This is a genomic window from Variovorax sp. GW821-FHT10C12 (assembly GCF_059415405.1).
On the sequence record NZ_JBWKNE010000001.1, the window covers coordinates 556,407 to 610,838 of the forward strand.

A 54,432-nucleotide genomic window follows, 5' to 3' on the forward strand; every position below is an offset into this window, starting at 1 on the left:
TAAACGGCCCCCGGGCAACAAGGAAAACACATCGATGGCGACATCTCCGACGCACCGCATTCCGTGGGGCGCCCTCGGGCCGTGGCTGGCCCTGCTCGGCGCATGCATCTTCTTTGCGACGCAGTCCGACCGCTTTCTCACGGGCGGCAACCTGTCGCTGATCCTGCAGCAGGTGATGGTGGTGGGCGTGATCGCCATCGGCCAGACGCTGATCATCCTCACGGCCGGCATCGACCTGTCGTGCGGCATGGTGATGGCGCTGGGCGGGATCATCATGACGAAGTTCGCCACCGAACTCGGCATGCCGGTGCCGGTGGCCATCCTGTGCGGCATCGGCGTGACGACGCTGTTCGGCCTGCTCAACGGCCTGCTGGTCACGCGCATCAAGCTGCCGCCGTTCATCGTGACGCTGGGCACGCTGAACATCGCGTTCGCGATCACGCAGCTGTATTCGTCGTCGCAAACGATCACCGACCTGCCCGCCGGCCTCACGGGCCTGGGCACCACCTTCACCATCGGCAGCGCCGAGGTGGCGTGGGGCTCGGTGCTCATGCTGGCGCTCTATGCGCTCGCGTGGTTCGTGCTGCGCGAGACGGCGGCCGGCCGGCATGTCTACGCGATCGGCAACAACGCCGAGGCCACGCGGCTGGTGGGCATTCCCACGCAGCGCGTGCTGCTCGCGGTGTACGTGGCGGCGGGCGTGTTCTACGGCATCGCCTCGCTGCTGTCGGTGGCGCGCACCGGCGTGGGCGACCCGAACGCGGGCCAGACCGAAAACCTGGACGCCATCACGGCCGTGGTGCTCGGCGGCACCAGCCTCTTCGGCGGGCGCGGCATCGTGCTGGGTTCGCTCATCGGCGTGCTGATCGTGGGCGTGTTCCGCAACGGGCTCACGCTGATGGGCGTGTCGTCGATCTACCAGGTGCTGGTGACGGGCGTGCTCGTGATCCTGGCGGTGGCGGCCGATCAACTCTCGCGCAAGGGAGCCCGCTGATGAACACCGTGGCCAACCCCAAGATCGTGATGCAGGCCAAGGGCCTGGTGAAGCGCTACGGCCAGGTCACCGCGCTCGACGGCGTCGACTTCGAGCTGCGCGAAGGCGAGATCCTCGCGGTGATCGGAGACAACGGCGCGGGCAAGTCGTCGCTCATCAAGGCGCTGTCGGGCGCCATCGTGCCCGACGAAGGCCAGATCCTGCTCGACGGCGCGCCGGTGCATTTCCGCAACCCGCTGGACGCGCGCCGCGCCGGCATCGAGACGGTTTACCAGGACCTCGCCGTCGCGCCCGCGATGACCATCTACGAGAACCTCTTCCTGGGCCGCGAGCTGCGCCGCCCCGGCTTCCTGGGCAATGTGCTGCGCATGCTCGACAAGAAGAAGATGCTGCTCGAAAGCACGGCGCGCATGGCCGACCTGAAGGTCGGCATCCAGTCGATGACGCAGGCGGTCGAAACCCTCTCGGGCGGCCAGCGCCAGTGCGTGGCGGTGGCGCGCAGCGCGGCCTTCGCGCGGCACGTGGTCATCATGGACGAGCCCACCGCCGCGCTCGGCGTGAAGGAGGGCAACATGGTGCTCGAGCTGATCCGCCGCGTGCGCGAGCGCGGCCTGCCCGTGGTGCTCATCAGCCACAACATGCCGCATGTGTTCGAGGTGGCCGACCGCATCCACGTGGCGCGCCTGGGCAGGCGCGCGGCCGTGCTCAATCCGAAGAAGATCAGCATGAGCGACACCGTGGCCGTGATGACCGGCGCCATGACCGCCGACCAGTTGCCCGCGGAGGCGCATGCCTGATACCGGCACCGACATCGCCATCGTTGAACGCCCCTCGGCCTTGCTGCGTCCGCGCGGCTCCAACCAGGTGGGCATGCGCCAGTTCAACGAGCGCGTGGTGCTGCAGGCGCTGCGCGTGCACACCAGCCTGCCCAAGGCCGACCTCGCGCGGCTCACGGGCCTGAGCGCGCAGACCATCGGCCTGATCACCGCGCGGCTCGAGGACGACGGCCTCATCGTCAAGCAAAGCCGCGTGCGCGGGCGCATCGGCCAGCCCTCGGTGCCGCTGGCGCTCAACCCCGACGGCGCCTTTGCCATCGGCGTGAAGCTCGGGCGGCGCGGGGCCGAGTGGCTGCTGATCGACTTCGCGGCGCGGGTGCGCGAGCACCACGCGATCCGCTACGAGTTCCCCGACGCCGCGGCGTTGCTGCCCGTGATCGCCGAGCACATCCACCGGCTGCGCGACGGGCTCGGGCCGCTGGCTGCGCGCAACGTGGGCGCGGGTCTGGCGGCACCGTTCCAGCTCGGCGGCTGGCACCGCACGCTGGGGCTGTCGAAGGCGCAGTCGGACGAATGGAACCAGATGGACCTGCTGGCCGAGGTGCGCGCGCGCACCGACGTGCCCGTGGGCTTTGCGCGCGACACCGTGGCGGCCTGCGTGGCCGAACTGGTGACGGGGCGCGGACACGACCTCAAGAGCTTTCTGTACATCTTCGTCGACACCTTCGTGGGCGGCGGGCTGGTCATCAACTCGCACCTGCACACCGGCGCACACGGCAACGCGGGGGCGCTGGCGTCGATCCCGATGCGCACCGAGAAGCCCTCCGAAGGCCTGTCGACGCAGGTGGTGGCCGAGGCGTCGCTGTGGGAGCTCGAGCAGCGCCTGCGCGCCGAAGGCCTCGACGCCACCGCTGCCTACGACGACCGCGCGCTCGAGGCGCCGTTCGCCGCGGCCACGCAAGCCTGGCTCGGCAGCGCGTCACGCGCGCTGGCGCATGCCATCGTCAGCAGCACCGCGGTGCTCGACCTGGCCGACGTGGTGATGGACGGATCGATGTCGCGCGCGCTGCTCGACGCGCTGCTGGTGCAGACCCGCGCGGCGCTCGCGCAATGCAACTGGGAAGGCCTGTGGGCGCCGCAGCTGCATGGGGGCAGGGCGGGGGCGCAGGCCTGCGCGCTCGGCGGCGCGATGCTGCCGCTGCACGCCAACTTCGCGCCGGACCACGATGTGTTTCTGAAGGCGGGGTGAGCCGCTCAAGAGCTCAGGGACTCGCCAAGGCGTGCAGGTCGCGCGGCAATCGCAGCGTGCTCGCGCGAGCGCGTGCGGGGCACGGCCCGTCGGAGTAGGCCGCATCGCCCTCGGGCATGACGCACTTGTGCACCTCGACGACGGCAGGCACGGTCTTGGCTGTGGGGGCGATCACTGGGGGCTCGAAGTGCGTGTTCGTCAGCGTGGCAGGTTCCTTGGATGCGCGGGTCACCGCATCCGGGAAGGTTTCGCGGGCGGTCGATCTGTCGGGCGCGGCCTCGACCGGAACGGCTGCCGTGGTCAGGAGCGCAGCACGCGCCGCGCTCTCGTGCACCAGGTCTTTCAAGGTCACATAGAAGAGCGACATCGCCACCAGCGCCACGCCCAGGCACGGGGCCCAGTACCGCCGGGGGTCGCCTGCGGGCGGGCGGGCCCGCGGGGTCAGCGCCGCGGCCATGCCAGGCCCCCGTTTTGCAACACGCCGGCCAGCTTCGCGATGCCGCCGGTGCCGCTCGCCGCCCGGCCGATCAGCGCGCCGCCGGCGGCGCCCGCGATGACTCGCATCAGGAACGACCGGCTGCGGCCAGCGGCCAGCAACAGCAGCACGCCGGCGCCGAGCACGACGAGGTGTTCGTCGGGGTAGTCGGCGCGTGCGGCATCCACCTGCTTGATCTTGTCGATCGTCTGTTCCAGGTCCATGGCTGAAGCTCCTTGTCGTGTTCAGCCGTTCTTACCGGTGAGCGCCGGGCTCCGCTGTAGGCCGGCGCCATGCGCGGTGACGGAATCCGCCGCGAAAACGCCGTGGAGAAAGCCGCATCGCACGGGAAGCGGGGCGCTCTCGATAATGCAACCCGCTGGTAGAGAACCCCCACACACGCAGAGAAGTTGAGAACCGCGAAATGAGTGCTGCAGATTTTCTTTTCGCCCCCGAGGTGCAAAATCTCTTGATGGTCGCCTACGCGGCGCCCCAACAACCCTTGTCTTCCAGCGAGCTGGCCCATCGCTCCAAGCTCGACACGGCCGATGCGGAGCGCACCTTGGCGCACCTCGTCGGCAGCGGCATCCTGAAGAAGCAAAAGCCGAAGGCCGAGGAGGCCGAGACCTTCTCGATCGACCGCGCGTTCATCTTCCACGACGAACTGCGCAACATCGCGCTCAAGTCGTTCGCCGCGGCCGAGCCGGTTCGCGCGATGCTGCGCGGCAAGTTCAAGGCCTCGGTCGTGCGCGCCTTCGTGCTCGCGGAGGACGAAGACGGCACCCTGGAGCTGCTCGTCGTGCACGGCCAGTCGATGCCCGATGAAGCCACCCTGTCGGCCGCCTGCCGGAAGCTCTCGAAGACCATCCACCGCCACCTGAAGGTGCACGTCATCTCGAACGCGAAGTTCAACGGCCTCACGCCGCGCGATGCGCTCATGCCGAAACCCGCGGCGCTCGAGATCATCAAGCTCGGGGATACGAAGGCGCCGCTGCCCGTCGAGAAGGTCGGCCTCTTGCAGAGCGCGAGGAAGAAGTTGGCGACGCTGTCGCGTTCGTCGGCGTGATCGCCTGGCTTTTGGCCCATGAGGCCAACTGCCGATGCAGGCCGTGCCGGACGATGATGTGTTCCTGAAGGCGGCCTGAGCCGGGGGAGGAGGGCGTGCTGGGGGACAATCGAAGCAACCCCCTCGACATCACAGCATTCCACGACCATGTCCCGCCTCGACGACCCCCGCCACGACGCCGAAGTCGGCTCCCGCGACAGCACCCTCGACACCACCCGCATCGACGACGTGCGCATCGGCGCCGTGCGCCCCCTCATGACCCCCGCGCTGCTGCAGGAGCGCGTGCCCGTGCGCGACAACACGCTCGCGCTGGTCGAAGGCAGCCGCGCCGCCATCGCCGACGTGCTGCACGGCCGCGACGACCGGCTGGTGGTCGTGGTCGGACCGTGCTCCATCCACGACCACGACCAGGCCATCGAATACGCGCAGCGCCTGAAGAAGGTGGCCGATTCGCTGCAGGACGACCTGCTCATCGTCATGCGCGCCTACTTCGAGAAGCCGCGCACCACCGTCGGCTGGAAGGGCTACATCAACGATCCGCACCTGGATGGCAGCTTCGCCATCAACGAAGGCCTGGAGCGCGCGCGGCGCCTGCTGCTGGAGCTGACCACGCTGGGCCTGCCGACCGGCACCGAGTTCCTCGACCTGTTGAGCCCGCAGTTCATCGCCGACCTGATCGCCTGGGGCGCCATCGGCGCGCGCACCACCGAGAGCCAGAGCCACCGCCAGCTGGCCTCGGGCCTGAGCTGCCCGGTCGGTTTCAAGAACGGCACCGACGGCAGCGTGAAGGTGGCGGCCGACGCCATCCTCGCGGCCCGCGCGCCGCATGCCTTCATGGGCATGACCAAGATGGGCATGGCGGCGATCTTCGAGACGCGCGGCAACGACGACTGCCACGTGATCCTGCGCGGCGGCAAGGCGCCCAACTATTCGGCGGCGGATGTCGCTTCGAGCTGCGAGGCGCTGCTGGCCAACGGCCTGCGCCCGCAGGTGATGATCGACGTCTCGCACGGCAACAGCAGCAAGCAGCACCAGCGCCAGATCGTGGTCGCCGAGGACGTGTCGGCGCAGATCGCAGGTGGCGAGCGGCGCATCACCGGGATCATGATCGAGAGCCACCTCGAGGAAGGCCGGCAGGACCTGAAGCCTGGTGTGCCGCTGAAGCACGGCGTGTCGATCACCGATGCGTGCATCGGTTTTGCGCAGACGGTGCCGGTGCTCGAAGGGCTGGCGTCGGCGGTGAAGGCGCGGCGCCGGTTGGCCAAGGCCTGAGGCTCAAGCTTCCTTGGCAGCTTCGGCTTCAAGCCAGCGTCTCATGATCCACAGCAATCCTTCGCCAACCGTGTTTCGCTACATGGATGGCAAATATGTCGACGAGTTCTTTCATTCGGGACGATTGATGCTGACTTCCTATGCTCGGTGTATCGCACACGAGAGCAGCGTCCGCCGCGACGCCAACGAGGGGAAGCTGAATTTCTTGGTGAAGCGAGGCGACAACGCCATCGCTGGCATTCAACGGGCAGGGGCCCATAGCTACATGCTCTGCACGAGTACGCAGGAAGGTCCAAGCCTCATGCGGCGGTTCGAAGTCGATAGCTACTTTGCGATTCGTGATGTTGAGAAATTTTCACAGGCTGTCGCTGCCCAGATCCCCGACTTTGTTGATGCGGTTGCGGGGCCATGTGAGTACGTCGCGGAACGTTCGATTTCGCAAGAAAACTCACTCTCGGATCCCGCGGACGAGCCGGTTCTCGACATGTCAAAGATCGGGGTCGTCGCCGGGTACGTGGAAGAGTTCTTCGATTCATACAAGCGAAGCCTTGCGCGGCGGGTTGCTGCCGCCACGGGGGACCGGGCCTACTTTATGAAAGAGGAACGCTTTGCCGAGGAAGCCGAGTTCCGGTTTGTTTGGCGTACGCAAAGTGCGGCGGAGGACTTCATTTTTGTGAATTGCCCGGATGCCGTTGAGTTTTGCGAACGAGTTTCGTGATGGGTGATCCAGGCCATAGATTCGTCGTCCCATGCAACTCTCAAGCCCAGCAGGCGTCATTCGGATCGTCAACGAGCCGACCTATTCGTTGAGTTCGGCTGACAACGTTCGGTGCTACCCGCTTGAGGTGCAACTCGCAGATGGGGCATGGCCCAGCTCGATTCATGGCGTCCTGCTGGACGATGAGCCTGTCGCAGTGACTTCCAACGGCGGGGGTGCAAGCGGAGTGCACCAGCACTCGGCTGTCTTCAAGGACGGGCTCCTCTATCTGGCGGTGGGAGACAGTGTGGTGTGCTTGGGTCTCGAGCCGGCCAAGATGATCTGGTCGCTCAAGGTGGACTCGGCGACCTGCTTTGGAATCCACTTCGACGAGAGGCACAGCGCCTTCATTTCGCATGGGGAGCTGGAGATCGCTCGATTCTCAGCGGCCGGAGAAATTCTCTGGAGCGAGTCGGGAGCCGACATCTTTTCGGAGCGATTTGCGCTTCATCCTCAGTTCGTCGAGGCGATGGATTTCAACGGCCAAATCTACCGGTTTCGCTATGAAGACGGTCTTCCAGCCTCACCTTGACCGCGACCGTTTTCGACCGGCGTCGGCAGCGAGGGTCTGAGATTCGGGAGAGGGCTGGGCGCCTGTGGGGCTGGCTGTGACGGCCTATTCGGCGGGCTGCCCCCAATCGGCACGAATAGGCTGGTCAGCCTCTGGCGCCGAGGGCCCTGCGCTTGTCGCGACCACTTTCCCCACCCGCCATCGACCGCACCCAAGCCTCCATTTCGCCGAGCCACGCGGCGCCGGGACTGTGGCGGAAATGTAAACACTGCAAACAGTTTTCCAATTGTTACGAGAACTACATCACGAAACTTGAGCCGAGGCGCCGTGAATCCGAGGGCAAACGGGCCGGTTGTGGGGCATCCTTGCGCCACTTTGTAGTCAAAACGTATGCAAAATGATTACAAAATACCGACCTGTCAGGTCTTATTGATTACATTTGGAGTGCCTTCATGCTCAAGCTCGCAGTCGCCGCGGCGGCCACCGCCACCCTCGTTTTCGCATCCGGTTCGGCCCTGGCTGACACCGCCGGTGCCAACTTCCAGGTCAAGATGACCATCGTCCGCAGCTGCTCGGTGACCGCCGGCAACGCCTCCGACATCAACCTGGGCACCACCGTGCTGCCCACCGCCACCAACCAGACAGGCAACAGCACCATCTCGGTCACCTGCTCCAAGACCACGCCCTACACCGTCGGCCTGCTGCCTTCGTCCACCAACGGCGGCACCACCGACGGCACGGGTGCCATGTCGTCCGTCGCCAACTCGGCCACCAACACCGACAAGGTGCCCTACGCGCTGTACTCCAACGCGGGCAACACCACCGTGTGGGGCAACACCATCGGCACCGGCGCCAATGTGGTCGGCGGCACGGGCACCGGTGCGGCGATCACGCACACGGTTTACGCCAAGAACACCAACGCCAACTTCACCCCGGACAGCTACGCCGACACCGTCACGGTGACGGTCACGTACTGAGCCAGAGCTGAATCACCGAGCCAGAGCTGAATCGTGAGACATGCACTTGCCATCCTCGGACTGTGGGGCGCATGCCTGCTTGGCGGCGGTGCGGTCCAGGCGGCCGGCCTGCAGGTCTCGCCCGTCACCCTGACGCTGGCGCCGACCCGGCAGGGCGACGGGCTCTGGCTGAGCAACACGGGAGCCGCGCCGCTGGACGCGCAGATCCGCGTGTTCCGCTGGACGCAGGTCGACGGGCAGGATCGCATGGAGCCAGCGGACGGATTGGTCGTCAGCCCGCCCATGCTGCAACTGCCCACCGACGGGCGGCAACTGGTGCGCGTGATCCGCAACGGCCCGCCCCCCGCGGGCCCGGCGGAAGAGGCCTACCGCGTGCTGGTGGATGAGCTGCCCGTGCCCCAGGCGGCAGGCACCGCGACGGACGGCAAGAAGAGCAACCTGAACTTCGTGATGCGGCACTCGCTGCCCATCTTCGTGTCCCCGGCGGGCGCGGAGCCGGCCCCCGCGCAGTTGCGCTGGAGCCTGCGGCGCGAGGACGGCAAGGCCGTGCTGGAAGTCAGCAACAGCGGCGGGGTGCATGCCCAGCTGGCGGACCTCGTGTTCACCGGCGCCGACGGCCGCGCCGTCGCCGCCTACACCGGCTTGCTGGGCTACGTGCTGCCCGGCGCCACCATGCGCTGGCCGCTGAAGACGCCGCCCGCCGCCGTGGCCGGCCCGGGCCGTTGGCAGGTCATGATCGATGGCAGAACGACGGACGCCAACCTCGCGCCGCTGGCGCGCTGAGCGGGCCGGGTTCGCTGCGAGGGCCTTGCTGGCTCCGTTTGCACTGGCCCTGACCGCGCTCCCTGCCCACGCAGCGCCCGCCGCGCAGTCCGTGCCGGGGGCCATGACGCTGTACCTGGAGGTCAGCCTCAACGGCATGGCGCGTGGACTGCACCCGTTTCGCCTGCAGGCCGGGGCCTTGTGGGCCTCCCGCGCGGTGCTGCGCGAACTGAGTTTTTCCCTGCCCGACAACGGCGCCGAATGGCTGCCCCTGCGCGACCTGCCCGGGCTGGTGGCCGACTACGACGCCGCGCGCCAGCAACTGAGCCTGACCGCGCCGCTGGCGATGCTGCAGCTGCCCACGGCCACCGTGGGGCAGGCGGCCGTCACCGCGCAGCCCCTGAGCACGTCCACCGGCCTGCTGCTGAACTACGACCTCTATGGCACCCAGGGCAGGGGCGGCAGCGCCAGCCTGAGCGCCTTCGGCGAGCTGCGCGCGTTTCGCGGCGCCAGCGTGCTCAGCACCACCTGGCTGATGCAGCGCACGCACGACACCCAGGGCTGGAAGGACCAGTCCGTGCGCATGGACAGCACCTGGAGCCTGGCCTTCCCCGACAGGATGCTCACCCTGCGCGTGGGCGACACGCTCACCGGCGCCGTGCCCTGGTCGCGCGCCACGCGCATCGGCGGCATCCAGCTGTCGCGCGACTTCGGTTTGCAGCCCTACCGGCAGACCGCGCCGCTGCCCAGCTTCATCGGCTCGGCCACGATGCCTTCGGACGTGGAACTGTTCATCGACGGCATTCGCCAGTACAGCGGCCAGGTGCCGGCGGGGCCCTTCCAGCTCAACACGCTGCCGCGCATCAACAGCACGGGCACGGCGCAGGTGGTGGTGACCGATGCGCTGGGCCGCGCCGCCACGCTGAGCTTTTCTCTCTTCGACAGCAGCCGCCTGCTGGCGCCCGGGCTGAGCGACTGGACGGTGGACCTGGGCGTGGTGCGCCGCAACTACGGCCTGCGCTCCTTCGACTATGGCAAGCAACCGGTGCTGACCGGCACCTGGCGCCGGGGCCTCAGCGACAGCTTCACGGTGGAAGCGCATGGCGAAGTGACGCGCGGCCTGGCGCTGGCCGGCGCCGGGGGCGTGTGGCAACTGGGCGCCGCGGGCACGCTGTCGGCCGCGCTGGCGGGCAGCCGGCACGACGCCGACGCCCCCGGCGGCAGCCGCAGCGGCACGCAGACCAGCCTGGGCTACCTGTGGCGGCAGGAGCGCTTGTCGGTCGGCCTGAACGGCACCCGCACCCAGGGCGACTACCGCGACGTGGCCACGGCCTACGGCTCGGCGCCGGCCAAGGGCAGCGCCAGTGCGAGCGTGGGCTATGACATGGGCGGCCTGGGCAACGTCAGCGTCAGCTACCTCTACCTGCGCCCGGTGGGGCAGAACGCGTCGCGCTACGCCAGCGTGAACTGGTTCCGTTCGATCGGGCGCACGACCTCGGTCTCGGTGGGCATGAACCAGAACCTGGACAAGCGCAGCGACCGCGGCATCTTCGTCGGCCTGAGCTGGTCGTGGGACGCGCAGACCAGCGTGAGCGCCGGCGTGCAGCGCAGCGGCGACCAGGGCACCGTGGGCACCGTCAGCGCGCAGCACTCCCCCCTCGGTGACGGCGGCTGGGGCTGGCGCGCCACCGCGCGCACGGGCGGCGGCACGACCGGCGGGCAGGCCGAAATCAACTACCTCGGCCCCTACGGCCGCGTGCAGGCCGGCGTGAGCGAGATGGGCGGCGGCCGCGCCAGCCGCTACGCCTACGCCGGCGCCAGCGGTGCGCTGGTGCTGATGGGCGGCGGGGTGCTGGCCGCGCGGCGCATCGACGATGCCTTTGCGGTGGTGGACACCGACGGCGTGGCCGGCGTGCCCGTGAAGCTCGAGAATCGACCGGTGGGGCAGACCAATGCGAGCGGCCTGCTGCTGGTCGTGCCGGTGAACGCCTACCAGAACAACAAGCTGGCGATCGACCCGATGGACCTTCCCGCCGACGTGCGCATCGAGCGCGCCGAGAGCCTCATCACTCCCGCCGGCCGGTCGGGCGCGCGGGCGCATTTCGGCATCACGCCCGTGCGGGCAGCCCACGTGGCATTGATGGACGCACAGGGCCAGCCCTTGCCGCTGGGCAGCCGCGTGCAGGTGAACGGCCAGGACGGCGGCGGTGCGGTGGTGGGCTATGACGGCTGGGTGTACCTGGACACGCTCGACGTGCGCAACACGCTGGCCGTGCGCACGCCCGACGGCGCGGTGTGCCGGGCGCAGTTCGAATGGCGGCGTCCCGAGGGCGGTGGTTTGCAGAAAGAGCGGTTGACATGTGGACGTTGAGATTCGTGAAACTGGCGCTGGCGCTCTCGTGGCTGCTGGGCATGGGCGCGGCGCATGCCGACCCGAGCTGCTGGGTCGCCAGCCAGCCCAGCTTCGCCTTCGGCACCGTGACGGCGTCGGCGGCGACGGACACCACCGCCACGGTCGGCTTCGCCTGCCAGAACGACACCGGCCAGACGATGTACATGAACTACTGCGTGTACGTCTACCAGGGCAACGAGATCGCCGGCTACGCGCCGCGCTACATGACCAACTGGAACGGCTCGCAGATGGCCTACAACATCTATTCCGATGCGGGCCGCAGTAGCATCGTCGGCCCACCGCCGGGCGGCGGCACCTACAGCAGCGCGGCGGGCGTGTTCGTGCTGCCGGCGGGCGGCGGCAACGTCGCGCTGAACATTCCGCTGTACGGCCGTGTGCCGTCGGGGCAGTCGCTGGCGGCGGGCAGCTACCAGGCCAACATCTACAACTCCCAGGTCGTCTGGGGCATGAAGAGCGGCAACGCCCCCGGCAGTTGCAACGCGAGCTCGGCCAAGTACACCGGGGTGACGAATTTCTACACGCAGGTCACGGCCACCTATTCGAGCGCCTGTGCCGTCAGCGTGACGGCCACCGACCTGGACTTCGGCAGTGCCAGCTCGCTGGCGTCCGCAGTCGACGGCGCGGCGGCCATCACCATGGCCTGCCCGCCCAGCACCGCCTGGAAGGTGGGGCTGAGCAATGGCGTGAACGTGACGGGGACGCAGCGGCGCATGGCGGGCGGCACCGGCGACTACATCCGCTACGAGCTGTACCGCGATGCCGCGCGCTCGCTGCGCTGGGGCAATGCCGCGGGCACGGACACGGTCGACGGCAGCGGCAATCCCGGCAGCGCCATCCCGGTCTACGGCCGGGTGCCGGCCCAGACCAATGTGGCGCCGGGCAGCTACAGCGACACGGTCACCGTCACGGTGACCTACTAGGGGCGGTCAGGCGCCGGCGCGAACCGGCGCGTGGCGCTGCTCTGCATAGGCTTTCAGCGACTGCATGGTCCGGGGAAGCCCCGTGCGAAGTTGCTTGGCAACGCCGGGTCCGAACAGGAAGGCGAGGCCACCGGTGAACCACACGCGGTGCACCACTTCCGAGCCGCCGGCGACGGGCGACACCGTGTGCTCGAAGTGCATGCGGAACAGGGGAATGTGGCCTTCGACGGTGAACGAGCGGCCCTCGGTGCGCTCCGTGACCGCCATCGGCACGCCCATGCCCTTGCTGGGAACGATCCGGCCTTTGGTTCCCACGGCGAAGGGGCCGTTGAGCTGGGCCTTCTTGGTGTCCGGGTCCCAGAGATGCCATCGATCGACCTCGCTCCAGATGTGGTCGACGACCGTGGGCGGGACTGCGATGTGGATGCGTTCTTCGATGTGCATGAGCAGGCCAGGAGTAAAAACGCGCAGCCTAATGCAAGGCAGCCCGCCCACCCGCGAAGCAGCCTGGGCGATGAAGGACATTGCGGCCACGGCCCGGCCGCGTTGCGCATCAGATCGGCGCGTAGGCGCCCGTGCCACCCGGCCAGGCCGTCAGCACCTCGTAGCCGTCGGCCGTGACCGCGACCATGTGCTCCCATTGCGCGGACAGCGAGCGGTCCTTGGTCACGACGGTCCAGCCGTCGGCCAGCTGCTTCGTTTCGGCGCGGCCCGCGTTGAGCATCGGCTCGATCGTGAAGACCATGCCCGGCTCGAGCACGAGGCCCGCCCCGCGTCGCCCGAAGTGCAGCACCTGCGGTTCGTCGTGGTAGATGCGGCCGATGCCGTGTCCGCAGTATTCGCGCACCACGCTGAAGTGCTCGCGCTGCGCGACCGACTGGATCGCGTGGCCCACGTCGCCCAGCGTCGCGCCGGGCTTCACCTGGCGGATGCCGGCGCACAGGGCTTCGTAGGTCGTCTCCACCAGTCGGCGTGCGAGCACGCTGGGTTCACCGACGAAGAACATGCGGCTGGTGTCGCCGAACCAGCCGTCCTTGTTGACGGCGACGTCGATGTTGACGATGTCGCCCGCCTTCAGGATCTTGTCGGCCGAGGGAATGCCGTGGCACACCACCTGGTTCACCGAGGTGAGGATGGTCTTCGGATAGCCCAGGTAGCCCACGTTGGCGGGAATGGCGCCTTGCACCTTCACGATGTGTGCGTGGCAGAGGCGGTCGAGCGCTTCGGTGCTCACGCCGGGCACGACTTGGGGCTCGATCATGGCCAGGACCTCGGCGGCCAGCTGTGCGGCCCGCCGCGCCATCACCAGCTCTTCGGCGGACTTGAGTGGAACGTCGTGTGCCATCGTCAGTGCTTGCCGTTTGCGGGGGCGCGAGGCTTGCCTGGTGGGGCGGCAATGTCCAGTCCGCCCGAAAGCTCGGCCTGGATCAGCAGCTGGCAGACCTCCCGGTAGTCGAGGTCGGGATGCATCTCGGTCAGCATGCCGACCCGCATCCAGTGCTCTGCCTGCGCATTGATCGACCGGCTGAGGGCGTTGCCCGCCACGCGCAGGTTTTCGTGCATCAGGTCTGAAATCTTGACGATGCCCATGGGCCACCTCTGTATGAAACGTATATGGATTGTATGCGTTTCATATGGCCGGGTGTTTAGGAGGACTACGCGCCCTTGTCTCGCGCGATCAGCAGGTTGCGGGCTTCCGCCAGCAGCGGCTTCACGGTCTCGAAGGTCGCGGCGCTCGGGTTGATCACGCTCACCCAATACATCTTGGCGTACAACGGGTGCGGCATCAGCCGGTCGAGCGCGGTGTAGTCGATGCCCGACGGCTCGGCGTCGCCGAACAGCGCGCGAAAGGTCTCCTTGCCCACGCCGACATTCAGGCGGAACACGCCGGGCCGGTTCAGTTTCGAGGCGCTGTCGAAGTCGTTGTCCTTCGTCACGATCGTGGCAAAGGGAAACTTGTTGTCCGCGCCGTGGAAGAAGAAGGTGTTGTCGTCGGTGACTTCGAAATGGCCGCCGCCGAGCGTGTCGATGAGGTGTTGGGTGATGTCGTCTTCGGTCATGAATTGCGGATGTGTTCAGGGCTTCCAGCGCCGCAGGCCGAGCTCGTCGGCCTGCGCCTGGTAGGCCTTGATGCGCGCCTGCACGTAGTCGTCGAGTGCGGCGCCGGTGAGCGCGAAAGGATAAAGGCCATGCCGCTCGCGCAGCGCCGCGTAGCCCGGCGCGGCCGTGGCCTCGGCGAAGGCGGTGGTCCAGGCGCGCACGGCGGCGTCGGGCACGTTGGCGCTCAGGTAGACGCCGCGCACGGTCGGCCAGACGATGTCCGCGCCTTGCTCGCGCGCGGTGGGCACGCCGGTGAGCGCGCCGCCCAGCCGCGCTTCGGACAGCACCGCGAGCAGGCGCAGCGGCGCGCCGCCGGCGATGGCCTGCAGCGCCTCGGCGGCGTCGCCCGGGAACGCGTCGACGTGCTTGCCCTGCAGCGCGCCCAGCGCATCGCCGCCGCCTTCGAAGGACACGAAGCGCATCGCCTTCGGTACGCCGCCGGCCGCGCGCACCAGCAGCGCGGCCTTCACCCAGTCCTGGCTGCCGACCGTACCGCCCGCGCCGAAGACCACGCGCGACGGGTCCTGGCGCAGCGCGGCGATCAGGTCCTGCAAACGGCGGTAGGGCGAATCGCGGTGCACGGCGACCACGCCGTAGTCGGTGCCCAGCGTGGCGATCCAGCGCACGGCCGAGGGCGGGTGCGGCCCGAAGCGGCCCTGCGCGAGGTTGAGCAGCGAGCCGCTCGAAAACGCGACCAGCGTGCCCGGCCCGCCGAGCTGGCCGCTCGCGATGCGGTCGAAGGCCACCGCGCCGATGCCGCCCGGCAGGTAGCGCTGCGCGAGCGGCGTGCGCGCGGGGCGCACGGCCTGCAGCGCATCGCGCGCCAGGGCGCAGGTCAGTGCGAAGCCGCCGCCGGCCTTGGCGGGAATCACGCATTCCGCCGGGCCTTCGGACGCGTCGCCCGCCGCCGCCGTCGCCTGCAGCGCGGCGGGCGCGAGCCACGCGGACAGCGCGCGCAGCGCATGGCGACGGGTGAAGGCGAGAGGGCGTGGCATCGAAGAAGAAGGAGGGCTGCGGTTCACCCCGCAGGCCGGGGCCACCAGATGATGGCATGCAGGCCCGGGCCGGCGCCGCGCGCTTCGAGCCGCAAGTCGCCACGGTGCCGCTGCGCGATCGAACGCACGATCGCCAGGCCGAGCCCGAAGCCGCCCTGGTCCGCGCGCGCGCCGCGCCGGAAGCGCTGGCCCAGCGTGGCGCGTTCGTCCTCGCTCAGGCCGGGACCGTCGTCCTCCACGTTGAGGCTCCAGCCCGCGGCGTCGCCGGCCGCGAAGAGCGTGATCGTGCCGGCCGCCGGCGTGTAGGCGATGGCATTGGCGACGAGGTTGCTCAGCGCCTCGCGCAGCAGGCCGCGGTCGCCCACCGCGTGCAGCTCGGGCGAGGGCGCATGGATGCCCAGGTCAATGCGCTTGGCGCGCGCCAGCGGCAGCAGGTCGACCGCCACCTCGCGCAGCAGCTCGGCGGTGTCGAATTCGGCGGGCGCCACGGCCACGGTGTCGCTGCGACCCAGCGCCAGCAGCTGCTGCGCGCTGCGCGTGGCGCGGCCGATCTCGGCGCCCAGCGCATCGAGCGCGGCGCGCACCTGCGCGGGGTCGTCCTCGCGGCGTGCGTAGTCGGCCTGCATCTGCAGCGTGGTCAGGTGCGTGCGCAGCTGGTGCGAGGCGTCGTCGAGAAACTGCCGTTGCTGCGCGACCAGTTCCTGCGTGCGCGCCATCTGCTGGTTCACGGCGGCCACCAGCGGGCGCACCTCGGCGGGCAGGTCGGTCTCGGCGATGCGCGTGAGGTCGTCGGGCGTGCGTGCCTGCACCTCGCGCGCCAGCCGCGAGAGCGGGCGCAGCGCCGCCGCCAGCGCCAGCGCGGTGCCGCACAGCAGCATCGCGAGGATCAGCCCGTCGCGCAGCGCGGCACTGCGCACGAAGCGGCTGGTGAACTCCTGGCGCGAGCGCGTGCTCTCGCCGACCTGGATCAGCACGCTGCGCCCGGTGCTGCCGGCCGGCGCGCGGTCCAGGTCGCGCCGGTAGGCCGCGAGCCGCACGGCCTCGCCGAAGTAGGTGGCGTCGTAGAAGGCCGGCACGCCCATCGCCGGCTCGACCGGCGGCGCGGGCAGGTCGGCGCTGCCCAGCTCCACCAGCCCGTCGGAGGTCGCGACGCGAAAGAACACCTGCCCGCTGGCCGTGAGCTCGAAGAACTCGAACATCGTGTACGGCAGCTCGACCGACAGTCCGCCCGAGGCCGTGGAGATGTTCGCGTCGATCGACTTGAGCGCGCCGAGCAGCGAGCGGTCGTACGCGGCGTTGGCGGCGGCCAGTGCGTCGTGCCGCGTCATCCACAGCTCGATGCCCGTCACCAGCAGCAGGGCCGGGAACAGCAGCAGCGCGAGCCGCTGCCACAGGCTGGTGCGGCGCAGGCGGTCGGTGAAGCGGCGCAGCGCGCTCACTCAGTGTCCGCTTCCAGCACGTAGCCGAGACCGCGCAGCGTGACGATGCGCACGCCGCTGCCGTCGAGCCGCTTGCGCAGCCGGTACACCAGCACCTCGATGGCTTCGAGGTGCACCTCGTCGTCGTCGGAGAACACGCGGTCGAGGATCTGCTGCTTCGACAGCGGCTCGCCGCTGCGCTGCACCAGCGCGCGCAGCACCGCCTGTTCGCGCGGCGACAGGGCCAGCGCCTCGCCGCCCAGCGTGAACTGCCGGCGCGCGCCGTCGTACACCAGCGGCCCGCAGGCCAGGCGCGGATGCTCCACGCCGCGCGCGCGGCGCACCAGCGCGTGCAGCCGCGCTTCCAGCTCGGCCAAGGCGAAGGGCTTGGCGAGGAAGTCGTCGGCGCCCGCGTTGAGGGAGGCGACGCGCTCGTCCAGCGAGTCGCGCGCCGTGAGGATCAGCGCCGGCAGCCGCTGGTCGCGTTCGCGCAGCCGCTGCAGCACCGTGTGGCCGTCCATGCCGGGCAGGCCCAGGTCGAGCACCAGCGCGTCGTGGTCGCGCTGCTGCAGGGCCCGGTCGGCCAGCCGGCCGTCGTCCACCCATTCGACCTGGATGCCCGCATGTTCCAGCGCCTTGCAGAGCCAGGTGCCCAGGGTGTGTTCGTCTTCGGCCAGCAGGATGCGCATGGCGCCGATGCTAGGGCCTGCCTGCCTCAATCAGGCTTGATGTTTGCCCGGGCGATCACTTTCTGCCAGCGGTTCTGTTCGGCGGTGATGAACTGCGCGAACTGCTCCGGCGTGCCGCCTACGGCTTCGGCCGCATCGGCCGTGAGGCGCTGCATCGAGTCGGGCGACTTCACGGCCTTCATGGTCTCGGCCGAGAGCTTGGCCATCTGCGCGGGCGTGATGCTGGCCGGCGCGAGCATGCCGTACCACTGCGTCATCTCGAAGCCGGGGAAGCCTTGCTCGGCCACGGTCGGCACGTCGGGCAGCTGCGCCAGGCGCTTGGCCGAGCCGGTCGCGATGCAGCGCACCTTGCCGGCCTTGATGAACGGAATGATCGCCGCCGCGCCGATGGCCGAGGCATCGAGCCGGCCCGAGAGCAGGTCGGTCACCATGGGGCCGGTGCCGCGGTAGGGCACGTGCAGCATGAACACGTCGGCCGTCATCTTCAGGTACTCGAAGGCCAGGTGGCCGGCGCTGCCGTTGCCGGCAGAGCCGTAGCTCAGCTTGCCGGGCTTGCTCTTGGCGTAGGCGATGAACTCCTTGAGGTTCTTGGCCGGCACGTCGGGGTGCACCACGTACAGGCTGGGCACTTTGGCCAGCAGGCTCACGGGCTTGAAGTCCTTGTTCGCGTCGTAGGGCAGCTTGGCGAAGATGTAGGGGTTCACGGCCAGCGTGCCGATGTGGCCGAGGATCAGCGTGTGCTGGTCGGTGGCGCGCGCCACTTCGCTCATGGCGATGTTGCCGGCCGCGCCGGGCTTGTTGTCCACGAACACGCTCTGGCCCAGCGTGCGCGACAGCTCGGCGGCCGTGGAGCGCGCCACGATCTCCGAGCTGCCACCCGGCGCGAAGGGCACGACGAAGCGGATCGACTTGCTGGGCCAGGCGTCCTGCGCGCAGGCCATCGAAGGCAGCAGGCCGCCGAGGGTGAGGGCGCCGCCGGCTTGCAGCCAGTGGCGGCGGCTCAGGGGAACGTCGGTGGGGAAGCGGTCGGACATGGCTTGTCTCCAGTGTTTTTTGGATGGAAGCCCGCATCCTGCCGGGCGGATGCTGTCGGAATGCTGTCAGTGCCTCAGATCAGGTTGCGCATCGCCTGCGCCGTCTCGCGCAGCACCGGCAGCACGCGCGCCACCGCGTCTTCCGAACTCTCGTGCCCCATCGGCATCGTGATGTTGAGCGCGCCCACCAGCGTGCCGTGGCGGTCGCGCAGCGGCACGGCGATGCCGCGCGAGTTCAGGTCGAGCTGCTGTTCCGACAGCGCCCAGCCCTGGGCGCGGATGCGCGCCAGCTCCAGCTTCATGCGCTCCATGCTCGCGATGGTGTGCGAGGTGAACACCGTCAGTTGGCGCGTGGCCAGCCAGTCGTTCAATTCGGCGTCGCTGCGCAGCGCCAGCATCAGCATGCCCGAGGCCGTCACCTGCGCCGGCACGCGCGCACCGAGCACGTAGCCGGTGCTCATGCTGCGGTTGGGGCCGTTGCGCGCGATGTAGACCACCTCGTCGCCGTCCATCACGCTGAGGTAGGCGATCTCGTTGGTGCCGGCCGCCACGCGCTGCAGGAAGGGCTGCACCACGCGCGGCAGGCGGGCCGACTCGAGGTACGACTGCCCCAGGCGCAGCACGCGCGGCGTGAGCCAGAACAGCTTGCCGTCGCTGGCCACGTAGCCCATGTGCTGCAGGGTGAGCAGGTAGCGCCGCGCGGCGGTGCGCGTCATGTTCGTGCGCTGGCCGGCCTGGCTGGCCGTGAGGCGTGGGTTGGCGTCGTCGAAGGCCTCGATGATGCTCACGCCGCGCTCCAGCCCGGCGATCCAGTCGCGCTTGTCCAGGCCGGCGGGCGGCGTCGAGTCGTCGGGGCTGGTGCTGTTCATGGGCGGAAGTGTGCCCGCGTCCGGCGCGGCGGCGGGGCCCGAATGGCTAAGTAAAAACCCGCAATTTGATCGATTGTCGAACTTGAAAGATCGATCATCGAACGTTTGAGGCCTCCTATCCCAGCAGGCTGCGCGCGAAGGGACTATAAAGCCCGCTGTTCCGCCCCGAAACGAGCGATTGACGAACGGAAGCACGCCCATGAGCCCCATCATCACCGGCAGCACCCAGGCCTACCTCATCCCCGGCGACCCGGTCCGCAACGTGCGGCTGCCGCGCATGTTCAACGCGGCCTTCGCGCGCTACGGCATCGACGCGGTGCTGGTGCCCATGCAGGTGCCGGTGCGCGATTTCGCGGTGTTCATGAAGTCGGCCTTCCTGGCGCGCAACGTGCGCGGCATGGTGATCGCGCCGCCGCACAAGCCGCGCGTGGTCGACCTGCTCGACGGCTGCGGCCTGTTCGGCCGCGTGGCCGGTTCGGTCAACGTGGTGCGCCGCACCGAGGGCGACCAGCTCGAGGGCGACCTGTTCGACGGCGAGGGCCTGATCGGCGCGCTCGATCGCTGCAATGTGCCGTTTCGCGGCAAGCGCGTGCTGATCCTCGGCGCGGGCGTGAGCGCCGCGGCCATCGGCGTGGCGCTGGCCGAAGGCGGCACGGTGAACGGCGCGGAGCACATCGCCTTCTTCGACACCGCCTCCGGCAAGGCCGCGGGCGTGGCCGCCAAGCTCGACGCTTTCTTCGATGCGACCGTGGTTGCCGTGGACAGCAACGCGCCCGAGGGCTACGACCTCGTCATCAACGCCACGCCGCTGGGCCTGGCCGAAGACGACGCGCTGCCGCTGGACGTGGCGCGCATGGAACCGCACGCGGCGCTGTTCGACATCCTGCTGCGCAACCAGCCCACGCCACTGGTGCGTGCGGCACGTGCGCGCGGGCTCAACGCACAGGCCGGCTTCGAGATGCTGGTGCAGCAGATGCCGCACTACTTCCGCTACTTCGGCCACATCGACGCGGCGGATGCGATGCAGGCCGACGCCGACTTCCTGCGCGAGCTCATCTATCCGCCGGCGATGCACGCCGAGATCGCAACCCCGTTGCGCTACCAATCCCCGAGCGTGGCCTGACCCCGCACCTTCCTGAACAAGACGACGCCCATGATCTCCGGCAAGACCACGCTCATCGCCCACATCGGCTACCCCACCGAGGCCTTCAAGGCGCCGATGATCTACAACCCCTGGTTCGACAAGCAGGGCATCGACGCGGTCGTCGTGCCCATGGGCGTGAAGCCCGAGGACTATGCGGTGTCGCTCGCGCAGATCTTCAAGTTCTCGAACCTGCGCGGCGCATTGGTCACGATGCCACACAAGGTCACGACGATGTCGCTGGTCGACGAGGTCACGCCCACCGCGCGCGTCGCGGGCGCCTGCAACGCCGTGCTCAAGCGGCCCGACGGCAGCCTGCTGGGCGACCAGTTCGACGGTGCGGGCTTCGTGCGCGGCGTGGAGCGCAAGGGGCGCCTGTTCAAGGGCACGCGCGTGCTGGTGTCGGGCACGGGCGGCGTCGGGTCGGCCATTGCGGCGTCGATCGCGGCGGCCGGCGCGGCCGAGCTGATGCTGTTCGACATGAGCGACGCCTCCGCGCAGGCCCTGGCCGCGCGGCTGCGCGAACACTATCCGCAGATGAAGGTCGCCACCGGTTCGAAGGACCCGGCGGGCTTCGACGTGGTCGTCAACGCCACGCCGCTGGGCATGAAGGACAGCGACCCGCTGCCCTTCGACGTGGACCGCATCGCCCCCGACACCTTCGTCGGCGAGGTCGTCATGAAGACCGAATACACGCCGCTGCTGCAGGCCGCCAAGGCCAAGGGCTGCCAGGTGCAGGTGGGCACCGACATGCTGTTCGAGATGATCCCGGCCTACCTCGAGTTCTTCGGCTTCGGCACCGCCTCACCTGAAGAACTGCGCGCCGTCGCGCAATTGAAATACTGAAAACATCGGAACACGCATGAGCATTTTTGAAGGCTTCCTTTCCACCTCCGAGACGCTGGGCGCCTTCAGCGACCGCGCCTTCGTCGACGCCATGCTGCGCTTCGAGGCCGCGCTCGCGCGCGCGCAGGCGGCCGAGGGGCTGATTCCCGAGAGCGCCGCGCATTCGATCGTCGGCAGCTGCAAGGTCGAGCTGTTCGACGTGGCCAAGATCGTGCGCGAGAGCGGACGCGCCGGCAGCGTCGCCATCCCGCTGGTGAAGGCGCTGCGCGAGGCGGTGGGCCTGTTCAATGCCGAGGCGGTGCCCTTCGTGCACTTCGGCAGCACCAGCCAGGACGTGATCGACAGCGCGATGGCGCTGGTCACGCGCGAAGCCGTCGCACTCGTCGAGGCCGACCTGGCCAAGGCCGCCGATGCGCTGCTGCGCCTGGCGGTGCAGCACGCCGACACGCCGATGCTCGCGCGCACGCTGATGCAGCCGGCCTCGGTCACCAGCTTCGGCTTCAAGTGCGCCGGCTGGGCCGCGCCGCTGGTGCGCAGCCGCACGCGCCTGCGCGCCGCCGCGAAGCACGCGCTGCAGCTGCAGCTCGGCGGCGCCGTCGGCACGCTGGCGCAGATGAAGGGGCAGGGCGCCGCGGTGCGCCAGCGCATGGCCAAGGAACTCGGCCTGGGCGACCCCGGCGCCACGTGGCACACGCAGCGCGACGAATGGGTCGCGCTCGGCTGCGAACTCGGCCTGCTCACGGGCAGCCTGGGCAAGGTCGCGGTCGACATCTCGCTGCTCGGCCAGTACGAAGTGGCCGAGGTCGCCGAGCCCAGCGAACCCGGGCGCGGCGGCTCGTCGGCGATGCCGCACAAGCGCAACCCCGTGGCCTCGATGGTCGCCATCGCCGCCGCGCACCGCGCGCCGCAGCGCGTGGCCGCCTTGCTCGGTGCCATGCCGCAGCAGCATGAACGCGCGCTCGGCGCCTGGCAGGCCGAGCTGGCCGAATGGCCGCAGCTGTTGATGTCGGCGCACGGCAGCGTGCGTGCCATGGCCGGCGCCTTGCCCGGCCTGCAGGTCGACGCCGCGCGCATGCGCGCCAACATCGACCGGCTGCGCGCCGAGCTGCCGCGCGACGCGGCCGACGAATGGTTCGACCCCGCACTCGCCGTGAATGCGGGGCACATCGCTGTGGCAGAGGTGAAAGCCCTGCAAGCCCAACTCTCATCCGACAAGGAACTCTCGCCATGACCGCCCCCGACACCCCGAGCAATCCTTACGAAGACGGCCTCGTCAACCGCCGCCGCGTGCTCGGCGACGCCTGGGTCGACAAGTCGCTCGCCAACCGCAACGGCTTCAACGCCGAGTTCCAGGAGCTCATCACGCGCCACGCGTGGAACGACATCTGGGGCCGCCCTGCGCTGGGCGACAAGACGCGCCGCTTCATGGTGCTGTCGATGATGCTGGGCATCCATGCCTACGAAGAGTTCGCCATGCACGTGCGCGCCGCGCTCGACGGCCCGCCCGAGTCGCGCCTCACGCCCGACGAGATCAAGGAAGTGATCATGATGGCCGCGATCTACTGCGGCGTGCCGGTGGCCAACCACGCCTTCGGCATCGCGACGAACATCCTGCGCGAGAAGGGCCTGCTGCCCGCAGCACCCGCTGCTCCGTCCGCGGCGCAGTGAACGCGCCGGTCGCCCCGAAGAAGGGCCGGTTCGACGTCAGTTTCACCTTGCTGCTGCCGCTGCTGCTGGCCGCGCAACCGGTGGCCACCGACAGCTATCTGCCTGCGCTGCCCGCCATCGCGAAGGAGCTGGGCTCGGCCAGCACCAGCCTCACGCTGTTCGTGCTGGCCTTCGGCTTTGCGCAGCTGCTGTGCGGCCCACTGGCCGACCGCTTCGGGCGTCGGCCGGTGCTGCTGGCGGGGCTGGCCTGTTATGTGGTCGCGGCTTTCGGCGGTGCCTTTGCGGGCAGCGTGGCGGTGCTCGCGGGCTGGCGCACGCTGCAGGGTTTTTCGATGGCGGCGATTCTCGTGTGCTCACGCGCTGCGGTGCGCGACCTGTATCCGGCGCACGAGGGCCCGCACGTCATGGCGCGGGGCCTCACGGGCCTGGGCATGGTCGGGCTGGTGGCGCCGCTGCTGGGCGCTTGGCTGGTGCAGGGCGCGGGCTGGCGCTGGGTGATGGTCGCGATGGCGGTCTATTCGCTGGCGCTGTTCGCGTTGTGCTGGCGCTCGTTCGGCGAAACGCGCAAGCCGCTGGCCGGAGGCGAATCGTCCGCGCCGCGCGGCAGCACGCGCGCCGTGTTCGCGAGCCGCGCCTTCCGCGCCTGGGCCTCGGTGGCGGCGGCCACCTACGGCGGGCTGTTCTGCTTTTTGCTGCTCTCCCCGATGGTCTACATCGGCTACCTCGGCTGGTCGCCCGCGTGGTACGGCTGGATTCCGGCCGGCGGCTCGCTGGTCTACATCTTCAGCACCACGATGTGCCGCAGCCTGCTGCGCCGCTTCGGGCCGATGCGCACCGTGCGCCTGGGCGCGGTGCTGAGCATCACCGGCGCCGTGATCCAGGCGCTGGGCTGCTGGCTGATGCCGCACAGCGCGGTGCCGCTGCTGGCGGGGCACGCCGTGTACTGCCTCGGCCACGGCATCCACCAGCCTTGCGGGCAGGCCGGCGCCGTGGGCGACCTGCCGCACCTGGCGGGGCGCGCCGTGTCGTGGTCCGGTTTCGGCATGATGATGGTCGCGTTCTGCGTGGGGCAGGTCGCCGCGTTGTTCGTCGACACGAATTTTTCGTACGGCGCCTGGCCGATGGTGGTGCCGATGCTGATGGCCGGCACCGTGCTGCTGGCCATCGCGTTCCTGTGGCTGCCGCGTCTCTCTCAACCTGTTCCGTCATCCTCCCCAAAGAAGGACTCCACCCCATGACCACTTCCACCCCCCGCCTGAATGTCGTGCGCGAAGGCGACGGCCCCTTCGTCGTGCTCAGCCATGCGCTCGGCTGCGACCTGCACATGTGGGACGGCGTGGCCGCGCAGCTCGCGCGCGCCCACACGGTGATCCGCTACGACCACCGCAACCACGGCGGCTCCGAGGTGGTGCCCGGCGTGCTGCGCGTGGAAACGCTGGCGCAGGACGCGTCCGAGCTGATCGCGCGCGAGACGGGCGGCGAGCCCGTGCACTTCGTGGGCCTGTCGATGGGCGGCATGACCGCGCAGGCGCTGGCGGTGCGGCACGCCGCGCAGCTCAAGACCGTGGTGATCGCCAATTCGGCCGCGCACTACCCCGACCAGGCCCCGTGGCGCCTGCGCGCGGAAACCGTGGCCGCCAAGGGCGTGGCCGCCATCGCCCCGGGCGCCGTGGCGCGCTGGCTCACGCCGGCCTACGCCGCCACGCCCGAGGGCGCGGTGGCCGCGCGCACCTTGCACGACACGCTGGTGCGCACCGACGCGCAGGGCTACATCGAGAGCTGCAACGCCGTGGCCGCCATCGACTTTCGCGACAGCAACCGCCGCATCGCCACGCCCACGCTGGTGATCGGCGGGCTGCAGGACGAGGCCACGCCCCTGGCCATGTCCGAGGCCATGGTGGCGCAGATCCCCGGCGCGCGGCTGGCGACCATCGACGCCGCGCACCTGAGCGCGGTGGAGCGCCCGGTCGAGTTCGCGCAGATGCTGATCGATTACTGGCGCAGCCTTTGAAAAAACGCCCGGCCCGCACCCCCGTGTGGGCTAGGTGTAACCCCTATTTCGTGCGAATGATGATCGGTTGCGTGCGATCATCGATCAGAAGGGGCTGATTTGCGTTGTGGCGCGCCCGGGCTCTTTCTACAGTCCATCCCCATGCACCGCGCCATTGCCACCGTCTCGCTCAGCGGCACCCTCCGCCAGAAGCTCGAAGCCATTGCGGCCGCAGGCTTCGACGGCATTGAGCTGTTCGAGGCCGATTTCGTCAACTTCCGCGGCACCGCCGCCGAGCTGCGCGGCCTCGTGGCCGACCTGGGCCTGGCTATCGACCTGTACCAGCCGTTCCGCGACTTCGAAGGTATGCCCGAGGCGCAGTTCCACCGCAGCCTGGAGCGCGCCGAACGCAAGTTCGACCTCATGGAAGCCATGGGCGCGCCGCTGGTGCTGTGCTGCTCCAACACCTCGCCGCTGTCGGTGAACGACCCGGCGCGCGCCGCGGCCCAGCTGCACGAGCTGGCCGAGCGCGCCGCGCGCCGCAACCTGCGTGTGGGCTTCGAGGCGCTGGCCTGGGGCCGCCACACCTCGCGCTACGCCCAGGCCTGGGACATCGTGCAGCGCGCCGACCACCCGCACCTCGGGCTGATCCTCGACAGCTTCCACACGCTGTCGCTGAAGGACGACCCGGCAGGCATCGCAGCGATTCCGGGCGAGAAGATCTTCTTCGTGCAGATGGCCGATGCACCGCTGTTGTCGATGGACGTGCTGCAGTGGGCGCGCCACCACCGCTCGTTCCCGGGGCAGGGCGACTTCGACGTGGTCGGCTTCTTCGAGCAGGTGCTGCGCGCGGGCTACACCGGGCCGCTGTCGCTGGAGATCTTCAACGACATCTTCCGCGAGACGCCGAACCGCCGCACCGCCGTCGATGCGATGCGCTCGCTGCTGTACCTCGAAAGCGAAACGCGCGAGCGGCTCGCCAACGGGAATGCCCCCGTGCAGCCGCAGCGCGTGGAGCTGTTCAACCCGCCGCCCGCGCCGGCGCTCTCGGGGCTGTCGTTCATCGAGTTCGCGGCCGACGAGGCCTCGGCCGTCACGCTCGGCGCGCTGCTCGGGCAGCTGGGCTTTCGCCGCGTGGGGCGCCATCGCTCCAAGGCCGTCACGTTGTACCGCCAGGGCGGCATCCACTTCATCGTCAACGCGCAGCCCGATTCGTTCGCGCGCCAGCGTTTCGAGGCGCACGGCACCTCGGTCTGCGCGCTGGGCGTGCGCTGCGCCGACCCGCTCGCGGCCGTGGGCCGCGCCAGCGCCATGCGCTCGCAGCGCCACGACAGCCCGGTCGGGCCGAACGAGCTGCGCGTGCCGGCCATCGTGGCGCCGGGCGGCAACCTGATCCATTTCGTGCCCGAGGCGCTGGGCGCCAACGGGCTGTACGAGACCGACTTCATCCTCGAAGACGCGGGGCCGGGCGACAGCGATGCGGGCCTCACGCGCATCGACCACGTGGCGCTGGGCCTGGCGCTCGACCAGCTCGACACCTGGGTGCTGTTCACGCGCGCCGTGCTTGGCCTGGAGCCCGGAGAGAGCCTGGAGCTGGCCGACCCCTTCGGCCTGATCCGCAGCCGCGGCGTGGCCAATGCCGACCGCAGCCTGCGCCTGGTGCTGAACGTGTCGCTGAGCCAGCGCACGCGCACCGCGCGCACGCTGAGCGTGACCGGCGGCGGCGCGGTGCACCACATCGCGCTCGATTGCGACGACATCTTCGACACCGTGGCCCGGCTGCGTGCCAACGGCACGCGCTTCGTGCCGATCTCGGACAACTACTACGACGACCTGGCCACGCGCATCGACGTGGCGCCCGAGCTGCTGGCGCGCATGCGCGAAGCCGGCGTGCTGTTCGACCGCTCGGCGGCCGGCGACTACCTGCACATTTACACCGAGAGTTTCGACGGCGGCCTCTTCTTCGAGGTCGCGCAGCGCGTGGGTGGCTACGACGCCTACGGCGCGCTCAACGCACCCGCGCGCATGGCGTCGCAGGCGCAGCAGCCCCAACAACAAGACTGATTTTTTCCCCTCGCATCCGACACCTTCGTCACACCACTGGAGACAACCCATGGCCAACCCATCCGCCAAAGAGCCGCAAGGCAAGCACCAGTCGAGGAAAGCCGCCGCCAGCGGCTGGATCGGCTCGGCGCTGGAGTACTACGACTTCTTCATCTACGCCACCGCCGCGGCGCTGATCTTTCCGCAGATCTTCTTCCCCAAGGGCGACCCGACCACGGCCATCATTGCGTCGCTCGCGACCTACGGCGTGGGCTATGTCGCGCGTCCCATCGGCGCCTTCGTGCTCGGCCACTGGGGCGACACGCACGGGCGCAAGCAGGTGCTGGTGCTGTGCATGTTCCTGATGGGCTTCTCGACCGTGGCCGTGGGCCTCTTGCCGACCTACGACCAGGTCGGCCTGCTGGCCCCGGCGCTGCTGGTGTTCCTGCGCCTGGTGCAGGGCTTCGCGGTGGCGGGCGAAATTTCGGGCGCGAGCTCGATGATCCTGGAGCACGCACCGTTCGGGCGCCGCGGCTTCTTCGCGAGCTTCACCTTGCAGGGCGTGCAGGCCGGCCAGATCCTGGCGGCTGCCGTGTTCCTGCCGCTCGCGCACTACATGCCTGAAGAGTCCTTCAACTCGTGGGGCTGGCGCATTCCATTCCTGCTGAGCTTCATCGTGATCGTGGCCGGCTACATCATCCGCCGCGAGGTCGACGAAACGCCGGCCTTTGCCGAAGTCGACAAGAAGGGCGAAGTGGCGAAGTCGCCCATCGTCCAGGCCTTCACCGACAGCTGGGCCGACATGCTGCGCGTGGTCTGCATGGCGCTGATGAACGTGATTCCCGTGGTCGCCACCGTGTTCGGCGCGGCCTACGCGGTGCAGGCCGCCTACGGCATCGGCTTCCAGAAAGACGTGTACCTGTGGATTCCCGTGCTGGGCAATATCCTGGCCGTGCTGGTGATCCCGTTCGTGGGCAACCTGTCGGACCGCATCGGCCGCAAGCCGCCGATCATCGTGGGCGCACTGGCTTCGGGCCTGCTGTCGTTCGTGTACCTGTACGCCATCAGCATCAAGAACGTGCCGCTGGCCATCTGCATGTCGCTCTTGATGTGGGGCATCGTGTACCAGGGCTACAACGCGACCTTCCCGAGCTTCTACCCGGAGCTGTTCCGCACCCGCAACCGCGTGTCGGCCATGGCCATCTCGCAGAACATCGGCACCACCTTCACCGCGCTGCTGCCCGCGCTGTTCGCCGCCGTGGCGCCTCCGGGCTCGACCAACGTGTGGTTCACGGTCGGCGCCATCACCTTCGCGGTGACCGTGCTGGCCGCGCTGGCCGCCATGAGCGCCCGCGAGACCTACCGCATCCACATGCGCGACCTGGGCGACCCGAACGCCGTGCCGGTCGACAAGGCCGAGTACGACCGCCTGCGCGAAGAAACGCTGGCCAGCGCGCGCATGGAGCGCGAGCGCCGCAAGGCCATGGCCTGAAGACCCCGCGCGCACAAAGGGGTTGTGGCGCCATGAAGAATGGCGCCATGACCGCCCATCTCAAGATCGATTTCGTTTCCGATGTCTCCTGCCCCTGGTGCGCCGTGGGCCTTGGCGCACTCGAAGCCGCCCTGAAACGGGTGGCGCCGGAGGTCTCGGCCGAGCTGCACTTCCAGCCCTTCGAGCTGAACCCGCAGATGCCGCCCGAAGGCCAGGACACCTTCGAGCACCTGAACCAGAAGTACGGCTCCTCGCTCGAGCAGCAGGCCCAGGCCCGCGAGGCGATCCGCCAGCGCGGCGCGGCCGTCGGCTTCGAGTTCAGCGCCGGGGGCCGGCCCCGCGTGTACAACACCTTCAACGCCCACCGCCTGCTGCACTGGGCCGAGCTGGAAGACCCGGCCAAGCAGGTGGCGCTCAAGAAGCTGCTGCTGAAGGCCTACTTCACCGACAGCCAGAACCCTTCGGACATCGAGGTGCTGGTGCGTGCGGCGACCGAGGCGGGGCTCGACGCGGCGCGGGCCCGCGAGATTCTGGCCGGCGACGAGTTCGCGCAGGAAACCCGCGAACGCGAGCGCCTGTACACCGACGCCGGCATCCACTCGGTGCCCGCGATCATCATCAACGACCAGCACCTGATCTCCGGCGGCCAGCCGGTCGAGGTGTTCGAGCGCGCGCTGCGGCAGATCGCGGGCGCACAGCCCAGCCGTACCGCCACGGCCTGACGGCCCCGGGGCTGCGGCCCTGCCGTTTCGTCCTGAAACGAAGCTGACTTTCAGCTTTACCTGAGCGCGGGCCGAGGTCGGTCAACCGCCTACATCGCGAAGCGGTTGATCGGTTCATGATCGCCCGCATGCCGTCTTCGAAGCTGCCCCGCTCGCGCGCGATCGCCGTGACGCTGGCCGCCGTGCTGGCGCTCACCGCCTGTTCCACCGGCCTGCTGCGCCCCGAGGGCCCGCCGCTCACGGCGCTGGGCCATGCCGCCGACACGCCCGCCGCGCAATTGCGCTGGCTCGATCGTGTGAGCTGGGGCGCCAACGCCGGCAGCCAGGCCGAGCTGGCGCGCGACGGCCTGCCGCGCTGGATGGGCCGCCAGCTGCGCCCCGCGCCGCGCCCGCTGCCCGCGGCAGCGCAGGCACAGATCGACGCCATGGCCATTTCGCGCACGCCGCTCGACCAGCTCGTCTTCGCGCTCGATGCCCGGCGCAAGGCCGCCGACGCCTTGCCCGACGAAGAAGCGAAGAAGGCCGCACGCACGGCCTACCAGCAGGAACTCAACACCCTCGCGCGCGAGGCGCAGCAGCGCTTCCTGCTGCGCGCGCTGTACTCGCCCAACCAGCTGCAGGAGCAGATGACCTGGTTCTGGATGAACCACTTCAGCGTCAGCATCCGCAAGGACCTGGTGCGCGCGATGGTCGGCGACTACGAAGAGAACGCCATCCGCCCGCACGCGCTCGGCAAGTTCCGCGACCTGCTGGGCGCCACCGCGCGGCATCCGGCCATGCTGCGCTACCTCGACAACGCGCAGAACGCCGCCAACCGCATCAACGAGAACTACGCACGCGAGCTCATGGAACTGCACACGCTGGGCGTGGGCGGCGGCTACACGCAGGCCGACGTGCAGGAGCTGGCGCGCGTGCTGACCGGCGTGGGCGTCAGCGTGCAGCCGCCCGACGCGGCGCCGCCCGCGGTGCGCCCGGCCGTGCGCGCGGACTACGTGCGCCAGGGCCTGTTCGAGTTCCACCCGAACCGGCACGACTACGGCCCGAAGACCTTCCTGGGCCAGCCCATCCAGGCGCGCGGCCTGGCCGAGACCGACGAGGCGCTCGATCGCCTGGCGCGCGCGCCGGCCACCGCGCGCTTCATCTCGCGCAAGCTCGCCGTGTACTTCGTGGCCGATGAACCGTCGCCCGTGCTGGTTGAGCGCATGGCCGCCACCTTCACGCGCAGCGACGGCGACATCGCCGCCACCTTGCAGACGCTGTTCGAATCGCGCGAGTTCGCGGCCTCGCTGGGCCGCAAGTTCCGCGACCCCGTGCACTACGTGGTAGCGGGCGTGCGGCTGGCCTATGACGAGCGCGTGGTGCTCAACACCACGCCGATGATCGGCTGGATCAACCGCATGGGCGAGACCCTGTACGCCCACGAGACGCCCGACGGCTACCCGCTCAACGAGGCCGCCTGGGCCAGCGCGGGGCAGATGAACACCCGCTTCGAGATTGCGCGCGCCATCGGCACGGGCGGCGCCGTGCTGTTCCGCACCGACGACAAGGCTCCGCTCGAGAAGCCGCCGTTTCCGCCGCTGGCCGAGTCACGCGCCGTGCATGCGCTGCAGCCCGGCCTGAGCGCCGACACGCAGCAGGCGCTCGCGCAGGCGAAGAACCCGCCGGAGTGGAACACCTTCCTGCTCGCATCGCCCGAGCTGATGCGGCGTTGAAAAGAGGGACCGCCATGCAACGTCGACACCTGCTGCAACTCATCGCCGCCACGCCGCTGGCCGGCGCCGCCGCGCGCGTGGTCGCCGCGCCCGCGGCCGAGGGCACCAAGCTGCTCGTCGTGTTCCTGCGCGGCGCCTACGACAGCACCAGCCTGCTGGTGCCCACCGCGAACAGCGACTTCTATTACGCCTCGCGGCCCAACATCGCCATCCCCCGGCCCGGCACGCCCGACGGCGCGTTGCCGCTCGAGGGCGGCGACTGGGGCCTGCACCCCGCGCTCGCGCAGAGCGTGCTGCCGCTGTACCAGCGCAAGCAGGCGGCCTTCATCGCCTTCGCCGGCACCGACGACCTCACGCGCAGCCACTTCGAGACCCAGGACGCCATCGAGCTCGGCGTGGCACCCGACAACGCGCGGCGCGACTACCGCTCGGGCTTTCTCAACCGGCTGGCCGGTGTGCTCGGCGCCGGGCCGCTGGCCGACGTGTCGCCCATCGCCTTCACCGACCAGCTGCCCATCTTGCTGCGCGGCGACGACGCCAAGGCCGCCAACATGGCGCTCGCGGGCGTGGCGCGGCAGGCCCTCGATGCGCGGCAGAGCCAGATCATTGCGTCGATGTACCGCAACACCGCGCTCGCGCAGCCCGTGGCCGAGGGCTTCCAGGTGCGCGACGAGGTGGTGCGCGCCATGCAGGCCGAGATGGACGCCGCCAGCCGCAACGCCATGAGCCCCAGGGGCTTCGAGCAGGTCGCGCGCCGCATGGCGCTGTTGATGCGCGAGCGCTTCGACATCGGTTTTGTCGACGTCGGCGGCTGGGACACGCATGTGGGGCAGGGCGCGGCCAAGGGCTACCTGGCCAACCGTTTCGAAGAACTGGGCCGCGGCGTGGCCGGCTTCGCGCAGGAGATGGGCGAGCCGGCCTGGCGCCAGACCGTGGTGGTCGTCGTCAGCGAGTTCGGCCGCACCTTCCGCGAGAACGGCAACCGCGGCACCGACCACGGACACGGCACCGTGTACTGGGTGCTCGGCGGCGGCCTGGCCGCGCAGGCGGGCGGGCGCGTCGTGGGCGAGCAGCAGCCGCTGACGCAGGCCACGCTGTTCCAGAACCGCGACCACGCGGTGCTCAACGAGTACCGGGCGGTGCTGGGCGGGTTGTTCCAGCGGATGTACGGGCTGTCGCCTGCGCAGGTGGCGCGGGTGTTCGGCGGTGCGACGACGAAGGACCTGCGGCTGGTCTGACGGCCCCGAGGGCAACCCTCATTCCCGATCTTTTCCGGACGCGTCGTTCGTCCCCGCTACCGCGCGGCCGCACGGACAAGCGTCGCCGCATTTACTTGTTTTCGGGGATGGTCCCGGCGCACGGCAATTACAAAAATAGACATTCAGAAACAATTAGGCGCTCCAGCCGGAGAGCGGGTTTCTCCAAAGAGGCGTCGGATGCTTTCCAAGCGAGTGAGTTCTTACGGGCGCTGCAGCGCCATGGCCGGTGTGATCGTGCTGCTGGCGGCCTGTGGCGGTGGTGGGGGAGGCGGCGGTGGGGCGGGGTTCCTGCCGATCGTCGCGCCGGCACAGCCGCAGCCCGAGCCGGCGCCTCCCGTGGTCGTGACCCACACGGTCGGTGGCACCGTCACTGGCCTCACCGGCAGCTTGGTGCTCCAGAACAATGCGGGCGACGACCTGAAGCTCACGGCCGATGGCAAGTTCACCTTCACCGCCGCGCTCGTCGAAGGTGCGGCCTACGAGGTCAGCGTACGCACCCAGCCTCTGTGGCAGTTCTGCACCGTCAGCAAGGGCAGCGGCAAGGCGGCAGCCGACGTCGGTGACGTGGCGGTCGCGTGCTCGACGGTGCAGGCGCAGGTGTCCACGTTCGCCGGCTCCGGCACGATCGGCTCGGTCAATGGCAACGGCAGCGCGGCGTCGTTCTATCTCCCGTACAGCGTGGTCGTCGACAAGAGCGGCAGCCTGCTCGTGTCGGATACGGCAACGAACCTGGTGCGAAAGATCTCGCCCGCTGGCGATGTCACGACATTTGCGGGCGGCGGCAGCGGTGGTACGTCGCAAGACGGCAATGGCACGGCCGCCTCGTTCTCAGGCCTGTCTGGTCTTGCGCTGGATGCGGCGGGCAATGCCTATGCCGCGGAATTCGGCGGCAACCGCATCCGCAAGATCACGCCGACGGCCGACGTGAGCACGTTCGCGGGCAGCGGCACCAACGGGTCGCTCAATGGCCACGGCACCTCTGCCACGTTCAATACCCCTTCATCGGTGGCCACGGACGCCGACGGAAATATCTACGTGCTCGAATTCATTGGCGCCGTTGTCCGCAAGATCACACCTGCCCGCGACGTCACCACGCTGGCCGGCTCAGGCACTGCAGGCTTCGCCGATGGCACGGGGACTGCGGCATCTTTCGGGCAGGCCTACGGCATAGCGACTGACGCGGCCGGCAACATTTACGTTGCCGACACCGGCAACAACCGGATCCGCAAGATCACGCCCGGTGGCGTGGTCACGACGCTGGCCGGTTCGGGCCAGGTCGGCGCGACCGATGGAGCTGGCGGCTTGGCATCGTTCAGCAGGCCAGGCGGCTTGGCGGTGGACAGCGACGGCATCATCTACGTGGCCGACACGGGCAACAGCCTGCTGCGCAAGATCACGCCGGCGGGCGTGGTCTCCACGATCGCCGGCCAGCCTGGTGTGCTGGGCGCGCAGAACGGCATCGGCACGGCAGCCACGTTCAAGCAGCCTTATGGGGTGACGGTGGATGCCGCTGGCAATCTGTACGTGGCCGACACCTTCAACAACCTGATCCGCAAGGTCACGCCGGTTCGCACGCCCTGATCCCGAGGCATCGCGTCAGTGTCGGTGAGGGCAGGGGCCGTCATGCGACGGCAACGCCACCGAGAATCGGGGCATGCCTCACGCCGTCTCCCTCCTTCGCGCCGCGCGCCTGGCGCGCAGCGCCAAGCCTTTTCTTGCCCGTGGCGGTTTCAAGCGCGAGCGCTGTGTGGGCTGCCGCCTGGTGCCCAGCCATTGCATGTGCGCCGTGCGCCCTCCGGTGGCCACGCGCGCGGGGGTGTGCCTGCTCATGGCCGACATCGAGCCGCTCAAGCCCACCAACACGGGGTGGCTGGTGGCCGACGTGGTGGCCGACACCTTCGCCTTCGGCTGGGCCCGCACCGAGACCGATCCCGCGCTGCTGGCGCTGCTGGACGACCCGCAATGGCAACCGTATGTGGTGTTCCCGGGGCAGTACGCGGCGCCCGAGCGCGTGGTGCTGAGCGTCGTTCCTTCGTCGGCTGACCCGGCCGATGTAGGCACCGCGAAACGTCCGCTCTTCATCCTGTTCGACGCCACCTGGGGCGAGGCGCGCAAGATGTTTCGCCGCAGCCCCTACCTCGACTCGCTGCCGGTGCTGAGCCTGCAGCCCGAGCAGATCACGCAGTACAAGCTGCGCAACTCCGGCCGGGGCGACCACTTCTGCACCAGCGAGGTGGCGGCGATGTGCATGGACCTGGCGGGCGAGCAGGCCGCGCAGCAGACGCTGGACGCTTACCTGGGCGTGTTCACGCACCACTACCTGTGCGCGAAGAACCAGCAGCCGGTGGCGTGGGACGGCGCCGCGCACCAGCGGCTGCGCGAGGTGGCCGCGCGGCGCGATCAGGTCGCCTGAGACGGTCTGTGCGGGTGGGCCTCAGCGCAGGTCGAACAGCGCCGCCGCGTTGCCCCAGGCGACGCGCTGCGCCACGGCGGGCGGCAGGTCGCCCAGCCAGGTGCGGTAGCCGCGCATGATCTCGTCGTAGGCGCTCCAGCGCTGGTTGACCCAGGTGTCGGAGCCGATCATGAAGCGATCGGGGTGCTTGAGGATCAGCGCGCGCCACTCGGGGCACAGGCGTCCGTCCTCGCAGGTCAGGCCGGGGCGGTACGAGAGTTCGCCCATCAGCAGCGGGTAGCGCTCCAGCATCGCCTGCACGCGCTCGACCGGCGTGCCGCCGATGCCGGTGTGGGCCCAGATGAGGCGCAGCGCGCGGCCCTTCGACGGTGCGTTCGCCATCAGCAGGTCGACGGCCACGTCGTCCACGTGCGCGAGCACGGCGAGATTTTTCTCTTCGGCCAGCGCGATCAGTTTCTTGGCCACCGGGCCGTTGGCGTTGGCGCTCTCGTACAGGTGGAATTCGCCGAGCCCGCGGTAGGGGCCGCTGGCGGTGCCGCGCGCCAGTTCGGCCAGCACCATCTCGTGGATGCTCTCGTCGCGGAACCAGTTGTTGTAGTCGTCGCGGTTGCGGTACAGGCGCACGAAGGGCACCACGGTGACGCCGGCGGCGCGGGTCTCGCGCGCGGCGGCCAGGGTCTGCGTGCCGGCGTTGGGCCGCGAGTTCGCGATGATGGCCTTCACCTGGTTGCGCTGCATGCGCGCGAGCGCCTCGGTGGGCGGGAAGGGGCCGGCGGTGCCGTCCCAGGCTTCCTGGTTGTAGTGCAGGTGGGTGTCGAACAGCGGACCGTCGTAGGGCGCGGCGGTTTGCCCGTGGGCTTGGGAGAGGGCCAGGGCCGCGCAGGCGGCGATGCAGGCAATGAAGCGCATGGGGTTCTCGCGGTGAGGGCCGGGGAGCCGGATTACATCACCCCGGATCACCGCATCGGCACAGCCGCGCCCTTGTCGCCGGGCGCGACCTCGAGGCGATCGCGCGGGCCGGCGTCAGCTGCCGGCCGGATGCGTCGTCGCCTTGCGGCTGCCATCCAGCGAGTACAGCTGCGGGCGGTCTTCCACCGCGACCGCCACCGCGTCGGTGCCGTGCTCCGCGGCGCGCGGTTGCCGGTACAGCTCGTTCTCGAGCCGGCGGGCACGTTCTGCGTACATGCGGGCGAGGGCGCTGTGATGCTCTGCCGCCGCCTGGTGTTCGATGCGTGCCATCTGGGCCTCTTCGAGCAGTGCCGAGGCACGTTTCAAATAGGCCGTGTGGGTGGGCCGAAACAAGAAGTCGAACATGATTTCACACTCCTTTCCGCTGCGACAACGGTGCAATCATTGTGAACGAATGGCCTCCAAATGCCATCGCTTCCTGTGGCTGCGGCGCATCGAAGAAGCGTTCTGTTTCACTTGAGTCAGACAGAATCGGTGGCGAAGAGAGAGGGTTCGATCACCGATGAGCAATGAGGTTCGTTTTTGTCTGGAGTACCGGCTCGCCGAAGGCGGGCCCGCGCAGGCCGTGCAGACCGCCTGGATGGTCGATTCACCGGCCACGCGTGCGCAGATCGAGGAAATGATTGTCAACGCGCGCGCGATGAATGCCGCGCAGGCGAAGTGGTGGGTGGAGGAGCGCCAGGGCGGCGACGCCCCGCTCTGAAACGGGCCGGCGAGCCTCAGTCGCGCATGTTCGCGAACTTCACCAGCGTCGCGTACTTCGCCGTGTCCTCGCGCATGATCTGCCCGAGGTCTTCCTTGCCTGTGGCGGGAATGGAACCGCCTTCTTCCAGCCGCCGGCGGATCGCCGGGTCGGCCAGGCCGGCCTGCAGCGCCGCGCGCAGGCTCTGCACGATGGGCGCGGGCAGGTCCTTCGGGCCCGCGAGCGCGAACCAGCCGCTCAGCTCATAGCCCTTCAGCTGCGGATGCTCGCCGAGCGCCGGCACCTGCGGCAGGCCGGGAAAGCGCTTGGCCGACGACACGCCCAGCGGCACGATCCGCCCGCCCTGCAGGAAGGGCGCCGCGGCGGTGGGCGACACGATCGCGAAGTCGAGCGTGCCGCCGACCAGGTCGCTCGTGAGCGGGGCGGTGCCGCGGTAGGGAATGTGCGTGAGGAACAGGCCCGCGCGCTGCTTGATCTGCTCGCCCACGAAGTGCAGCGTCGAGCCCACGCCCGAGCTGCCGTAGCTGTACTTGCCGGGGTTGCGCCTGGCCAGGGCAATGAACTCATCGAGGTTCTTCACGCCCACCTTCGGACTCGCCACCAGCAGCACGGGCGCGACGGCGAGCAGGCTGACCGGGGTCAGGTCTTTCACCGGGTCGTAGCGCTGTCCGGGGTTCACGAGCACCGTGGCCGCCATCTCGTTGCTGGAGCCGGCCAGCAGCGTGTAGCCGTCGGCCGGGCTGCTCACCGCGCGCTGCGCCGCGACCACGCCCGCGGCGCCGGTCACGTTCTCGACCACCACCGTCGCGCCGAGCTTGGCCGACAGGATGTCCGCCGCCACGCGCGCGGCCATGTCGACCGAACCGCCCGGCGCGTAACCGACCAGCAGCTTGATGGGCTTGGCGGGGTAGGTACCCTGCGCGAACGCGGGGGCGGTGGCACAGAAGGCGGCGGCGCCGAGTGCACTCAAAGCCACGCGGCGTGAAACGGAAGAAGCAAGACGGGTCATCGCGGTTCCAGTACGAAAGAGTGGGAAAGGAAAAGGCCCGCTCAGGCCTGCGCGGCGAGGAAGCGGCGTACCAGCTGCACCCAGTAGCTGGCCGCGATCGGCAGGATCGCGTCGTTGAAGTCGTAGCCGGGGTTGTGGACCATGCAGCCGCCGGTGCGGTGGTGCTCGCCTTCGCCGTTGCCCACGATCAGGTAGCTGCCGGGGCAGCGCTCGAGCATGAAGGAGAAGTCTTCGCTGCCCGTGAGCGGCGCCAGCGGCGGCAGCAGGCCGTCGTCGCCCAGCCAGTCGCGCGCGACCTGCCGTGCGAAGCGCGTGGATTCTTCGTCGTTGACCAGCGCGGGGTAGCGCCAGTGGTAGTCCACCTCGGCCTTCACGCCGAGCGTGATGGCCTGCGCCTGCGCCAGTTCGGTGATGCGCTCGCGCAGCATGGCGCGGATCTCGGGGCGGTAGGCGCGCACCGTGAGGCGCATCTGCACGCTGTCGGCAATCACGTTGGGCGCGTCGCCGCCGTGGATCGCGCCCACTGACACCACCGCCATCTCGCGCGGGTCGACGTTGCGCGACACGATGGTCTGCAGCGCCACGACGATGTGCGCCGCCGCCACCACCGGGTCGGCCGACAGGTGCGGCGCCGAGCCGTGCCCGCCGCGCCCCGTCACCGTGATCGTGACCGAGTCGGACGAGGCCATGAACGAGCCTTCCTTGAAGCCGAACTTGCCCGCCGGAAAACCCGGCATGTTGTGCAGCGCGAAGATGGCGTCGCAGGGAAAGCGCTCGAAAAGGCCTTCTTCCACCATGCGGCGCCCGCCGCCCAGGCCTTCCTCGGCCGGCTGGAAGATCAGGTGCAGCGTGCCGTCGAAGCCGCGCTCCTGCGCGATGACGCGCGCGGCGGCCAGCAGGATGCTGGTGTGGCCGTCGTGGCCGCAGGCGTGCATCTTGCCGGGCACCTGGCTGGCGTAGGGCAGGCCGGTCGCTTCCTGGATCGGCAGCGCGTCCATGTCGGCGCGCAGGCCCAGGCGCCGCGTGCCCGTGCCGCATGTCAGCGTGGCGACCACGCCGGTGCCGGCCAGGCCGCGGTGCACTTCGTAGCCCCACTCGGCCAGGCGCGTGGCCACCAGCTCGCTGGTGACGTGCTCTTCGTAGGCCAGCTCGGGGTGGGCGTGGATCCGGTGGCGCAGGCCGACCATCTCGGGCGCGACCTCGCGCACGGCGGGCAGCACGCTCTCGAGGGCGGCGGCGTTGTCGACGGTGTAGGTCGTCATGGGGGAATCTGTCTCCTTGCTGTCTTGCGGCGAGTCTAGGAATTCGCTGCCCGCTGGGGCAGACAGGCGCCGCCATGCGGGGGCGGGCGCAGCCTGTCGCTGCGGACGGCTGCGGATAATGGGCCGCCATGAAGCTGCACCAGCTCCGCTATCTCGCCGCCGTCGCCTCCGAGGGCAGCATCCGCGCCGCCGCGCGGGCGCTGGGCGTCACCCAGGCCACGGTCACGCAGGGCCTGCGCGAACTCGAGGCGCATGCGCAGGTGGCGCTGTTCACGCGCCACGGCGGCGGCATCGCCTTCACGCCGGCCGGGCTGGAGCTGCTCGAACATGCGCAGCGCGTGCTGGCCCAGCTGCGCCAGGCCGAAGACACGCTCTCACGCCACCGCGACACCGGCGCGCAGCAGCGCCTGACCGTGGCCATCACGCCCTGGATCACGCAGACCCTGCTGCCGCGCGTGGTGTCGCTGTTTCGCGAAGACCTGCCGCACGTGCAGCTCGAGATGTTCGACGGCCTCTCCGCGCTCAGTTACCCGCGGCTGCGCGAAGGCAGCCTGGACCTGCTGATCGGCCGCATCGGCCCCGACGAGGCGATGCAGGGGCTGCAGGCGCAGCCGCTGTTCCGCTACGACATGACGGTGGTGGCGCGCCGCGGCCATCCGCGGGCCGGCGCGCAGTCGATGGCCGAGCTGCTGCAGGACGACTGGGTGCTCAACTTCACGCCGGGCGAGGGCGCGAGCTTTCTGGACAACCTGTTCCGCCAGCACGGCCTGGCCGCGCCCGTGCAGCGCATCCAGCTGGCCCATTCGCCGTCGATGATGCTGGGCCTCGTGCGCAAGACCGACATGCTCACCTTCTGCCCCTGGCCGCTGGTGGAAACCGAGAGCCTGCGCCATGCGCTCGTGACCCTGCAGCTGCGCGAGCGTTTCCACAGCAACGTCGTGGGCATCGTGCGCCGCGCGCAGGAGGCGCCGTCGCACGCGGCGGCGCGCTTCATCGCGCACTTCCTGGCGCAGCTGCCGGCGTGGCAGGCCTCGGACGATCCGGAGCTGCGGCGGGTGCTGCACTCGGTGGATTTCATCGAGGCGGCGCCTCACCCGTGATAGTCGCTCCACGACATGCGCACCATGCCCGGCGGCGTGGGCGCGCCGGCTGAGGCCAGCGTCACCGGCGGGTCGTCGTCCACGCGGCTTTTGGCGCGCGAGTCCCAGTCGTCGAGAAAGACCTGCTGGTAGTACTGCGCCACATCCTCGTTGTGGATGATCAGCCCGGCGTCGCGGTTGCGGAGCACGCCGTCGCCCGACCAGTTGGTGCTGCTCACCAGCACCGCCCGGCCGTCCACGACGATGCCCTTGTTGTGGATGCTGCCCTGGACGCGGAAGACGTCCTGGTTGCAGCCCGCCTCGACCAGCTTGCGGATGTTGTCGGCCGCGCTGGTGCTGCCCAGGATGATGCGCAGGTCGAGGTCCGGCTCGGTGCTGCGCTGTGCGAGCTTGCGCAGCAGCGCGCGAAAGTCCGCGTCCTTGTCGGCATCGCTCCAGGTCATGTAGGCGAACTGCAGGTACAGCGAGGTCTGCGCGCTGTCGATGAGCGCATTGATGTGCGGCAGGTAGTTGTCCGGCGTGAGCACGGGCTGGACTTTCACCGTGGTCTTCACCGCCGGCAGCCGCGCGGGTTCGACCGGCACGACGGGCCCCGCGAAGGCCACGGCCTGTTCCAGCAGGTGGTCGAGTGGAACGAACACGTCGGGCAGCGTGAGCTTGGGCGCCATGTCCAGCGCCGCGTCGGCCGCGCCGTCGGCTTCTTCCTTCTCGGAGGCCTTGAGGTCGTGCAGGATGTACTTCTCGAACACCTTCGAGAGCACGGCGTCGCTGCAGATCACGTGCCACTCGCGGTTGCCCTTGCTGAACATGCCCTTGGCCTGCGCGGGCGTGGCCACGGGGTCGATGTCGGGCTGGCTGCGCTTGCTCCAGTTGCCGCTGGAGAGCCAGAAGGCCTTGTGGTCGCGCACCGCCACTTTCTCGTGGTACGCGCTGGCGAAGCGGCGGCCCTTGCCGCACTGCACGAGCCAGGCCCTGAAGTCGGCCTCCTGCTGCAGCTTGCGCAGCTTCTTGCGGATGACCTGCTCTTCTTGCGTCATGCCGTCGTCCCAGCTCAGCGCCGCCGCGATGCCGCCGTCGCGCACGAGGTCGATGAAGACTTGGGCGATGTGGTCGGCGTTGAAGTCGTACATCGCCACCGAGAGCGACCGCGTCGTGCCCTCGAGAAAAGGCCGCAGCACCGGCCACCCCGCGTCGGGGCCGACGTGGCACAGGAAGGGCTGCTTCACGTTGTAGACCTTGTCGATGGGCTGGCCTGCAGGCGGCTTGTAGACGAGGTCGACGGCCGCTTCGGCGAGCGCGTTCACCGTGTCCTCGAAGTCCGCGCTGGCGGCCAGCTGCCGCGCGGGGTCGGCCTGCATCACGCAGACGCGGTAGGGGCCGAGTTGCCGCGGCGCGCGTTCGGCCACGGGCACTTCCGACAAGGGCCGCTTGCGGTCGACCAGCACGATCACGGCGGGCTCGCGCAGGAAGCGGCCGTCGACCAGCGGAAAGCCCGGCTCCGCCGCCACGTAGCCGGGCAGGGCGGCCAGCTGCGCCTGGTGGGTGGCGATCACCGACCGGACCGCCGCGCGCGCGGCATCGTCGAGCACTTTCATGGAAGCTCCTTGGGCTGGGTGGTGGGGCACGCGTGTGCGGGCACCTGCCGGCATGGCATGCGCGAAGGCAGCGACCCGGGTGGGTCGCTTGTCAGGGGAGTCAGGAGATGTTGGGCAGCCGGCGCGACAGCTCGACCGACTCGACGGCCGGGTCGGCCTCGAGCTGCTGGAGCTTGTCGAGCGGAATCTCGGCCGAGAACAGGCCCGGCGAGATGTCGGCACGCGCGGCGATGTAGTCCGGGCGCTCGGCGCCCTCGCACAGCTTGACCAGCACGACGACGCGCTCGCCCGACACCGGCGCGGGGGCGGCCGAAAAGTCGAGCTTCTTGAGCGAGCGCAAATCGATGGGCATGAGAGGGCAGATGGGGGCGGGAACACAGATTACACCCCCCGCTCGGGTTCGGCACAACCGCACCGGGCGTGGGGGTCATGGCCGGATCGTCAGATCGCGCCGCTGCTGGCCCGGCCATCGCCGCGCTGCGGGTCCCAGCCGGCCGGCCCCGCGCCGGGCTTGACGCCTGCCTTCAGCCTGGCGCGGATGTCGGCGATGGTCAGCTTCTTTCCCGCTTTGTGGGCCTTGGCCAGCATCAGCGCGACCAGCCCCGTCACCGCCGGCGCCGCCATGCTGGTGCCCGACTTCTTCACCATGCCGTCCTTCGTGCGCGACTGCGCGGCCTTCACCTGCACGCCGGGTGCACTGACCTCGGGCTTGGGCCGGCCGTCGCGCGTCGGGCCCGCGCTCGAGAAGCTGGCGGCGGGCTCGCCCGTCTTGCGGGCGTCGTAGGCGCCGACCACGATCGACAGCTTGCCCGTCGACAGCGAGCCCAGCAGGTGCGACTTCACCGGCTGGCCGAAGTACGACTGGCCGCTGTCCAGTCGCTCGAGCCACGCATGGAACGGCACGTCGTCGGCGGCCAGGGCGTGCAGTCGCACCTTGAACTCGCCGTCGGGCCAGTTGGGCGCGAGCCAGATGCCGATCACGTTGTCCTTGTTGTTCGGGTCGGTGATGCGGCTGCTGAGGAACGCGGCGATCTCGCCGTTGCCTGCACCGAGCGGAAAGTTCTCGCCCGGCGCCACGCTGGCCAGCACCTCGCCGTCGGGGCCGAGCAGTTCGGCGCGCAGGCGCTGGCTGCCGCCGTACCAGAGCTCGAACTCGCCGCCCTTGCCATTGACCAGGGTCCACGACACGTCGAGGTGCCCGTTGCCAGGCACCGTGCCCGCCGTGTGCGTGTTGTCTTCCTGCGAATTGCCGGCCGCCAGCACGATCGCGCGGTTGGGCTTTTGCGACACGAGCGCGTCGAAGCCCTGCTCGACCAGCGAGGTGCCGTCGTGCGGGCCGCCGTTGGTGCCCAGGCTCAGGTTGACGACGCAGGGCCTGTCGCCCGCGCGGTCGAAGATGAACTTCACCGCTTCGAGCATCTGCACCGAATCGCCGAAGGAGCTGAACACGGCGTTGTGCCCGGTCCAGGCGATGTCGCGGGCCGACATCTCGACGAAGATCAGGTCGGCCTTGGGCGCCACGCCGGGTTGCAGCGACCCCCGGCCGTTGCCGCCGGCGATGTCCATCACATGCGTGCCGTGCGAACCCGGGCTGCCCGGCATGCCCGCGCCGGGGTCGTAGCCCAGCGCCTTGTACGGGTCGGCCTTCTTCAGCGCCTTGTCGATGTCCGCTGCCTCGAAGAGCCGGCCGTAGCCGTAGGGGCTGTTCGCCTTGGCCGGCGCGCCCTGCTGCCACAGGGCCAGGAGGCGCGTCTTGCCGTTGGCCTTCAGGAAGTTCTGGTGCGCGAAGTCGCCGCCCGAATCGACCACGCCGATCACCACGCCGGCGCCGCCCGCCGTGCCGGCGAGCGCGGGGTTGTCGGCCTGCACGCCCATCGACGCGATGGTGTTGTTCAAGGCCGGCAGTACGGGCTGCGAGGCCTTCATGCTGAGCACGGCCGGATGCTGGCGAATGACTTCTGCCTTGCCCAGCGGAATGCGGCCCGTGACGAGCACCGTGCCATCGTCGGCGGTGCCGATGTCGGAGCCCGCATCGACGTCGGGAATGTCGGCCCACTCGGCATGGCTGGTGACACGCGCCACCACCGGCACCGAGTCGCCGTCGGCGGACGAGATGGGCATGCTCTGCTTGCCCGCGCGGCGGTTCATCACCGCCAGCTGCAGGCGCGGGTCCATCGAGGTCTCGACGTCCATCGGCAGGCGTTGCAGTTGTGCGAGCCCGAAGGTCGACACCGGCGAGAGCCGCGTGCACAGCGCGTCGGCCGTGCCGGCGAGCGCGGCGGTGAGGGCGGGGGACGCCTCGCCCGGCAGGTGGCCCGCGGCGGGCGCATCGGCGTGGGCCGACTGCGCCACCATTGCCGCGGCCATCTCGGGCGGGAGATCGACCCAGCTGTTGAGCAGCTTGATCTGCCCGCTCACGTGCAGCCGCACGCTGCCCGACGACAGCGCCGGCGTCAGCACCCCGTGCGGCATCCTGGGGACTTTCGTATCAGCGGGCGATTGCTTCTTCGCGGCGACGCGCTTCTTGGCTGGGGCCATCGGTCGGATCTCCTTGCGCAGGGGGACGGACGAGTACCGCGAGGTGTAGCAGATTGCCGTGTCATCTGTCACCCCGGCTTGGGCAAGGAGGCGGTCAGAATCGCCGCATGAAAGTGGTGTTCAAGCTTCTGTTCGCGTACCTGGTGGCGAGCCTGCTGTCGACGGCTGTTGCGCTGGCTCTTTTTCCGCTGCACGCGCATGTGCCTGCGGTGGTGGTGCTGCTCGCGTTTCCGCTGGTGCCGTGGACCTTGCTTGGCAACCTCGTGAGTGAGGGCTTCAGGGCCCGGGAGGTGGGGCCGCTGTTGGTGTTCGTGCTGGCGTTCGGCGGCGTGGCCTGGCTGATGTTGCGCACGTCATCGAAGGCCGCGCAGCGATAGCAACGCCGGGCTCACTTCGCGACGATCTCGAAGACATCGCCGTTCGTCGGCGTCGCGTTCTCGTGGTAGATGTCGTAGAGGTACTGCGCGAGGTCGGCCGGCGCCACGTCCGGAGGAATCGCGAGCTGGGCGAGGCCCAGTTTTCCGTCGGCGCCGACCCAGTGGCTGCGCCAGCGGGCATCGGTCATTTCGACGCGCAGGGTGCGGCCGAACACATTGAAGAGATGGCGCATCGTGGGGGCTCCGGGCATGCACGAAAAGAGATGAGGGGACAGCCACTGTAGCGCCCTCGTCGTATGCACAATGGGCCGAATCGCCCGTCACATCCACTCCAGAGTCCGCATGGCAGACCTCAACGTACGCAAGACCTACGAAGCGGCCGTGGCCGAGCTGGGGCCTGCCGCTGCGCGGATGCTGGCCGATGGTGTGAGTGAAGAACAGGTGGCGCGCTGGATCTTCGCGCAGCGGGACGATCTGAAGCTGCACTACCGCGCGCTGACGCCCTCGCACGAGCTGCAGGCCCTCGAAGCCAGGTCGCACAGCCGCTACGGCAACACGCTGGGCCCGTCGATCGAGCAACTGCGAAGCGCGGGCAAGTCGTGGCGGGACATCATCGATTCGGCGGCGCGGCCGGGGACTCACTACCGCCAGGGCGATTGATCGTTCGTTCGCTACAGGCCGCTGCGCCAACGCCCGGAGCTCGTGCAGACCTCGGCCGGTTCGCCGTTCACCCGGACCTGCTCTTCATCGAGCCGCGACGCGGTGAGCGGATCGACATCGAAGCCGACGCCGAGCAGGCGTGCCACCTGCGCGTCTTCGATCGACAGCTCCCAGGTCAGGAACAGCTGCGTGCGATCGAGCGAAGACGGGAAGTCGGCTGCATCGAAGCCGTGGTCGCTGCCGCGCGGCACGACCGCGTGGGGCTGGCCCGTGTCGAACAGCAGGGCCGTGCCCCGGGTGAGCGGAATGCGATGGCCCGTGACGGGGAAATGCACGTCCAGGCCCTTGTCTTCGCTGAGGAACAGATTGCAGAACGCCGCGCCGCCGTACTGCGCGCCGTCGTGGTGGTAGCGCGCGCCGCGGCAGGCCATCAGGGCGACGTCGCTGGCGGGCAGCAGCGACGCGGGCAGGCCGAGAGTGCCGAGCCAGCCGGACATCGCCTGCACGCACTGCGCGTAGTCGGGCCAGCGCGTGCGTGCGCGGGCCAGCGGCATGGGCTCGACATCGCCGGGTTCGAGCGGCACGTTCGTGGCGATCTCCCGCTGCCAGTCGGCCACGAGGCGCGCCGGGGGCTCGGGCACGTCGAGCAGGGCCGCGTGCACGATGCCGCTCACGCTGCGGCTGCGCAGCGTGTCGCCGTGCCAGAAATAGGAGGTCAGCAGGTCGTGCATGCGGGGGCTTTCAAGGCACGGAGGGTACACGCGGCGCGGCGCCGGGCACCGGGGAGCGACGGCCGATGCGGCATACTCCCACCCCCTCCCAACTCGCCAGAATTCCGCTGAATGGACAAGGAAGTCGACCCCTCCGTGCTCGCCGCCATCGATGAGATGCGGCTCTCCGGACCGCGCCTCACGCCGGTCGAAATCGTCGCCAAGATGGGGGTGTTCGACGCACGCGACAAGCCGTTCGAGCACGCCTGGCTCGCCACCGGCGACAACGTCATCGCCACCATCTGGGGCGAGTACGTGAGCGTGGCGGCCGGTGGCCGCTGGTTCTACTTGGAATCGCTCGACGCCCAGCGCCGCCGCGGCGGCGGCGTGCGCAGCGCCCAGCAGGCGCAGCGCGCCAAGGACCGCCTGGCCCTGCTCAAGCGTACCTTCGACGCCGGCCAGGGCTTCCGCGCCGTGCTGCAGACCAACCGCGTCGCCATCGCCGAGCTCGAGAGCAACAAGAGCGCCAAGGTATCGACCCGCGTGCGCGACGACGCCGAATGGCACGTCGCGAGCTGGGAACCCGAACAACAACTCGCGGTGCTGGTGCGCGGTGCGCGCGGCTGGGCGCCGACCGAGGCCGACATCACGGCCGCCAAGGCCCGTGGCGGCGTCGCGGCGGATGACGACGCCGATGCGGCCCCGGCCGGCCCGACCACGACGGATGCCGTCCAGGCCGCCGCCATGGCCTATGTCATGGGCCATTTCAAGGGCTACGGCTACAACGCGGAAGACGTGACGAGCAAGGCGCTGGGCTACGACATCGAGGTGTCGAACGCCAAGGGCGCGATGCTGCTCAAGGTGGTCGTGAAGGGCACCGCCCCGGCGCTGCCGACCTTCGCGCTCACGCCCGAGGAAAGCCTGTGCGCCGTGCGCGAGCCGCTGTGGCGCCTGCTGGTGGTGGCCGACGCGGGCAGCGCGACGGCAGCGCACAAGATCTACAAGCCGACCGAAGTGGACCAGGCGCCGGGCTTCCAGCGCAAGGCCTGACCGGCCTCCCAGGCAAACGCCGCGGCCGCACCGGCGCGCCGCGGCGTTTCCAAATTCTTACAACTGAGCCCCCGGAAACCCGTCGTTTCCAACGGTAAAGTTCCGCCGTCCGGCGCGAACAGTTCGTGCCTTCGCCCCTTCTGTTCGCCCCTTCATGTCCAACCTCATCGTGCACGGCGGTACGCCCCTTCGCGGCCGCATCGTTCCCTCCGCCAACAAGAACGCCGTGCTCCCGGTGCTCTGCGCCACCTTGCTCACCTGCGAGCCGCTGCGGCTGCACGGGGTGCCCGACATCACCGATGTGCGCAAGATCCTCGACATCTTCCGCACGCTCGGCAGCGAGGTCCGCATGGACCACGAGAGCGGCACGCTCGAGCTGAACCACCGCGGCACCACCTTCGATGCGGCCCGCCACCGCCTGCCCGAGGAGATGCGCTCGTCGATCATGCTGGTGCCGCCGCTTTTGGCGCGCTTCGGCGTGGCGCGGCTGGAAGACAACGTCAAGGGCTGCACGCTGGGCGTGCGCGAGATCGATCCGCACGTCGAGGTGTTCCAGCGCTTCGGCGGCCAGGTGGAGCGCACCGAGGGTTCGCTGCTGGTGTACAGCCCCGTGCGCCTGACGCCCACCGACCACTGGCTCGACTACGCCTCGGTGACGACCACCGAGAACTTCGTGCTGTGCGCGGCCGCCGCGGACGGTGTCTCGACGCTCACCAATGCGGCCTCGGAGCCGCACGTGCAGGAGTTCTGCCGCTTCATGGCCATGATCGGCGTGCGCATCGAGGGCATGGGCACGTCGCGGCTCACGGTGCATGGCGGCGCCAGGCTGGGCGGCGGCGAGTTCCGCTTCGACGAAGACTTCCACGAGATCACCACCTTCCTGGCGCTGGGCGCGATCACCGGCGGCGACGTCGTGGTGCGCAACAGCGCGCCGGGCAACTTTCCGCTCATCGACCGCACCTTTGCCAAGTTCGGCGTGCAGATCGAGCATGCCGGCGGCTGGTCGCGCGCCATCCGCAGCGGTCCGCTGAAGGTGCAGACGCCGTTCACGAGCAACGTGCTCACCAAGGTGGAGGCCGCGCCGTGGCCGTACTTCCCGGTCGACCTGCTGCCGATCTTCATCGCGCTGGGCGTGCGCGCGCAGGGCAACGCGATGTTCTGGAACAAGGTGTACGACGGTGCGCTGGGCTGGACCGGCGAGCTGTCCAAGTTTGGCGCGCACGTGTTCTCGTCCGACCCGCACCGGCTCATCACCTTCGGCGGCCACGCGCTCACGCCGGCGGTGGTCGAGAGCCCCTACATCATCCGCGTGGCGATCGCGCTGTTCATGGTGGCCGCGAGCATCGAAGGCAAGTCCGAGATCCGCAACGCCACGCCGATCCGGCGCGCCCATCCGCGCTTCGTGGAAAACCTGCGCAGCCTGGGCGTGCAGGTGGAGTGGACCAGCGAGGAGTGAAACGGCCGTGATCGTTTCCGTCTCGAACAAGGCCAAGTGGCTGCTGATGCAGCTCGGGCAGCTGGTGCTGATGGTCGGCCTGACTTCGCTGGTGTTCAACTACGCCTACCGCTTCCTGGTCGACCGCACGATCAACACGCCGCTGTTCTATGCGGTGACGCTGCTGCTGGGGCTGGTCGTCATCGTCGCCGTGCGGCGCGACTACCTGTTCGTGTCGCGCTACGAGTTCACGCCCGAGGCCATCGTCGTGCGCACGGCGCTCGGTGCCTCCAAGCGCTTCGGCATGCAGGCGTTCAAGTTCGTGCCCAGCCTGCACAAGACGATCAACCTGCCGGAGCCGAAGGCCTCGCTGTCCTTCGATGTGCAGAACCGCCAGACGGGTCGCCGTGCCCGCAACTACACCTGGACCGGTTTCCCGGTGGAAGACTTCCGCGCGGTGTGTCGCCTGTACGGCTACCAGGACGACACCGATTTCAAGCTGAAGGACTTCGGCAAGGCACGCTGAGCCGGCGGGCGGCTGCGCCCGCGATGACCCCGCAGCCACAGCGCCCACCGGCTTCGCCGGAGAATGCCGTCATTCGACACACGGACACAGGAGCGCACCCCGAATGACGACGTGGCAACAGATCCTCGGCACCGAACTTCCCTTGATCCAGGCGCCGATGGCCGGCGCGCAGGGCAGTGCGATGGCGATCGCGGTGTGCAACGAAGGCGGCCTGGGGTCGCTGCCAGGCGCGATGCTCTCGCCTGATGCGATGCGCAGCGAACTCGCGGCGATCCGTGCGGGTACCGACAAGCCCTACAACGTCAACTTCTTCTGCCACACGCCGCCGGTGCCGAGCGCCGAGCGCGAGGCCGCCTGGCGCGGCGCGCTCGCGCCGTACTACGCCGAGTTCGGCATCGACCCGGCCGCCATTCCGAACGGCCCCGGGCGCAACCCCTTCAGCGCCGAGGTGGCCGACCTGCTGGCCGAGTTCAAGCCGCCGGTGGTGAGCTTCCATTTCGGTCTGCCGCCCGAGCCGCTGCTGGCCAAGGTGCGCGGCTGGGGCGCGAAGGTGCTGGCTTCGGCCACCACGGTGGAGGAGGCGCTGTGGCTCGAAGCAAAGGGCGTCGACGCGGTCATCGCACAGGGGCTCGAGGCCGGCGGGCACCGCGGCCACTTCCTGTCGCACGACCTGACGAAGCAGCTCGGCACCTTCGCGTTGCTGCCGCAGCTGGTGCACGCGCTGAAGGTGCCGGTGATCGCGGCCGGCGGCATCGCGGATGCCGACGGAGTGGCTGCGGCCATGGCGTTGGGCGCGGCCGGCGTGCAGGTGGGCACGGCCTACCTGCTGACGCCCGAGGCCTCGACCAGCGCGCTGCACCGCGCGGCGCTGAAGAGCGAGGCCGCGCGCCACACGGCGCTCACCAACCTGTTCACCGGCCGGCCGGCGCGCGGCATCGTCAACCGCGTGATGCGCGAGCTGGGCGCCATCGGCCCGGCGCCGGAATTTCCGCTCGCCACTTCGGGCATCGCGCCACTGCGCGCCAAGGCCGAGGCGCAGGGCAGCGGCGATTTTTCTCCGCTGTGGTCGGGGCAGAACGCCACCGGCTGCCGCGAGGTGTCCTCGGCCGAGGTCACGCGGGCGCTGGCCAAGGGCTTTCGCTGAGCCGCGCCGTTCGCCCTTCTTTTTTCGAGACCCTTCCGACCCATGACATCGCTCCATCTGCCCCTGCAGTTCCTGCACCATCCCGCACCCTCGGGTGGCCCTGAACCCTGGCTGCTCGTGCTGATGCACGGCGTGGGCAGCAACGAGCAGGACCTGTTCGGGCTGGCGCGCATGATGCCGCCGCAGTTCCACGTGCTGAGCCTGCGCGCGCCGTATGTGCTGTCGCCCGGTTCCTACGCGTGGTTCGAGTTCCAGGTGCTGGCCGACGGCGGGCGCCGCATCGACGAGGAGCAGGAGCGCGAAAGCCGCTTCCTCGTCGGCGAGATGGTCACGTCGGCGTCGCAGCAGCTGGGCATTCCGCCCGAGCGCGTGGTGGTCGGCGGCTTCAGCCAGGGCGGGATCATGTCGCTGTCGCTGCTGCTCACGCAGCCCGAGAAGCTGCGCGCCGCGCTGGTGTGGCACAGCCGGCTGCTGCCCGAGGTGGTGCCGCACATCGCGCCGCCCGAGGCCTTCGCGGGCAAGGCGCTGTGGGTGAGCCACGGCAGCGCCGACAACGTGATTCCGCCGAGCGCCGCGCAGGCCACGCGCGAGCTGGCACGCGGCCTGCCGCTGGCGCTGTCGGGCTCGGACTTCCCGGGCGCGCACGAGATCCGTCCGGCCGAGCTGCAGGGCACGCTGGCGTGGCTGCAGGCGCTCAGCGCGCCGACAGCCGCGCCGTGACCATCGCTTCCATCTCGGCGACCCACGCGTCGTCGATGGTGTCGGGCTGCACCAGCAGCCGGTAGCGGCGCCCGCCCCAGGCGGCGGTCAGCAGTGCCTGCACGGTGGCGGGCGAGGGTGGCGGCTGCAGGTCGCGGCAGGCGGCGAAGGCCTGCGTCCAGCGTGCAAGCAGCTCGTCGTACACGCGCCGGTGGTGCTTGGGCTCGGCCACGCGGTGTTCGAGCATCAGCATCTCGTGGTCGAAGGCGGGCAAGCCGTCGATGCGCGTGTCGCAGGTGAGGCGCACGAGGCGCAGCGTGCGTTCGCGCCAGTCGATGTCCGGTGGCGCGATCACGTCCGCGTCGAGCCGTGCCAGCAGCGCCTCGACGCAGTGGCGCACATAGCCCGAGAGCAGGGCTTCCTTGTCGGGAAAGTAGTCGTAGAAGGTGCCGACGGCGATGCCGGTTTCGAGCGCCACGGCGCGCGTGGTCACGCCCTCCCAGCCCTGCGCGCGCCAAATCCGAACAAAGGCGTCGTAGATGGCCTGCACGGTGAACTTGCTGCGCGCCTGCGTGGGGCGTTTCAGGGGCTTGGAGCGGGGCTTGGAGCGGGGTGCGGCGGGCATGGACCGGGTTTCCGAACCCGCGGCGAAGCGGGCCGTCCTACAGTTTGCGAATGAACAACGCATTCACTTTAACCCGCCTCGAAACGCGCAAGAACGCACTCGGGACCACCCGCATCGTCACTTCGGAAGACGCCGGCAGCCTGCAGCCGGGCGAGGTGCTGATGCAGATCGAGCGCTTCTCGCTCACCACCAACAACATCACCTACGCGGCCTTCGGCGATGCGGTGATGAAGTACTGGCAGTTCTTTCCCACCGGCGACGCCGACTGGGGCCACATGCCGGCCTGGGGCTTTGCCGACGTGGTGGCGTCGAATGTCGAAGGCGTGGCGGTGGGCGAGCGTTTCTACGGCTACTTTCCCATTGCGAGCCACCTGCGCATGCAGCCGGTGCGCGTGACGCCGCGCGGCTTCTACGACGGCGCGGCGCACCGCAGCGAACTGGTGTCGGCCTACAACCAGTACATGCGCTGCAGCCACGACGCGGGCTACGTCGCCGCGCTGGAGGACTACCAGATGCTGGTGCGTCCGCTGTTCATCACCTCGTTCATGCTGGCCGACTTCCTCGAAGACAACGGCTTCTTCGGCGCGACGCAGGTCGTGGTGTCGAGCGCCTCGAGCAAGACGGCGTTCGGCACCTCCTTCTGCCTTGGCCGCCGCGAAGGCCTGCAGCTGATCGCCGCCACCTCCGAAGGCAACCGCGCTTTCGTCGAGGCGCTGGGCTGCTACGACCGCACGGTGGCCTACAGTGAGATCGACACGCTGGCGGCCGACGTGCCCACGCTGTACATCGACTTCGCGGGCCACGACGACCTGCGCGCCACCGTGCACCACCACTTCGGCGAATCGCTGGTGTACGACTGCTACGCGGGTTCGGCGCAGAAGACCGAGTTCCTGGGCGACACCAGCGCGCTGCCCGGCCCCACGCCCAAGCTCTACTTCGCGCCCGTGCAGATCCGCAAGCGCAATGCCGACTGGGGCCCGCAGGAGGTCAACCGCCGCTTCAACGACGCGCAGGGCCGCTTCATCGCCGAGCTGAGCCGCCCGGGCAACCGCTGGATGACGCTGGCGCAGGGCCGCGGCTTCGCGCATGCGCAGGCCGTGATTGCCGACCTGCACGCGGGCCGCGTCGATCCGCGCGAGGCGCATGTGGTGCGCATCGGCGGCGAATGAGAGGCTGATCGACTGAACTTCGATGCGGGTGGGGCGTCACAGGGGGTTACGAGAACGTGGCGATCGTGCGGGCCGTGCAGGCCATCCTGGTGCACCATTGCCTTTCGTCTCCCCACTGCCATCCCGCAAAAAGGAAACCGCCCATGTCCGACGCCGACTCCTCCCGCGACACCCCTGAATTCCGACCCCGCAAGGAAGCGCCGATGGGCACCATCGTCGGCCTGGCGCTGGTCGTGCTGGTGGCGGCTTATTTCGGCTGGCGCTGGTACCAGCAGCAGCAACTGGCGCCGCTGCCGACCGCGCCCGTGGCCGTCGCACCGACCGACGCGCCCCCCGAGCCGCCCAAGGCCGAAGAGCCGAAGGGCCCGCAGAACCCGGTCGAGGCGCTGGCCCCGCCCGATGCCGCGCTGCCCGCGCTGGCCAGTTCCGATGCGCGCGTGATGAAGGCGCTCACCGAGCTGCTGGGCGGCAAGGCCGTCGCGGCCTACCTGCAGTCCGACGGCGTCGTGCGGCGCTTCGTCGCCACCGTCGACAACCTGCCGCGCGAGCAGGCGCCCGCCAGCAAGTGGCCCGTGCAGCCCGCGCCGCAGCGCTTCATCACCGAGGGGCCGCAGCAGGGCGGCGTGCAGACCATCGCGGCGAACAACGCGGCGCGCTACAACGGCATCGTGATGCTGGCCGGGGCTGTCGATCCGGCCAAGGCGGCGGCGGTGTATGCGCGGCTGTACCCGCTGTTCCAGCAGGCATATGAAGAGCTGGGCTATCCGGGCCGCTATTTCAACGACCGCTTCATTGCCGTGATCGACCACCTGCTGCAGGCGCCCGAGCCCACGGGGCCGGTGCAGGTGAAGCTGGTCGAGGTGAAGGGCGACATTCCCTCGCAGCGGCCGTGGGTGCGCTACGAGTACGCCGATCCGAAGCTCGAATCGCTCTCGGCCGGGCAGAAGATCCTGGTGCGCATGGGGCCGGAGAACGAGCGCAAGATGAAGGCCAGCCTGCGCGGGCTGCGCGCGCAGATCGCGACCGGCGAGGTGGCGAAGCAGGCCGGCAAGAAGGCGCCGTAACAGGCGAAGGAAATAAAAAAAGGGGCGCCGCAAGCCATGCGGCGCCCCTTTTTCATTCTTGGCGACCGTGCGCGCTCAGGCCTCTTCGGTTTCCTGGTAGTCGCCCACCGGCACGCAGCTGCAGAACAGGTTGCGGTCGCCGTAGACGTTGTCGACGCGGCCGATCGGCGGCCAGTACTTGGCCTGCTTGAGTTCGGCCAGCGGGAACGCGCCGAGTTCGCGCGAGTACGGGTGGCTCCACTCCGTACCGAGCAGGCTGGCCGCGGTGTGCGGCGCGTGCTTGAGCGGGTTGTCGTCCTTCGACCAGACGCCTTCTTCCACCCGGCGGATCTCGCCGCGGATGGCGATCATCGCGTCGACGAAACGGTCGAGCTCGGCCAGCGGTTCGCTTTCGGTGGGCTCCACCATCAGCGTGCCGGGCACGGGGAAGCTCAGCGTGGGCGCGTGGAAGCCGTAGTCGATCAGGCGCTTGGCCACGTCTTCGGCGGTGACGCCGCTGGTGTCCTTGAGCGGGCGCAGGTCGAGGATGCACTCGTGCGCGACGTGGCCGTTGGGGCTCGCGTACAGCGTGGGGTAGTGGTCCTTCAGGCGGGCGCTGATGTAGTTGGCGCTGAGGATGGCCGTCTCGGTCGCGGCCTGCAGGCCCTTGGCGCCCATCATGCGGCAGTACATCCAGCTGATCGGCAGCACGGCCGCGTTGCCCAGCGGCGCGGCCGACACGGCGCCCACGCCGTTCGAGGGCACGCCGGCCGTGGCATGGCCCGGCAGGTAGGGCACGAGGTCTTCGACCACGCAGACCGGGCCGACGCCCGGGCCGCCACCGCCGTGCGGAATGCAGAAGGTCTTGTGCAGGTTCAGGTGACTCACGTCGCCGCCGAATTCGCCCGGCGCGGCCACGCCGACCAGTGCGTTCATGTTGGCGCCGTCGACGTACACGCGGCCGCCGTGCTCATGCACGAGTTCGCACAGTTCCTTCACGCGGGTCTCGAACACACCATGCGTGCTGGGGTAGGTGATCATCACGGCGGCCAGGTGGGCGCTGTGCTTCTCGCAGGCGCGCTTCAGGTCGTCCATGTCGACGTTGCCCTGCGCGTCGCAGGCCGTCACCAACACCTGCAGGCCCACCATCTGGGCGCTGGCCGGGTTGGTACCGTGGGCCGACGAGGGAATCAGGCAGATGTTGCGGTGGCCCTGGCCCTTGGCTTCATGGAAGGACTTGATGGCCAGCAGGCCC

General features: G+C 69.5%; 58 protein-coding genes (2 of these 58 running past the window's edge). 36 read left to right on the forward strand and 22 right to left on the reverse strand.

Annotation, left to right across the window (positions count from 1 at the left end; all coding sequences use genetic code 11):
* The 4 genes in view from AC07OH_RS02605 to AC07OH_RS02620 are tightly spaced (at most 31 nt apart) and all read left to right on the forward strand, a layout consistent with a single transcriptional unit that may run on beyond the window.
* Positions 1–3: the end of a sugar ABC transporter substrate-binding protein gene (locus AC07OH_RS02605; RefSeq protein WP_489057266.1), read on the forward strand. It extends 1,011 nt beyond the left edge of the window; the window shows 3 of its 1,014 coding nt (coding positions 1,012–1,014); its start codon lies beyond the left edge, outside the window; the stop codon is at positions 1–3.
* A 31-nt stretch (positions 4–34) separates the two neighbouring features.
* The gene (locus tag AC07OH_RS02610) at positions 35–994 is read left to right on the forward strand and encodes an ABC transporter permease (protein ID WP_495299466.1); all 960 of its coding nucleotides are present in this window, start codon (positions 35–37) and stop codon (positions 992–994) included.
* Positions 994–1,791, forward strand: coding sequence for an ATP-binding cassette domain-containing protein (locus AC07OH_RS02615; RefSeq protein WP_095744828.1), 798 nt, complete (start codon positions 994–996; stop codon positions 1,789–1,791). Before AC07OH_RS02610 ends, AC07OH_RS02615 begins: the two co-directional genes overlap by 1 nt.
* Positions 1,784–3,019: an ROK family transcriptional regulator gene (locus tag AC07OH_RS02620; protein WP_495299467.1), complete on the forward strand. Its 1,236-nt coding sequence runs from the start codon at positions 1,784–1,786 to the stop codon at positions 3,017–3,019. The genes AC07OH_RS02615 and AC07OH_RS02620 overlap by 8 nt, the downstream gene beginning before the upstream one ends.
* 13 nt (positions 3,020–3,032) lie before the next feature.
* Here AC07OH_RS02620 and AC07OH_RS02625 read toward each other — a convergent pair whose 3' ends face one another.
* Together AC07OH_RS02625 and AC07OH_RS02630 are read right to left on the reverse strand one after the other, a co-directional pair.
* Entirely contained in the window at positions 3,033–3,476 is a 444-nt protein-coding gene (locus tag AC07OH_RS02625; RefSeq protein WP_495299468.1) for a hypothetical protein, read from the reverse strand.
* Positions 3,461–3,718, reverse strand: coding sequence for a hypothetical protein (locus AC07OH_RS02630; RefSeq protein WP_495299469.1), 258 nt, complete (start codon positions 3,716–3,718; stop codon positions 3,461–3,463). The genes AC07OH_RS02625 and AC07OH_RS02630 overlap by 16 nt, the downstream gene beginning before the upstream one ends.
* Before the next feature lie 200 nt (positions 3,719–3,918).
* On the opposite strand from AC07OH_RS02630, the gene AC07OH_RS02635 reads away from it, so the two are divergent.
* From AC07OH_RS02635 to AC07OH_RS02670, 8 genes are all read left to right on the forward strand, one after another.
* A complete protein-coding gene (locus AC07OH_RS02635; protein WP_495299470.1) occupies positions 3,919–4,560 on the forward strand; it encodes a hypothetical protein in 642 nt (213 codons plus the stop codon).
* A gap of 147 nt (positions 4,561–4,707) precedes the next feature.
* Positions 4,708–5,832 (forward strand): 3-deoxy-7-phosphoheptulonate synthase, encoded by a 1,125-nt coding sequence (locus AC07OH_RS02640; protein WP_495299471.1) that lies wholly within the window; start codon positions 4,708–4,710, stop codon positions 5,830–5,832.
* 43 nt (positions 5,833–5,875) lie between these two features.
* Positions 5,876–6,550: a hypothetical protein gene (locus AC07OH_RS02645; RefSeq protein ID WP_495299472.1), complete on the forward strand. Its 675-nt coding sequence runs from the start codon at positions 5,876–5,878 to the stop codon at positions 6,548–6,550.
* 31 nt (positions 6,551–6,581) lie between these two features.
* Positions 6,582–7,121 (forward strand): hypothetical protein, encoded by a 540-nt coding sequence (locus tag AC07OH_RS02650; RefSeq protein ID WP_495299473.1) that lies wholly within the window; start codon positions 6,582–6,584, stop codon positions 7,119–7,121.
* A 431-nt stretch (positions 7,122–7,552) separates the two neighbouring features.
* On the forward strand, positions 7,553–8,077 hold the full coding sequence (locus AC07OH_RS02655; RefSeq protein ID WP_495299474.1) for a Csu type fimbrial protein: 525 nt from the start codon (positions 7,553–7,555) through the stop codon (positions 8,075–8,077).
* Positions 8,078–8,110: 33 nt separating this feature from the next.
* A complete protein-coding gene (locus AC07OH_RS02660; protein ID WP_495299475.1) occupies positions 8,111–8,860 on the forward strand; it encodes a fimbrial biogenesis chaperone in 750 nt (249 codons plus the stop codon).
* 103 nt (positions 8,861–8,963) lie between these two features.
* Positions 8,964–11,210, forward strand: a complete 2,247-nt coding sequence (locus AC07OH_RS02665) for a fimbria/pilus outer membrane usher protein (protein ID WP_495299476.1) — start codon at positions 8,964–8,966, stop codon at positions 11,208–11,210.
* Positions 11,198–12,172 carry a Csu type fimbrial protein gene (locus tag AC07OH_RS02670; protein WP_495299477.1) on the forward strand — a complete coding sequence of 325 codons (975 nt, stop codon included), beginning with the start codon at positions 11,198–11,200 and terminating at the stop codon, positions 12,170–12,172. The genes AC07OH_RS02665 and AC07OH_RS02670 overlap by 13 nt, the downstream gene beginning before the upstream one ends.
* 6 nt (positions 12,173–12,178) lie before the next feature.
* Here the strand turns inward: AC07OH_RS02670 and AC07OH_RS02675 are convergent, their stop codons facing one another.
* From AC07OH_RS02675 to AC07OH_RS02715, 9 genes are all read right to left on the reverse strand, one after another.
* On the reverse strand, positions 12,179–12,697 hold the full coding sequence (locus AC07OH_RS02675) for an SRPBCC family protein (protein ID WP_495299478.1): 519 nt from the start codon (positions 12,695–12,697) through the stop codon (positions 12,179–12,181).
* Between the two features lie 28 nt (positions 12,698–12,725).
* Positions 12,726–13,517, reverse strand: coding sequence for a type I methionyl aminopeptidase (map, locus tag AC07OH_RS02680; RefSeq protein WP_495299479.1), 792 nt, complete (start codon positions 13,515–13,517; stop codon positions 12,726–12,728).
* Positions 13,518–13,519: 2 nt separating this feature from the next.
* Entirely contained in the window at positions 13,520–13,762 is a 243-nt protein-coding gene (locus tag AC07OH_RS02685; protein WP_495299480.1) for a ParD-like family protein, read from the reverse strand.
* Between the two features lie 65 nt (positions 13,763–13,827).
* A complete protein-coding gene (locus AC07OH_RS02690; RefSeq protein ID WP_495299481.1) occupies positions 13,828–14,232 on the reverse strand; it encodes a DUF6194 family protein in 405 nt (134 codons plus the stop codon).
* 15 nt (positions 14,233–14,247) lie between these two features.
* On the reverse strand, positions 14,248–15,267 hold the full coding sequence (locus AC07OH_RS02695; RefSeq protein WP_495299482.1) for a Bug family tripartite tricarboxylate transporter substrate binding protein: 1,020 nt from the start codon (positions 15,265–15,267) through the stop codon (positions 14,248–14,250).
* 23 nt (positions 15,268–15,290) lie between these two features.
* Positions 15,291–16,706: a sensor histidine kinase gene (locus AC07OH_RS02700; protein WP_495299483.1), complete on the reverse strand. Its 1,416-nt coding sequence runs from the start codon at positions 16,704–16,706 to the stop codon at positions 15,291–15,293.
* Positions 16,703–17,374, reverse strand: coding sequence for a response regulator (locus tag AC07OH_RS02705; protein ID WP_495299484.1), 672 nt, complete (start codon positions 17,372–17,374; stop codon positions 16,703–16,705). Before AC07OH_RS02705 ends, AC07OH_RS02700 begins: the two co-directional genes overlap by 4 nt.
* 26 nt (positions 17,375–17,400) lie before the next feature.
* Positions 17,401–18,408, reverse strand: coding sequence for a Bug family tripartite tricarboxylate transporter substrate binding protein (locus AC07OH_RS02710; protein ID WP_495299485.1), 1,008 nt, complete (start codon positions 18,406–18,408; stop codon positions 17,401–17,403).
* Between the two features lie 74 nt (positions 18,409–18,482).
* The gene (locus tag AC07OH_RS02715; protein ID WP_056573982.1) at positions 18,483–19,277 is read right to left on the reverse strand and encodes an IclR family transcriptional regulator domain-containing protein; all 795 of its coding nucleotides are present in this window, start codon (positions 19,275–19,277) and stop codon (positions 18,483–18,485) included.
* A 199-nt stretch (positions 19,278–19,476) separates the two neighbouring features.
* Here AC07OH_RS02715 and AC07OH_RS02720 point away from each other — a divergent pair, with 199 nt between their 5' ends.
* The 13 genes from AC07OH_RS02720 to AC07OH_RS02780 all read left to right on the forward strand — a co-directional run bounded on the left by AC07OH_RS02720 (position 19,477) and on the right by AC07OH_RS02780 (position 34,563).
* Positions 19,477–20,400, forward strand: coding sequence for a shikimate dehydrogenase family protein (locus AC07OH_RS02720; RefSeq protein WP_095947409.1), 924 nt, complete (start codon positions 19,477–19,479; stop codon positions 20,398–20,400).
* A 30-nt stretch (positions 20,401–20,430) separates the two neighbouring features.
* Positions 20,431–21,264 carry a shikimate dehydrogenase family protein gene (locus tag AC07OH_RS02725; RefSeq protein ID WP_495299486.1) on the forward strand — a complete coding sequence of 278 codons (834 nt, stop codon included), beginning with the start codon at positions 20,431–20,433 and terminating at the stop codon, positions 21,262–21,264.
* A 16-nt stretch (positions 21,265–21,280) separates the two neighbouring features.
* Entirely contained in the window at positions 21,281–22,495 is a 1,215-nt protein-coding gene (gene pcaB, locus AC07OH_RS02730; protein ID WP_369632323.1) for a 3-carboxy-cis,cis-muconate cycloisomerase, read from the forward strand.
* Positions 22,492–22,932, forward strand: a complete 441-nt coding sequence (locus tag AC07OH_RS02735; protein ID WP_159272283.1) for a carboxymuconolactone decarboxylase family protein — start codon at positions 22,492–22,494, stop codon at positions 22,930–22,932. Before pcaB ends, AC07OH_RS02735 begins: the two co-directional genes overlap by 4 nt.
* On the forward strand, positions 22,929–24,170 hold the full coding sequence (locus AC07OH_RS02740; RefSeq protein ID WP_495299487.1) for a multidrug effflux MFS transporter: 1,242 nt from the start codon (positions 22,929–22,931) through the stop codon (positions 24,168–24,170). Before AC07OH_RS02735 ends, AC07OH_RS02740 begins: the two co-directional genes overlap by 4 nt.
* On the forward strand, positions 24,167–24,943 hold the full coding sequence (locus AC07OH_RS02745) for an alpha/beta fold hydrolase (RefSeq protein ID WP_070059403.1): 777 nt from the start codon (positions 24,167–24,169) through the stop codon (positions 24,941–24,943). The genes AC07OH_RS02740 and AC07OH_RS02745 overlap by 4 nt, the downstream gene beginning before the upstream one ends.
* 141 nt (positions 24,944–25,084) lie before the next feature.
* Complete coding sequence (locus tag AC07OH_RS02750) at positions 25,085–26,986, forward strand: bifunctional sugar phosphate isomerase/epimerase/4-hydroxyphenylpyruvate dioxygenase family protein (protein WP_495299488.1); 1,902 nt, start codon at positions 25,085–25,087, stop codon at positions 26,984–26,986.
* Between the two features lie 49 nt (positions 26,987–27,035).
* On the forward strand, positions 27,036–28,457 hold the full coding sequence (locus AC07OH_RS02755; RefSeq protein ID WP_495299489.1) for an MFS transporter: 1,422 nt from the start codon (positions 27,036–27,038) through the stop codon (positions 28,455–28,457).
* Positions 28,458–28,504: 47 nt separating this feature from the next.
* Positions 28,505–29,179 (forward strand): DsbA family oxidoreductase, encoded by a 675-nt coding sequence (locus AC07OH_RS02760; protein ID WP_495299490.1) that lies wholly within the window; start codon positions 28,505–28,507, stop codon positions 29,177–29,179.
* Between the two features lie 128 nt (positions 29,180–29,307).
* Complete coding sequence (locus AC07OH_RS02765; RefSeq protein ID WP_495299491.1) at positions 29,308–30,891, forward strand: DUF1800 domain-containing protein; 1,584 nt, start codon at positions 29,308–29,310, stop codon at positions 30,889–30,891.
* 14 nt (positions 30,892–30,905) lie between these two features.
* Complete coding sequence (locus AC07OH_RS02770; RefSeq protein ID WP_495299492.1) at positions 30,906–32,129, forward strand: DUF1501 domain-containing protein; 1,224 nt, start codon at positions 30,906–30,908, stop codon at positions 32,127–32,129.
* Positions 32,130–32,369: 240 nt separating this feature from the next.
* Positions 32,370–33,731, forward strand: a complete 1,362-nt coding sequence (locus AC07OH_RS02775) for an NHL repeat-containing protein (protein WP_495299493.1) — start codon at positions 32,370–32,372, stop codon at positions 33,729–33,731.
* A 73-nt stretch (positions 33,732–33,804) separates the two neighbouring features.
* Positions 33,805–34,563: a tRNA-uridine aminocarboxypropyltransferase gene (locus AC07OH_RS02780; RefSeq protein WP_495299494.1), complete on the forward strand. Its 759-nt coding sequence runs from the start codon at positions 33,805–33,807 to the stop codon at positions 34,561–34,563.
* Between the two features lie 21 nt (positions 34,564–34,584).
* On the opposite strand, the gene AC07OH_RS02785 is transcribed toward AC07OH_RS02780, so the two are convergent.
* Positions 34,585–35,472 (reverse strand): amidohydrolase family protein, encoded by an 888-nt coding sequence (locus AC07OH_RS02785; RefSeq protein WP_495299495.1) that lies wholly within the window; start codon positions 35,470–35,472, stop codon positions 34,585–34,587.
* A gap of 114 nt (positions 35,473–35,586) precedes the next feature.
* Complete coding sequence (locus AC07OH_RS02790) at positions 35,587–35,877, reverse strand: hypothetical protein (RefSeq protein WP_495299496.1); 291 nt, start codon at positions 35,875–35,877, stop codon at positions 35,587–35,589.
* Between the two features lie 157 nt (positions 35,878–36,034).
* Here AC07OH_RS02790 and AC07OH_RS02795 point away from each other — a divergent pair, with 157 nt between their 5' ends.
* A complete protein-coding gene (locus tag AC07OH_RS02795; protein ID WP_495299497.1) occupies positions 36,035–36,235 on the forward strand; it encodes a hypothetical protein in 201 nt (66 codons plus the stop codon).
* 16 nt (positions 36,236–36,251) lie between these two features.
* Here AC07OH_RS02795 and AC07OH_RS02800 read toward each other — a convergent pair whose 3' ends face one another.
* The gene (locus tag AC07OH_RS02800) at positions 36,252–37,244 is read right to left on the reverse strand and encodes a Bug family tripartite tricarboxylate transporter substrate binding protein (RefSeq protein ID WP_495299498.1); all 993 of its coding nucleotides are present in this window, start codon (positions 37,242–37,244) and stop codon (positions 36,252–36,254) included.
* Between the two features lie 41 nt (positions 37,245–37,285).
* Entirely contained in the window at positions 37,286–38,506 is a 1,221-nt protein-coding gene (locus AC07OH_RS02805; RefSeq protein WP_495299499.1) for a M20 aminoacylase family protein, read from the reverse strand.
* A 128-nt stretch (positions 38,507–38,634) separates the two neighbouring features.
* On the opposite strand from AC07OH_RS02805, the gene AC07OH_RS02810 reads away from it, so the two are divergent.
* Complete coding sequence (locus tag AC07OH_RS02810) at positions 38,635–39,606, forward strand: LysR family transcriptional regulator (protein WP_495299500.1); 972 nt, start codon at positions 38,635–38,637, stop codon at positions 39,604–39,606.
* On the opposite strand, the gene AC07OH_RS02815 is transcribed toward AC07OH_RS02810, so the two are convergent.
* From AC07OH_RS02815 to AC07OH_RS02825, 3 genes are all read right to left on the reverse strand, one after another.
* Entirely contained in the window at positions 39,597–41,201 is a 1,605-nt protein-coding gene (locus tag AC07OH_RS02815) for a phospholipase D-like domain-containing protein (RefSeq protein WP_495299501.1), read from the reverse strand. The two genes, AC07OH_RS02810 and AC07OH_RS02815, sit on opposite strands and share 10 nt — an antisense overlap.
* Positions 41,202–41,301: 100 nt before the next feature.
* Entirely contained in the window at positions 41,302–41,553 is a 252-nt protein-coding gene (locus AC07OH_RS02820; protein ID WP_070095020.1) for a cell division protein FtsQ/DivIB, read from the reverse strand.
* 89 nt (positions 41,554–41,642) lie between these two features.
* Positions 41,643–43,739: a S8 family serine peptidase gene (locus AC07OH_RS02825; RefSeq protein WP_495299502.1), complete on the reverse strand. Its 2,097-nt coding sequence runs from the start codon at positions 43,737–43,739 to the stop codon at positions 41,643–41,645.
* A 107-nt stretch (positions 43,740–43,846) separates the two neighbouring features.
* Between AC07OH_RS02825 and AC07OH_RS02830 the strand changes: the two genes are divergently transcribed.
* Entirely contained in the window at positions 43,847–44,116 is a 270-nt protein-coding gene (locus tag AC07OH_RS02830) for a hypothetical protein (protein WP_495299503.1), read from the forward strand.
* Positions 44,117–44,127: 11 nt separating this feature from the next.
* Here the strand turns inward: AC07OH_RS02830 and AC07OH_RS02835 are convergent, their stop codons facing one another.
* Positions 44,128–44,349, reverse strand: a complete 222-nt coding sequence (locus AC07OH_RS02835) for a DUF7661 family protein (protein WP_495299504.1) — start codon at positions 44,347–44,349, stop codon at positions 44,128–44,130.
* Positions 44,350–44,458: 109 nt separating this feature from the next.
* Here AC07OH_RS02835 and AC07OH_RS02840 point away from each other — a divergent pair, with 109 nt between their 5' ends.
* The gene (locus tag AC07OH_RS02840; RefSeq protein WP_447743386.1) at positions 44,459–44,776 is read left to right on the forward strand and encodes a hemagglutinin; all 318 of its coding nucleotides are present in this window, start codon (positions 44,459–44,461) and stop codon (positions 44,774–44,776) included.
* A gap of 11 nt (positions 44,777–44,787) precedes the next feature.
* On the opposite strand, the gene AC07OH_RS02845 is transcribed toward AC07OH_RS02840, so the two are convergent.
* Positions 44,788–45,507, reverse strand: coding sequence for a hypothetical protein (locus AC07OH_RS02845; RefSeq protein ID WP_495299505.1), 720 nt, complete (start codon positions 45,505–45,507; stop codon positions 44,788–44,790).
* A 111-nt stretch (positions 45,508–45,618) separates the two neighbouring features.
* On the opposite strand from AC07OH_RS02845, the gene AC07OH_RS02850 reads away from it, so the two are divergent.
* The 5 genes from AC07OH_RS02850 (at position 45,619) to AC07OH_RS02870 (ending at position 50,361) form a co-directional block, all read left to right on the forward strand.
* On the forward strand, positions 45,619–46,536 hold the full coding sequence (locus AC07OH_RS02850; RefSeq protein ID WP_495299506.1) for a protein NO VEIN domain-containing protein: 918 nt from the start codon (positions 45,619–45,621) through the stop codon (positions 46,534–46,536).
* A gap of 154 nt (positions 46,537–46,690) precedes the next feature.
* A complete protein-coding gene (locus AC07OH_RS02855) occupies positions 46,691–47,992 on the forward strand; it encodes a UDP-N-acetylglucosamine 1-carboxyvinyltransferase (RefSeq protein ID WP_495299507.1) in 1,302 nt (433 codons plus the stop codon).
* Positions 47,993–47,999: 7 nt separating this feature from the next.
* On the forward strand, positions 48,000–48,497 hold the full coding sequence (locus AC07OH_RS02860) for a hypothetical protein (protein ID WP_495299508.1): 498 nt from the start codon (positions 48,000–48,002) through the stop codon (positions 48,495–48,497).
* A gap of 103 nt (positions 48,498–48,600) precedes the next feature.
* Positions 48,601–49,641 (forward strand): NAD(P)H-dependent flavin oxidoreductase, encoded by a 1,041-nt coding sequence (locus tag AC07OH_RS02865; protein ID WP_495299509.1) that lies wholly within the window; start codon positions 48,601–48,603, stop codon positions 49,639–49,641.
* A gap of 42 nt (positions 49,642–49,683) precedes the next feature.
* The gene (locus AC07OH_RS02870; protein WP_495299510.1) at positions 49,684–50,361 is read left to right on the forward strand and encodes an alpha/beta hydrolase; all 678 of its coding nucleotides are present in this window, start codon (positions 49,684–49,686) and stop codon (positions 50,359–50,361) included.
* On the opposite strand, the gene AC07OH_RS02875 is transcribed toward AC07OH_RS02870, so the two are convergent.
* A complete protein-coding gene (locus AC07OH_RS02875) occupies positions 50,336–50,965 on the reverse strand; it encodes a TetR/AcrR family transcriptional regulator (protein ID WP_495299511.1) in 630 nt (209 codons plus the stop codon). The two genes, AC07OH_RS02870 and AC07OH_RS02875, sit on opposite strands and share 26 nt — an antisense overlap.
* A 50-nt stretch (positions 50,966–51,015) precedes the next feature.
* Here AC07OH_RS02875 and AC07OH_RS02880 point away from each other — a divergent pair, with 50 nt between their 5' ends.
* Positions 51,016–52,134, forward strand: a complete 1,119-nt coding sequence (locus AC07OH_RS02880; protein WP_495299512.1) for a DUF2855 family protein — start codon at positions 51,016–51,018, stop codon at positions 52,132–52,134.
* A 143-nt stretch (positions 52,135–52,277) separates the two neighbouring features.
* Entirely contained in the window at positions 52,278–53,198 is a 921-nt protein-coding gene (locus AC07OH_RS02885) for a DUF3014 domain-containing protein (protein WP_495299513.1), read from the forward strand.
* Between the two features lie 75 nt (positions 53,199–53,273).
* Here AC07OH_RS02885 and gcvP read toward each other — a convergent pair whose 3' ends face one another.
* Positions 53,274–54,432 carry the 3' portion of an aminomethyl-transferring glycine dehydrogenase gene (gcvP, locus tag AC07OH_RS02890; RefSeq protein WP_495299514.1) on the reverse strand. Its footprint extends 1,751 nt past the window's final position, so the window shows 1,159 of its 2,910 coding nt (coding positions 1,752–2,910); its start codon lies off the right edge, out of view; it ends in the stop codon at positions 53,274–53,276.

Bases quoted from the DNA above. Each gene is read 5' to 3' on its own strand.
- AC07OH_RS02610 (WP_495299466.1), top strand. From the start codon at position 35: ATGGCGACATCTCCGACGCACCGCATTCCGTGGGGCGCCCTCGGGCCG.
- AC07OH_RS02615 (WP_095744828.1), top strand. From the start codon at position 994: ATGAACACCGTGGCCAACCCCAAGATCGTGATGCAGGCCAAGGGCCTG.
- AC07OH_RS02620 (WP_495299467.1), top strand. From the start codon at position 1,784: ATGCCTGATACCGGCACCGACATCGCCATCGTTGAACGCCCCTCGGCC.
- AC07OH_RS02625 (WP_495299468.1), bottom strand. From the start codon at position 3,476: ATGGCCGCGGCGCTGACCCCGCGGGCCCGCCCGCCCGCAGGCGACCCC.
- AC07OH_RS02630 (WP_495299469.1), bottom strand. From the start codon at position 3,718: ATGGACCTGGAACAGACGATCGACAAGATCAAGCAGGTGGATGCCGCA.
- AC07OH_RS02635 (WP_495299470.1), top strand. From the start codon at position 3,919: ATGAGTGCTGCAGATTTTCTTTTCGCCCCCGAGGTGCAAAATCTCTTG.
- AC07OH_RS02640 (WP_495299471.1), top strand. From the start codon at position 4,708: ATGTCCCGCCTCGACGACCCCCGCCACGACGCCGAAGTCGGCTCCCGC.
- AC07OH_RS02645 (WP_495299472.1), top strand. From the start codon at position 5,876: ATGATCCACAGCAATCCTTCGCCAACCGTGTTTCGCTACATGGATGGC.
- AC07OH_RS02650 (WP_495299473.1), top strand. From the start codon at position 6,582: ATGCAACTCTCAAGCCCAGCAGGCGTCATTCGGATCGTCAACGAGCCG.
- AC07OH_RS02655 (WP_495299474.1), top strand. From the start codon at position 7,553: ATGCTCAAGCTCGCAGTCGCCGCGGCGGCCACCGCCACCCTCGTTTTC.
- AC07OH_RS02665 (WP_495299476.1), top strand. From the start codon at position 8,964: ATGACGCTGTACCTGGAGGTCAGCCTCAACGGCATGGCGCGTGGACTG.
- AC07OH_RS02670 (WP_495299477.1), top strand. From the start codon at position 11,198: ATGTGGACGTTGAGATTCGTGAAACTGGCGCTGGCGCTCTCGTGGCTG.
- AC07OH_RS02675 (WP_495299478.1), bottom strand. From the start codon at position 12,697: ATGTCCTTCATCGCCCAGGCTGCTTCGCGGGTGGGCGGGCTGCCTTGC.
- map (WP_495299479.1), bottom strand. From the start codon at position 13,517: ATGGCACACGACGTTCCACTCAAGTCCGCCGAAGAGCTGGTGATGGCG.
- AC07OH_RS02685 (WP_495299480.1), bottom strand. From the start codon at position 13,762: ATGGGCATCGTCAAGATTTCAGACCTGATGCACGAAAACCTGCGCGTG.
- AC07OH_RS02690 (WP_495299481.1), bottom strand. From the start codon at position 14,232: ATGACCGAAGACGACATCACCCAACACCTCATCGACACGCTCGGCGGC.
- AC07OH_RS02695 (WP_495299482.1), bottom strand. From the start codon at position 15,267: ATGCCACGCCCTCTCGCCTTCACCCGTCGCCATGCGCTGCGCGCGCTG.
- AC07OH_RS02705 (WP_495299484.1), bottom strand. From the start codon at position 17,374: ATGCGCATCCTGCTGGCCGAAGACGAACACACCCTGGGCACCTGGCTC.
- AC07OH_RS02710 (WP_495299485.1), bottom strand. From the start codon at position 18,408: ATGTCCGACCGCTTCCCCACCGACGTTCCCCTGAGCCGCCGCCACTGG.
- AC07OH_RS02715 (WP_056573982.1), bottom strand. From the start codon at position 19,277: ATGAACAGCACCAGCCCCGACGACTCGACGCCGCCCGCCGGCCTGGAC.
- AC07OH_RS02720 (WP_095947409.1), top strand. From the start codon at position 19,477: ATGAGCCCCATCATCACCGGCAGCACCCAGGCCTACCTCATCCCCGGC.
- AC07OH_RS02725 (WP_495299486.1), top strand. From the start codon at position 20,431: ATGATCTCCGGCAAGACCACGCTCATCGCCCACATCGGCTACCCCACC.
- pcaB (WP_369632323.1), top strand. From the start codon at position 21,281: ATGAGCATTTTTGAAGGCTTCCTTTCCACCTCCGAGACGCTGGGCGCC.
- AC07OH_RS02735 (WP_159272283.1), top strand. From the start codon at position 22,492: ATGACCGCCCCCGACACCCCGAGCAATCCTTACGAAGACGGCCTCGTC.
- AC07OH_RS02745 (WP_070059403.1), top strand. From the start codon at position 24,167: ATGACCACTTCCACCCCCCGCCTGAATGTCGTGCGCGAAGGCGACGGC.
- AC07OH_RS02750 (WP_495299488.1), top strand. From the start codon at position 25,085: ATGCACCGCGCCATTGCCACCGTCTCGCTCAGCGGCACCCTCCGCCAG.
- AC07OH_RS02755 (WP_495299489.1), top strand. From the start codon at position 27,036: ATGGCCAACCCATCCGCCAAAGAGCCGCAAGGCAAGCACCAGTCGAGG.
- AC07OH_RS02760 (WP_495299490.1), top strand. From the start codon at position 28,505: ATGACCGCCCATCTCAAGATCGATTTCGTTTCCGATGTCTCCTGCCCC.
- AC07OH_RS02765 (WP_495299491.1), top strand. From the start codon at position 29,308: ATGCCGTCTTCGAAGCTGCCCCGCTCGCGCGCGATCGCCGTGACGCTG.
- AC07OH_RS02770 (WP_495299492.1), top strand. From the start codon at position 30,906: ATGCAACGTCGACACCTGCTGCAACTCATCGCCGCCACGCCGCTGGCC.
- AC07OH_RS02775 (WP_495299493.1), top strand. From the start codon at position 32,370: ATGGCCGGTGTGATCGTGCTGCTGGCGGCCTGTGGCGGTGGTGGGGGA.
- AC07OH_RS02780 (WP_495299494.1), top strand. From the start codon at position 33,805: ATGCCTCACGCCGTCTCCCTCCTTCGCGCCGCGCGCCTGGCGCGCAGC.
- AC07OH_RS02785 (WP_495299495.1), bottom strand. From the start codon at position 35,472: ATGCGCTTCATTGCCTGCATCGCCGCCTGCGCGGCCCTGGCCCTCTCC.
- AC07OH_RS02790 (WP_495299496.1), bottom strand. From the start codon at position 35,877: ATGTTCGACTTCTTGTTTCGGCCCACCCACACGGCCTATTTGAAACGT.
- AC07OH_RS02795 (WP_495299497.1), top strand. From the start codon at position 36,035: ATGAGCAATGAGGTTCGTTTTTGTCTGGAGTACCGGCTCGCCGAAGGC.
- AC07OH_RS02800 (WP_495299498.1), bottom strand. From the start codon at position 37,244: ATGACCCGTCTTGCTTCTTCCGTTTCACGCCGCGTGGCTTTGAGTGCA.
- AC07OH_RS02805 (WP_495299499.1), bottom strand. From the start codon at position 38,506: ATGACGACCTACACCGTCGACAACGCCGCCGCCCTCGAGAGCGTGCTG.
- AC07OH_RS02810 (WP_495299500.1), top strand. From the start codon at position 38,635: ATGAAGCTGCACCAGCTCCGCTATCTCGCCGCCGTCGCCTCCGAGGGC.
- AC07OH_RS02815 (WP_495299501.1), bottom strand. From the start codon at position 41,201: ATGAAAGTGCTCGACGATGCCGCGCGCGCGGCGGTCCGGTCGGTGATC.
- AC07OH_RS02820 (WP_070095020.1), bottom strand. From the start codon at position 41,553: ATGCCCATCGATTTGCGCTCGCTCAAGAAGCTCGACTTTTCGGCCGCC.
- AC07OH_RS02825 (WP_495299502.1), bottom strand. From the start codon at position 43,739: ATGGCCCCAGCCAAGAAGCGCGTCGCCGCGAAGAAGCAATCGCCCGCT.
- AC07OH_RS02830 (WP_495299503.1), top strand. From the start codon at position 43,847: ATGAAAGTGGTGTTCAAGCTTCTGTTCGCGTACCTGGTGGCGAGCCTG.
- AC07OH_RS02835 (WP_495299504.1), bottom strand. From the start codon at position 44,349: ATGCGCCATCTCTTCAATGTGTTCGGCCGCACCCTGCGCGTCGAAATG.
- AC07OH_RS02840 (WP_447743386.1), top strand. From the start codon at position 44,459: ATGGCAGACCTCAACGTACGCAAGACCTACGAAGCGGCCGTGGCCGAG.
- AC07OH_RS02845 (WP_495299505.1), bottom strand. From the start codon at position 45,507: ATGCACGACCTGCTGACCTCCTATTTCTGGCACGGCGACACGCTGCGC.
- AC07OH_RS02850 (WP_495299506.1), top strand. From the start codon at position 45,619: ATGGACAAGGAAGTCGACCCCTCCGTGCTCGCCGCCATCGATGAGATG.
- AC07OH_RS02855 (WP_495299507.1), top strand. From the start codon at position 46,691: ATGTCCAACCTCATCGTGCACGGCGGTACGCCCCTTCGCGGCCGCATC.
- AC07OH_RS02865 (WP_495299509.1), top strand. From the start codon at position 48,601: ATGACGACGTGGCAACAGATCCTCGGCACCGAACTTCCCTTGATCCAG.
- AC07OH_RS02870 (WP_495299510.1), top strand. From the start codon at position 49,684: ATGACATCGCTCCATCTGCCCCTGCAGTTCCTGCACCATCCCGCACCC.
- AC07OH_RS02875 (WP_495299511.1), bottom strand. From the start codon at position 50,965: ATGCCCGCCGCACCCCGCTCCAAGCCCCGCTCCAAGCCCCTGAAACGC.
- AC07OH_RS02880 (WP_495299512.1), top strand. From the start codon at position 51,016: ATGAACAACGCATTCACTTTAACCCGCCTCGAAACGCGCAAGAACGCA.
- AC07OH_RS02885 (WP_495299513.1), top strand. From the start codon at position 52,278: ATGTCCGACGCCGACTCCTCCCGCGACACCCCTGAATTCCGACCCCGC.